The organism is Gallaecimonas zhanjiangensis, assembly GCF_057624825.1.
Genome location: NZ_CM172603.1, coordinates 1700106 through 1757503 on the forward strand (window position 1 = coordinate 1700106; position 57398 = coordinate 1757503).

The 57398-nt window shown below is 57.8% G+C and carries 50 protein-coding genes (2 of these 50 cut by a window edge); 28 read left to right on the forward strand and 22 right to left on the reverse strand.

The genetic code is table 11. The annotated features are described in order from the left end of the window. Together AC22G1_RS08020 and AC22G1_RS08025 are read right to left on the reverse strand one after the other, a co-directional pair. Nucleotides 1-104 carry the 5' end (the start) of a winged helix-turn-helix domain-containing protein gene (locus AC22G1_RS08020; protein ID WP_487316288.1) on the reverse strand. The gene continues 973 nt to the left of window position 1, outside the view, so the window shows 104 of its 1077 coding nt (coding positions 1-104); the start codon lies at nt 102-104; the stop codon falls past the left edge of the window. 62 nt (nt 105-166) lie between these two features. Next, nucleotides 167-361, reverse strand: coding sequence for a YwbE family protein (locus AC22G1_RS08025; RefSeq protein WP_487316289.1), 195 nt, complete (start codon nt 359-361; stop codon nt 167-169). A gap of 425 nt (nt 362-786) precedes the next feature. Here AC22G1_RS08025 and AC22G1_RS08030 point away from each other — a divergent pair, with 425 nt between their 5' ends. Next, a complete protein-coding gene (locus tag AC22G1_RS08030) occupies nt 787-2007 on the forward strand; it encodes a type III PLP-dependent enzyme (RefSeq protein WP_487316290.1) in 1221 nt (406 codons plus the stop codon). A 496-nt stretch (nt 2008-2503) separates the two neighbouring features. Here AC22G1_RS08030 and AC22G1_RS08035 read toward each other — a convergent pair whose 3' ends face one another. The 5 genes from AC22G1_RS08035 to AC22G1_RS08055 form a co-directional block, all read right to left on the reverse strand. Continuing rightward, nucleotides 2504-4132 (reverse strand): hypothetical protein, encoded by a 1629-nt coding sequence (locus tag AC22G1_RS08035; protein WP_487316291.1) that lies wholly within the window; start codon nt 4130-4132, stop codon nt 2504-2506. Nucleotides 4133-4247: 115 nt separating this feature from the next. Then, entirely contained in the window at nt 4248-4685 is a 438-nt protein-coding gene (locus tag AC22G1_RS08040) for a methyltransferase family protein (protein ID WP_487316292.1), read from the reverse strand. Nucleotides 4686-4702: 17 nt separating this feature from the next. Then, nucleotides 4703-5038: a DUF4870 domain-containing protein gene (locus AC22G1_RS08045; protein WP_487316293.1), complete on the reverse strand. Its 336-nt coding sequence runs from the start codon at nt 5036-5038 to the stop codon at nt 4703-4705. Between the two features lie 17 nt (nt 5039-5055). Further along, the gene (locus AC22G1_RS08050; protein WP_487316294.1) at nt 5056-6315 is read right to left on the reverse strand and encodes an MFS transporter; all 1260 of its coding nucleotides are present in this window, start codon (nt 6313-6315) and stop codon (nt 5056-5058) included. A 36-nt stretch (nt 6316-6351) separates the two neighbouring features. Next, nucleotides 6352-6693 carry a VOC family protein gene (locus AC22G1_RS08055; RefSeq protein ID WP_487316295.1) on the reverse strand — a complete coding sequence of 114 codons (342 nt, stop codon included), beginning with the start codon at nt 6691-6693 and terminating at the stop codon, nt 6352-6354. Nucleotides 6694-6795: 102 nt separating this feature from the next. Between AC22G1_RS08055 and AC22G1_RS08060 the strand changes: the two genes are divergently transcribed. Further along, entirely contained in the window at nt 6796-7395 is a 600-nt protein-coding gene (locus AC22G1_RS08060; protein ID WP_487316296.1) for a hypothetical protein, read from the forward strand. 111 nt (nt 7396-7506) lie between these two features. After that, nucleotides 7507-8091, forward strand: a complete 585-nt coding sequence (locus tag AC22G1_RS08065) for a Yip1 family protein (RefSeq protein WP_487316297.1) — start codon at nt 7507-7509, stop codon at nt 8089-8091. 41 nt (nt 8092-8132) lie between these two features. On the opposite strand, the gene nagA is transcribed toward AC22G1_RS08065, so the two are convergent. Continuing rightward, nucleotides 8133-9254: an N-acetylglucosamine-6-phosphate deacetylase gene (gene nagA, locus AC22G1_RS08070; protein WP_487316298.1), complete on the reverse strand. Its 1122-nt coding sequence runs from the start codon at nt 9252-9254 to the stop codon at nt 8133-8135. Nucleotides 9255-9333: 79 nt separating this feature from the next. Between nagA and glnS the strand changes: the two genes are divergently transcribed. From glnS to AC22G1_RS08085, 3 genes are all read left to right on the forward strand, one after another. Then, nucleotides 9334-10998, forward strand: a complete 1665-nt coding sequence (gene glnS, locus AC22G1_RS08075) for a glutamine--tRNA ligase (protein WP_487316299.1) — start codon at nt 9334-9336, stop codon at nt 10996-10998. 95 nt (nt 10999-11093) lie between these two features. Continuing rightward, nucleotides 11094-11726, forward strand: coding sequence for an HvfX family Cu-binding RiPP maturation protein (locus AC22G1_RS08080; protein ID WP_487316300.1), 633 nt, complete (start codon nt 11094-11096; stop codon nt 11724-11726). Nucleotides 11727-11758: 32 nt separating this feature from the next. Beyond that, entirely contained in the window at nt 11759-12313 is a 555-nt protein-coding gene (locus AC22G1_RS08085) for an NAD(P)H nitroreductase (RefSeq protein ID WP_487316301.1), read from the forward strand. A gap of 21 nt (nt 12314-12334) precedes the next feature. On the opposite strand, the gene AC22G1_RS08090 is transcribed toward AC22G1_RS08085, so the two are convergent. Next, on the reverse strand, nt 12335-12688 hold the full coding sequence (locus AC22G1_RS08090) for a DMT family protein (protein ID WP_487316302.1): 354 nt from the start codon (nt 12686-12688) through the stop codon (nt 12335-12337). 151 nt (nt 12689-12839) lie between these two features. Here AC22G1_RS08090 and AC22G1_RS08095 point away from each other — a divergent pair, with 151 nt between their 5' ends. The 3 genes from AC22G1_RS08095 to AC22G1_RS08105 are packed head-to-tail and all read left to right on the forward strand — an operon-like array spanning nt 12840 to nt 15082. Next, the gene (locus AC22G1_RS08095) at nt 12840-13976 is read left to right on the forward strand and encodes an MFS transporter (protein ID WP_487316705.1); all 1137 of its coding nucleotides are present in this window, start codon (nt 12840-12842) and stop codon (nt 13974-13976) included. 51 nt (nt 13977-14027) lie between these two features. Beyond that, nucleotides 14028-14378 (forward strand): antitoxin Xre/MbcA/ParS toxin-binding domain-containing protein, encoded by a 351-nt coding sequence (locus tag AC22G1_RS08100; RefSeq protein ID WP_050658596.1) that lies wholly within the window; start codon nt 14028-14030, stop codon nt 14376-14378. A 17-nt stretch (nt 14379-14395) separates the two neighbouring features. Further along, nucleotides 14396-15082: an RES family NAD+ phosphorylase gene (locus tag AC22G1_RS08105; protein ID WP_487316303.1), complete on the forward strand. Its 687-nt coding sequence runs from the start codon at nt 14396-14398 to the stop codon at nt 15080-15082. 27 nt (nt 15083-15109) lie between these two features. On the opposite strand, the gene AC22G1_RS08110 is transcribed toward AC22G1_RS08105, so the two are convergent. Next, nucleotides 15110-16828, reverse strand: coding sequence for a M1 family metallopeptidase (locus AC22G1_RS08110; RefSeq protein ID WP_487316304.1), 1719 nt, complete (start codon nt 16826-16828; stop codon nt 15110-15112). 149 nt (nt 16829-16977) lie between these two features. Here AC22G1_RS08110 and AC22G1_RS08115 point away from each other — a divergent pair, with 149 nt between their 5' ends. Then, complete coding sequence (locus tag AC22G1_RS08115) at nt 16978-18219, forward strand: MFS transporter (RefSeq protein ID WP_487316305.1); 1242 nt, start codon at nt 16978-16980, stop codon at nt 18217-18219. Here the strand turns inward: AC22G1_RS08115 and AC22G1_RS08120 are convergent. Beyond that, nucleotides 18196-18675, reverse strand: coding sequence for a putative 4-hydroxy-4-methyl-2-oxoglutarate aldolase (locus tag AC22G1_RS08120; RefSeq protein ID WP_487316306.1), 480 nt, complete (start codon nt 18673-18675; stop codon nt 18196-18198). The genes AC22G1_RS08115 and AC22G1_RS08120 overlap by 24 nt on opposite strands. Nucleotides 18676-18736: 61 nt before the next feature. Between AC22G1_RS08120 and AC22G1_RS08125 the strand changes: the two genes are divergently transcribed. Together AC22G1_RS08125 and AC22G1_RS08130 are read left to right on the forward strand one after the other, a co-directional pair. Then, nucleotides 18737-19621, forward strand: coding sequence for a radical SAM protein (locus AC22G1_RS08125; protein ID WP_487316307.1), 885 nt, complete (start codon nt 18737-18739; stop codon nt 19619-19621). A 44-nt stretch (nt 19622-19665) separates the two neighbouring features. Then, entirely contained in the window at nt 19666-20490 is an 825-nt protein-coding gene (locus tag AC22G1_RS08130) for a DNA ligase (RefSeq protein WP_487316308.1), read from the forward strand. Between the two features lie 51 nt (nt 20491-20541). Here AC22G1_RS08130 and AC22G1_RS08135 read toward each other — a convergent pair whose 3' ends face one another. Then, nucleotides 20542-20751: a cold-shock protein gene (locus AC22G1_RS08135; RefSeq protein WP_050658589.1), complete on the reverse strand. Its 210-nt coding sequence runs from the start codon at nt 20749-20751 to the stop codon at nt 20542-20544. A gap of 246 nt (nt 20752-20997) precedes the next feature. Between AC22G1_RS08135 and AC22G1_RS08140 the strand changes: the two genes are divergently transcribed. Further along, nucleotides 20998-21702, forward strand: a complete 705-nt coding sequence (locus AC22G1_RS08140; protein WP_487316309.1) for a DUF3581 family protein — start codon at nt 20998-21000, stop codon at nt 21700-21702. A 34-nt stretch (nt 21703-21736) separates the two neighbouring features. Here AC22G1_RS08140 and AC22G1_RS08145 read toward each other — a convergent pair whose 3' ends face one another. Together AC22G1_RS08145 and AC22G1_RS08150 are read right to left on the reverse strand one after the other, a co-directional pair. After that, nucleotides 21737-22144: a TonB family protein gene (locus AC22G1_RS08145; RefSeq protein WP_487316310.1), complete on the reverse strand. Its 408-nt coding sequence runs from the start codon at nt 22142-22144 to the stop codon at nt 21737-21739. Between the two features lie 39 nt (nt 22145-22183). Beyond that, complete coding sequence (locus tag AC22G1_RS08150; protein ID WP_487316311.1) at nt 22184-22534, reverse strand: putative quinol monooxygenase; 351 nt, start codon at nt 22532-22534, stop codon at nt 22184-22186. A gap of 142 nt (nt 22535-22676) precedes the next feature. Between AC22G1_RS08150 and AC22G1_RS08155 the strand changes: the two genes are divergently transcribed. Then, nucleotides 22677-23468, forward strand: a complete 792-nt coding sequence (locus AC22G1_RS08155; RefSeq protein WP_487316312.1) for an acyl-CoA thioesterase — start codon at nt 22677-22679, stop codon at nt 23466-23468. Nucleotides 23469-23493: 25 nt separating this feature from the next. Here AC22G1_RS08155 and AC22G1_RS08160 read toward each other — a convergent pair whose 3' ends face one another. Beyond that, a complete protein-coding gene (locus tag AC22G1_RS08160) occupies nt 23494-23985 on the reverse strand; it encodes a DUF1543 domain-containing protein (protein WP_487316313.1) in 492 nt (163 codons plus the stop codon). A 49-nt stretch (nt 23986-24034) separates the two neighbouring features. Beyond that, nucleotides 24035-24973, reverse strand: coding sequence for a LysR family transcriptional regulator (locus AC22G1_RS08165; protein WP_487316314.1), 939 nt, complete (start codon nt 24971-24973; stop codon nt 24035-24037). Nucleotides 24974-25075: 102 nt separating this feature from the next. Here AC22G1_RS08165 and AC22G1_RS08170 point away from each other — a divergent pair, with 102 nt between their 5' ends. Beyond that, the gene (locus AC22G1_RS08170; protein WP_487316315.1) at nt 25076-26287 is read left to right on the forward strand and encodes an efflux RND transporter periplasmic adaptor subunit; all 1212 of its coding nucleotides are present in this window, start codon (nt 25076-25078) and stop codon (nt 26285-26287) included. Nucleotides 26288-26298: 11 nt separating this feature from the next. Continuing rightward, a complete protein-coding gene (locus AC22G1_RS08175) occupies nt 26299-29466 on the forward strand; it encodes an efflux RND transporter permease subunit (protein WP_487316316.1) in 3168 nt (1055 codons plus the stop codon). 36 nt (nt 29467-29502) lie between these two features. On the opposite strand, the gene AC22G1_RS08180 is transcribed toward AC22G1_RS08175, so the two are convergent. Together AC22G1_RS08180 and AC22G1_RS08185 are read right to left on the reverse strand one after the other, a co-directional pair. Beyond that, nucleotides 29503-30486: a CobW family GTP-binding protein gene (locus AC22G1_RS08180; protein WP_487316317.1), complete on the reverse strand. Its 984-nt coding sequence runs from the start codon at nt 30484-30486 to the stop codon at nt 29503-29505. After that, complete coding sequence (locus AC22G1_RS08185; RefSeq protein WP_050658579.1) at nt 30483-30782, reverse strand: DUF440 family protein; 300 nt, start codon at nt 30780-30782, stop codon at nt 30483-30485. The genes AC22G1_RS08180 and AC22G1_RS08185 overlap by 4 nt, the downstream gene beginning before the upstream one ends. Before the next feature lie 295 nt (nt 30783-31077). Here AC22G1_RS08185 and AC22G1_RS08190 point away from each other — a divergent pair, with 295 nt between their 5' ends. Both AC22G1_RS08190 and AC22G1_RS08195 read left to right on the forward strand, forming a co-directional pair. Next, entirely contained in the window at nt 31078-31524 is a 447-nt protein-coding gene (locus AC22G1_RS08190) for a Fur family transcriptional regulator (protein ID WP_487316318.1), read from the forward strand. 100 nt (nt 31525-31624) lie between these two features. Beyond that, nucleotides 31625-33175, forward strand: coding sequence for a methyl-accepting chemotaxis protein (locus AC22G1_RS08195; protein ID WP_487316319.1), 1551 nt, complete (start codon nt 31625-31627; stop codon nt 33173-33175). 77 nt (nt 33176-33252) lie between these two features. On the opposite strand, the gene AC22G1_RS08200 is transcribed toward AC22G1_RS08195, so the two are convergent. After that, complete coding sequence (locus AC22G1_RS08200; protein ID WP_487316320.1) at nt 33253-33477, reverse strand: hypothetical protein; 225 nt, start codon at nt 33475-33477, stop codon at nt 33253-33255. 156 nt (nt 33478-33633) lie between these two features. Between AC22G1_RS08200 and AC22G1_RS08205 the strand changes: the two genes are divergently transcribed. The 4 genes from AC22G1_RS08205 (at nt 33634) to AC22G1_RS08220 (ending at nt 40024) form a co-directional block, all read left to right on the forward strand. Continuing rightward, complete coding sequence (locus tag AC22G1_RS08205; RefSeq protein WP_487316321.1) at nt 33634-36657, forward strand: TonB-dependent receptor domain-containing protein; 3024 nt, start codon at nt 33634-33636, stop codon at nt 36655-36657. Between the two features lie 48 nt (nt 36658-36705). Beyond that, the gene (locus tag AC22G1_RS08210) at nt 36706-37395 is read left to right on the forward strand and encodes a response regulator transcription factor (protein ID WP_487316322.1); all 690 of its coding nucleotides are present in this window, start codon (nt 36706-36708) and stop codon (nt 37393-37395) included. Nucleotides 37396-37479: 84 nt separating this feature from the next. Further along, nucleotides 37480-38478 (forward strand): AAA family ATPase, encoded by a 999-nt coding sequence (locus tag AC22G1_RS08215; protein ID WP_487316323.1) that lies wholly within the window; start codon nt 37480-37482, stop codon nt 38476-38478. Nucleotides 38479-38659: 181 nt separating this feature from the next. Beyond that, the gene (locus AC22G1_RS08220) at nt 38660-40024 is read left to right on the forward strand and encodes a sensor histidine kinase (RefSeq protein WP_487316324.1); all 1365 of its coding nucleotides are present in this window, start codon (nt 38660-38662) and stop codon (nt 40022-40024) included. A 29-nt stretch (nt 40025-40053) separates the two neighbouring features. Here the strand turns inward: AC22G1_RS08220 and AC22G1_RS08225 are convergent, their stop codons facing one another. Then, nucleotides 40054-42777 (reverse strand): M16 family metallopeptidase, encoded by a 2724-nt coding sequence (locus AC22G1_RS08225; RefSeq protein WP_487316325.1) that lies wholly within the window; start codon nt 42775-42777, stop codon nt 40054-40056. A 186-nt stretch (nt 42778-42963) separates the two neighbouring features. Between AC22G1_RS08225 and AC22G1_RS08230 the strand changes: the two genes are divergently transcribed. Genes AC22G1_RS08230 through AC22G1_RS08255 form a run of 6 tightly spaced genes read left to right on the forward strand, consistent with a single transcriptional unit; the run spans nt 42964 to nt 56409 of the window. Beyond that, nucleotides 42964-44397, forward strand: coding sequence for a hypothetical protein (locus AC22G1_RS08230; RefSeq protein ID WP_487316326.1), 1434 nt, complete (start codon nt 42964-42966; stop codon nt 44395-44397). A gap of 15 nt (nt 44398-44412) precedes the next feature. Then, nucleotides 44413-45405, forward strand: coding sequence for an AAA family ATPase (locus AC22G1_RS08235; RefSeq protein ID WP_487316327.1), 993 nt, complete (start codon nt 44413-44415; stop codon nt 45403-45405). Then, nucleotides 45405-46313: a DUF58 domain-containing protein gene (locus AC22G1_RS08240; protein ID WP_487316328.1), complete on the forward strand. Its 909-nt coding sequence runs from the start codon at nt 45405-45407 to the stop codon at nt 46311-46313. Before AC22G1_RS08235 ends, AC22G1_RS08240 begins: the two co-directional genes overlap by 1 nt. Further along, entirely contained in the window at nt 46310-47959 is a 1650-nt protein-coding gene (locus tag AC22G1_RS08245; RefSeq protein ID WP_487316329.1) for a hypothetical protein, read from the forward strand. The genes AC22G1_RS08240 and AC22G1_RS08245 overlap by 4 nt, the downstream gene beginning before the upstream one ends. 12 nt (nt 47960-47971) lie before the next feature. Further along, nucleotides 47972-50428 carry a VWA domain-containing protein gene (locus AC22G1_RS08250; RefSeq protein WP_487316330.1) on the forward strand — a complete coding sequence of 819 codons (2457 nt, stop codon included), beginning with the start codon at nt 47972-47974 and terminating at the stop codon, nt 50426-50428. Then, entirely contained in the window at nt 50428-56409 is a 5982-nt protein-coding gene (locus tag AC22G1_RS08255; RefSeq protein WP_487316331.1) for a tetratricopeptide repeat protein, read from the forward strand. Before AC22G1_RS08250 ends, AC22G1_RS08255 begins: the two co-directional genes overlap by 1 nt. Before the next feature lie 39 nt (nt 56410-56448). Here AC22G1_RS08255 and AC22G1_RS08260 read toward each other — a convergent pair whose 3' ends face one another. Both AC22G1_RS08260 and AC22G1_RS08265 read right to left on the reverse strand, forming a co-directional pair. Further along, a complete protein-coding gene (locus AC22G1_RS08260; protein ID WP_487316332.1) occupies nt 56449-57105 on the reverse strand; it encodes a Bax inhibitor-1 family protein in 657 nt (218 codons plus the stop codon). Nucleotides 57106-57284: 179 nt separating this feature from the next. Continuing rightward, nucleotides 57285-57398: the end of a hypothetical protein gene (locus AC22G1_RS08265; RefSeq protein ID WP_487316333.1), read on the reverse strand. Its footprint extends 153 nt past the window's final position; the window shows 114 of its 267 coding nt (coding positions 154-267); its start codon lies off the right edge, out of view — the gene reads right to left on this strand; the stop codon is at nt 57285-57287.

A 57398-nucleotide genomic window follows, 5' to 3' on the forward strand; every position in this document is an offset into this window, starting at 1 on the left:
TCGAGTTGCAGGGCGCCAAGGTTGGCAATCAGCCCAGCCAGGCCTTGCTGCCAGGGCTGATAAAGGTGCTGGCGGGCCAGCACCAGCGCACGGGTTGGGTCCATGTGTGGTGTCATTTCCAAAGACGAAAACTCAGCCTACCACGGGTGGGCTGGCGGGCAAGGGCTCAGTCGTGAATGACCTTGACCCGGCCAACCTGGCCGTCTTCGAGGCGCACTTTGATGCCATGGGGATGGCGGGCCGAGTTGGTGAGGATGCGCGCCACTATCCCTTGGGTCAGGGCGCCACTGCCTTGGTCTTCTTTGAGTACCACCGACACCTTGGCACCGATGTGAATTTGAGAGCGTAAGGTTCCTTGCATGGGTTTTACGGGGCCCTGAAATCAAAACGCCATTGTAAACGACATTACCCGGCAGGTTCAGTAAAGCTGCGTGCTGGGTATCCATCCGCTTCGGGTGGCTGGTTATGCTTGTCTTGATTGTGGGTTTGGTCCTGTTTTGTTGCTGTGTTTATGGTGAGGTTTGTTTGTTATTTCATTTTAAAACAATTGCTTAAGTTGAGGTGGTGAAAAAAGTGCCTGTGTAGGGGAAAAAACGGTTGCGTGTGAATTTTTTTGCCCTATTATTCGCGCAGCTTTCTGGAGATAGCCAATCCAAGTACATCGTGCTTCGACGACAAGGCAAAAGAGCAACTACCCAGGAGTGATTGTTGGCTGCTAGCTAAGAGCACTCACAAACGCTCGACCCAGCGTGGTTTTTGTTGTCTTTATTCTTGTTGGGAGGCCCTATGTCCGTCTCAGGCTTTGCTCCATCCGTTGCTGACGCATTCGGCGCACAAACTACCTCAAACACCACCGAAATCGAGCTTATCGAGTCTCTGGCCCGTCGCTACGGTGCGCCTTTTCTGATGCTCGATTGCGACATCATCCGCCATCAATACCAGGCCCTTAAAGCGGCGCTGCCCGGCGTTGAGCTGCACTTTGCCCTCAAGCCCCTGCCGCACCCGGCCGTGGTGAGCACCCTGCTGGCCGAAGGCGCCAGCTTCGATCTGGCCACCACCGGTGAAGTGGAACTGGTGCGCGACCTTGGCGTGCCGGCCGATAAGACCATCCACACCCACCCCATCAAGCGCGACCGCGACATCCGTGACGCCCTGGAATATGGCTGCAAGGTGTTTGTGGTGGACAACATCAACGAGCTGGAAAAATTTATCCCTTACCGCGATGAAGCCGAGCTGTTGGTGCGCCTGAGCTTTCGTAACCCCAATGCGGTGTCGGATCTGTCCAAAAAGTTCGGTTGCACCGAAGAGGGCGCCTACGCCATCGTGGCCCGTGCCGCCGAGCTTGGCATCCGTATTCGCGGCCTGTCGTTCCACGTCGGCTCGCAAACCCTGGACGCCGATAAATACGTGCACGCCATCAACCGCTGCAACGCAGTTATCCGCGGCGTGGCCGAGCGTGGCCTGCCGGCCCTCAACGTGCTGGATATCGGTGGCGGCTTCCCGGTCAGCTATGACGACAACACCGTCGACATCGACAGTTTTTGCGCGCCTATCCGCAGCGCCCTGGCCGAACTACCGGCCGCGGTGACTGTAATTGCCGAGCCCGGCCGCTTTATCGTGGCCCCGGCCATGACCTCGGTGGCCTCCGTGATGGGCCAGGCCGAGCGTGATGGCGAAACCTGGTATTACCTGGACGACGGCATCTACGGTTCTTTCAGCGGCATTTTGTTTGACCACGGCCACTACCCGGTGGACGCCCTGTACTGGCAAGGGGAGCGATTCCCGTCCGTGCTGGCCGGCCCCACCTGCGACAGCATCGACGTGATCGCCGAGCAAATCATGCTGCCCAAGCTAAACAATGGCGACTTGATTGTGGGCCGGATGATGGGGGCCTACACCTCGGCTACCGCCACCGAGTTCAACTTCTTCAGAAAGGCGCAGATCATCGTGCTCAACGAGTTCATGCACGATGCCAGCCTGGCGCCGGTGGTAACCCTCGAGGTTTAACCTCTGCCAAAAGAAAAAGGCGCCAGTTGGCGCCTTTTTTCATGGATAAAAAAGAGGGCTTTCACTCCCTGGCCTGCCTTGCGGGAAAGGCATTTACGCCAACTGGTTGATGCCCCTGGAGACCCAAGAGCATCTGCAAGCATTTCTCACCCTCTATCCCTAACAACTTGTTTTTGTTGTCTTAGCTATATCGCAAGGCTGGATAAAAGGGTCTTGAATCAACGTGAAAGAAAGTGAATTTGCTGCCAGCGCCTGGCTGGCGGCGGCCCTAATGGCAAAAAGGGGCGTTCAACAAGGCAAGCTTGGGCGCGTTGAAAGCACCAAGGTCTTTGCCTTGGCGCTTAAGGGGCTGCTTTTACTAAGGCCTGCGTTATTGCAAGAAGAGTAGCCCTTGCATCCTTAAGATTTGATGATGTGGGTTAATGCCCAAGCTTACTGCTGGGCGGCATGAAAAAGGGGGCACTTAGCCCCCATAAATACCCTGCCACGGCAAGGGTCAGGGAAGGGTTGCAACCAGAGTCCCTTCCAACAGGAAACTGGCCGGGTTTTCGGCATCATTGGCATCGGTCAGACTAACCAATACCGCGCCGGCCGGGCCGCGAATACTGGTTATGGTCCACTGCCACGCCTGGCTGTCGTCGCCGCTCTCAAGGTAGAGGGTGGCACTGCTGGTGATGTGCCAGGCAATGTCCTGAGCCGTCTCTTCCCCTAACGCCAGGGTGCCGACACCGCTGTCGTTTAGCACCAGCCGGGCTTCCACGGCGCTGGACTCATCGGTCAAGGCTGGCAGGCTCAAGGTCCAATCTCCTAAGGCACTGTTGTTATCAAAACCCTGATAGCGCTCTAGCTGCACGTCTTTGGGGGCGGTGTTGTCGTCGCTGAACAGCTCGGCGCCGAAGGTGCCGATGCGGGCAAAGCCAAAGCTGCCTTCGTTATCGTCGGTAAAGGTCAGCTCGCCCCAAGGGTGGCGCTGCAAGAACTCATTGAACTGGTCGTTGCCATCTTCAGCGTTGTAAAGACCACCGGCCCCGTCGCTGTTGACACTGGCGCCGGTGACCATCAGCACGCCGTCTACCAGGGTATAGGTGCCAAACTCCCCGGAAAGCGCCTCGTCTTCCTGGTTATTGGTGTGGGCGATGACGTATTCGCCCCCTGGCAGGAAGGTCAGCACATTGGTGTTGTCGTCTTCGTACTCATAGAGGAGCCAGGCGCCAACCAAGGGGTCTTGGTCGTCTTTGATGCGGGTAAAGGTGACAAGGTCGCTGGCATCGTCGGTGAACTGCAGTTCAAAGCTGTCGCCGCTTAGTACCAGGGTGCTGACCGAGCTGCCCTCTTCAGGGTCGTAAAGGCCGCCCCAGCCATCGGACTCGGCGATGGCTACCACCGTCAACTCGCCACTTTCGGGGTCCCAGTCGTACTCCCCAAACTCTACCGAACCGGCGGTCTGGCCGTTGGGCTCGTCCGGCTCATCCGCGTGTTCGTGGATGATGATGTAAAGGCCATCTTCAAGGAAGGTCATCACGTTACGCATGCCTTCACCTTCGCTAAATAGCCAGCTGCCTCGCAATTGGCTTTGCAGGCTGTCTTGGAAGTGGCTGTTGGCTGCGCTTTCCGATACCAGTGTTAGCGCCGAGTCAATGCTGGCCAGCACCTGGCCCACCTCGGTATCGAAGCTGGCCGATGCCAGGTCCAGGGTGGTACCGGCAAAGGCGGCCGCTGTCTCCTGGCTGATGGTGATGCCGTTGGCAGGGTTACCATCCATATCAAGGGTTTGCAGCAGTTGTAGGATATTGGTGGCGGTGGTGTCGTCGCCGCCAGCGATATCTGCCGGTGTCACCTGGCCGCTGGCAGCCACTGCTGGGAAGGCAAGATCCCCAAGGAAGAAGGTCACGCTTTCTCCCTCCACATAGGCGAACTCGCCGGCGCTGTTGGTGGTGCCTTCCTGGCTGGCGGTACGGTAGCCAATACCCGCCACCGGGCTGTCGAGAAAGACCCCCATGTTGACCACGGGGGCAGGTGTTGCCGGTGGGGTTGAGGTGATGGGGGTGTCGTCGCTGCCACCGCCGCCGCAGGCGGTTAACAAGGTGGCTAAGCAGAGGCCGCTAGCCCATTCGCGTTTTTTCATGAAAGCTCCCTGTGGGATAGTGTGTCCTGAAGCCTCTGCTATAACCCAGGGCGGACTCAAAGGAGCTTTAAACAACGTGAAGAAAAATGATCTCTTCTAAAACAAATGGTTAGATTTAGTACCAGCGGCGCACGCGGGCTTTGTAATCCTGGTATTGCTGGCCAAATTTCTCGGCCAGGTACTTCTCTTCGCTACGGATAACCAACAGCCACAACATATAAAGGGTGACTGGCAACATCACCAGGGCGAAGGGGCTGGCAAGCCACAGCGCCAGCCCCAGGTAGGCAACGGCAAGGCCCAGGTAGATGGGATTTCTTGAAAACCGATAGGGCCCTTTTACCACCAGTTGGGTCGGTGTCTTGCCGGGCATAACCGGGGTTTTGGCCAGCAGCAGGGTGGCAACGGCCCACAGGCTGAGCAGCAACCCAAAACCGATAAGCAGCCAGGCCAGGGGTTTTAGGGGGGCAGGGTAGAGCTGGTCAAGGCCCAGGCCAATGCCAAAGCCGGCGATCAGTATCAGGGGGGGAACAAAGGGAATACCCGGGCCTTTCATGGCGACTCCTTAACGGGTTAGAGAATACGTATGGCAAAGGGGTAGTGAAAATCCTGGCCATCGGCGGTTTTTATAATAGCCAGTACCACCATCACGACGTTGAACAACGCGCAGACAGCCAGCAGTAAGATGCCGACAAAGACCAGCACCAGAATGCCGGAGATGAGGTAAGCGATCAGCATGGTGATTTGGAAATTGACTGATTCCCGGCCTTGCTGGTCGATATAAGGAGAGCTGTCTTTTTTGAGGGCCCAGACCAGCAGCGGCCCAATGAGATTGCCAAAGGGGATCACGTAACCGGCAAACGCCAGAGCGTGGCAGGCAATAGCCCAGTTTTTTGTTTCTGCGTCCATGTCATCATCCTTCATGTTCAAGCTTCTTCCATTGTCCATGCCGACCAAGCGGCCATCAGCGCGATAAGGCTTAGCCCCAGCACCAGCCAGCGTGTGTCCACAAGACTCGCTAGCCAGGCGCTGAACGCACCGGCCAGCAGTAGCATGATACCCATAAGGGTGTTACTGAGCGCAACCAGCACGGCCCTGTTGTGTTGGTTGGCCATGTCGATGACATAGGTTTTTCGCCCCAGCCGGATGCCTGCGTGGGCAAGGTTGGTGGTAAAAATCATCAATGCAAACCCAAGGCTGCTAGCCACCCCAAACCACCAGGCACCAAGGCCGGTGGCGGCGGTGATGAGGGGCGCCAGATACAGCACGGTGCGGCTGGATTTGTCTGCAAGGTGGCCCCAGATGGGCCCGCTGATAAACCCGGCCAGCCCGGAGGCCAGTAACAAGGCGCCCAGGGTGCGAAGTTGATGGGGCGATTGGAAGCTCAAACTAACCAAAAATGGCGTCATCAACGCGCTGGACAGCAGCAGGGCGCGGGTCAGCAAAAAGCGGCGAAACTTGCCCGTCTTAAAGGCCGCCCTAAAGGCGTGGCGATTATCGCCGGGCTCTTGCGCGCCGCTCTCTACATCCCCTTCAAGTTCAGGTAGTTGCTGGTAAATAGCCGCTGCTAGTAGCCAAAGGCCAGCACCGGCAATCAGCAAGGTGCCGAGGAGCTGCTGCTCGGCGTTATCCAAAAGGCCCAAGCTCAGGGCCGCGCCAAAGACCAGCAAACTTGCCCCGCCGACACTGGCCGCCAGGCCCGAGACCTTACCCCGCCGGCTTTTGGCGATGGTTTTGCCCTGCACGTCCTTGATGGCCACCGAGCAAACGCCCCTGGCCAGACTAAAGAGCGCCAGCAAAACAAGAATAAGGCCGCCAGCCAGGATGCCTTTACAGCTCAGGGCCACGATGCCCATGGCCAGCACCGCCAAGCCTTGCAGCAGCGAGCCTGCGCTCCAGAAGGTTTTACGGATGGCGTGTTTTCTCATCCGGCTGGCCACGAACATTTGTGGCAACAGCGACAAGGACTCGCGAATGGGCACCAGCCAGGCCACCATGGCCGCCGGCGCGCCGAGGGCGCCCAGTAACCAGGTCAGGGTGAGCTTGGGGTCAACAAGGCCGTCAGCGGTTTTGGTCAAGGAAAGGGCGACAACATGGATAACCATGCTTTTGGATTGCCGCTGGCGGGCCGGCTCGGAGATATCCGAGCCCGGCTTTTGGTCGCTGTTAGCCACAGCTGGTTTCACCCCTGTTACCGCTTATCAGGTTACTCACGGCGAGGCTTATTTATCGCTCCACACCGCCAGCATGTTGCCGTCCGGGTCGGCAAAGTGAAAACGCCGGCCGCCAGGAAAGCTGAAGATAGGCGCAATAATGCGGCCCCCTTCGGCTTCAATTTGCTGCAACTTGGCTTCCAACTCGGGGTGGTAAATCACCACCAACGGGCGCCCAGCGGGGATGAAGTTGTCCTGGCGGGCAAAACCACCTTTGAGCTTACCGTCGTCAAAGCTGCTGTAATCGGGGCCGTAATCGGTAAATTCCCATTGGAAGACCTGGCTATAAAAAGCCTTTATCTTGTTAAGGTCTTTTGCTGGGAATTCAATGTAATCAATATGGTTACGCATTGTTAATACATCCATTTGAGGACCTGTGGGGAGCATAGTATGAAAGGGATTTTCAGTCACTTAGTGGTGTTGGCGCTGGGCCTAGTGTTGGGAGCGTGGTGGATGAAGCCAACTGCCACCCGGCTACCGCCCCAGGCACCCAAAGCAATGCCAGCCGAAGTGCCCGATGCTGCGGAGCCGAAAGCATTGGTCACAGCGCAAAAGCCTGTCAATGCTGAGCCGGTGGCTGCTGTGCTTGCCGCCACTTCTCCTGAACCGCAACGCCTTGATGGCGCCGCCATTAACGACTACCAAGCCGAGCGTGCCGAGCGGGTCAGCGATTTTGAAGCGCGCCTTGGCGCCATGACTGGCGGAACTGCGCCTGCTAACCAAGCGACCCAAGTCATTTGGGATACCGCGCGTCAGCTGGAGCAACGTCTGGATGTGAGCCTGCAGGAAGCGGCTTGTGACGACAACGCACACTGCATGTACAAACTGTGGGGCAATGACTCAGCGGTGTTGAGTCAAGCACGTTCTGTCATCGCTAAGGCGCTGAGTGAGCAGGGTTATAAGATGCCGGTACTGGGAGTGAGCTACGACCATGCCAAGAGCGAAGGCGGCCCCCTGACCATGATGGTGGAAAACCTGGGGGCGCCAAAGACTGGCAACGGCGACCGGCAAATTAATGCTGAAGAAGTGGTCTTTACCGGTGTCGGCAACTAGGGCGTGGCAGCAGCACAGCTCAGAAACCGGCAAGGTGGCGCGAGCTGATTATACTTGGGAAAAGGCACTTACCTGTGAGCTGCCTGCAAGTCGTGTCAGAGGAGTGATTTTATGAGTCATATTTGGGGGCTTCTTACACATCCTGATCGTGAGATGCACGATATCACCAAGGAAAATGAGTCCATTTCCGACCACTTTGGCCACCACGTCCTGTTGCTGGCTGCTATTCCGGTGGTTTGTACCTTTATCGGTACCACCTTGTTCGGCTGGGATTTAGGCAGTGGGCCTATCGTGCTGGACCATGTGACGGCCTTTTTGTTGGGGGTGCTGTTTTATGGCGCCATCCTTGGCGCGGTAGCCATTATGGGTACCGTCATCCACTGGCTGGCGCGGGATTACCCGCAGCGGCCAAGCCTGCAACGCTGCATGGTGTTCGCCGGCTACATCGCCACGCCCATGTTCTTAAGTGGCATTATTGCCCTCTACCCATTGGTGTGGCTGTGCATCCTGGTAGCGGCAATGGGTTACCTGTATTCAGGGTATCTGTTGTTCCTGGCTGTGCCGTGTTTTCTTAACATCGGTAAGGAGGAAGGGCTCAGGGTTTCTGGCTCCATCTTCGCCATTGGCGTGTTGGTGACCGAGTTCTGGATTGGGGTAAGCGTAGTGATTTGGGGCTTCGGCCATCATCTGTTCTGATGCCTAACCCGATTAAAAAAAGCCGCATATTGCGGCTTTTTTTATCGGGCTACTTCCAGCAATTGGCGGCCTTGAACCGTGCCTCTGACCTCAAGGCCCGGGCACAATCCCACTAATTCGGCCTTCATACCCGGTTGAATGCGCGGCAGCCCAAGGGCAAGCCTTGGGGTGACGCCGGCCATGGCCAGGGCATCGGCCAGGGGAATATCCATGGCCACCAGCCGTTGTACGCCTTTGTCCATGGTGAGGTTGGAGCCGCCTATGGTGCCGTCTGGGCCCAGGCAGCGGTCATTCTCAACACTGATGGACTTGCCGGCAAATTCAAACTCCCTGACATCGGCGCCACTGGCTGGCGTGGCGTCGGTAACCAAGAATAATTTGTCACCCAAGAGGCGATGGGCCAGCCGCACATTGGCACTGCTGACATGGATGCCGTCGCCCACCAACCCGCAGTAGAGCTGGCGGTCAAGGGCGGTGGCGGCAAAGCCGGGGCTGCGGGCGCTGATGGGCGGCATGGCGTTAAAAAGGTGAGTCGCCATGTCCATCCCGGCGCCAATGGCGCCAAGGCTTTGCGCTTCATTGGCGAGGGTGTGGCCGCCCGAGACCTTGATACCGGCCCCGGCTAGGGTGCGAATAACCTCTTCATCCACCACTTCGGGGGCCAAGGTCACCAGTTTGACCACGTCTTTGGCTTCGATGATGGTGTTGAGCAAATCGTTGCTCACCGGGCGGATCAGATCGCTATCGTGAATGCCGCCACGGTTGGGGTTAAGCCAGGGGCCTTCCAGATGCAGGCCAATCAGCCCCTGGCCCTGGTAACGGCGGGCGGCATCGATGGCGGCGCCGACTTTGGCGTCTTCGTCGGTAATGAGGGTGGCCAAAAAGCCGGTGGTGCCGTGATTAAGGTTGCCTTCATTAAGCTTTTCAAGGGTTTGTACGTCGGGGGTGTCGTTAAACAGCAGCCCGTAACCGCCATTTTGCTGGAGATCCACAAAGCCGGGGGCGATGGTCAGTTCGGAGCAATCCACCCAGGGCCGTGGCGGTGATTGGTTATAAGGCAACCAGGCTTCGAGAACGCCGTCAGCGATAACCAGATGGCCGCAGGTAAACCCTTGACGGGTCAGAATTCGGGCGCCGGTGAGACTGTATTTGCAATGGGCCATGGCTCTATTGTTTCACTGCCTTGTTTCATGGATCATAGGGGGGTAATTTCACTCCCTAAAAAGTATCAGAGGACTCGCTATGAGCAATGCGGGCGAAAACCGTCCCAGCAACTTTATCCGCCAAATTATTGATGCGGATCTTCAGAGCGGTAAACATCATAGCGTTCATACCCGCTTTCCACCTGAACCTAACGGTTACCTGCACATAGGTCATGCCAAATCCATCTGCCTGAACTTCGGTTTGGCCGAGGATTACAAAGGTTTTTGCAACCTGCGTTTCGACGACACCAACCCGGTAAAAGAAGACCAGGAGTACGTCGATTCCATCAAGCAAGACGTGCATTGGCTGGGGTTTGAGTGGTCTGGCGAGGTGCGCCATTCCTCCGATTATTTTGATCAACTCTTTGGCTATGCCGTCGAGCTTATCCAAAAGGGCCTGGCCTATGTGGACGAGCTGAGCCCCGAGCAAATTCGCGAATACCGTGGCACCCTTAAAGAGCCCGGTAAGAACAGCCCCTACCGCGACCGCAGTGTTGAAGAAAACCTCGCTCTCTTTAACAAGATGCGTGACGGCGGTTTTGAAGAGGGCAAAGCTTGCCTGCGCGCCAAAATCGACATGGCCTCGAGCTTTATCGTGATGCGCGATCCGGTGCTCTACCGGGTGAAATTTGCCCATCACCACCAAACCGGTGACAAGTGGTGCATCTACCCGATGTACGACTTTACCCACTGTATCTCTGACGCCATCGAAGGCATCACCCACAGCCTCTGTACCCTGGAGTTCCAGGACAACCGCCGCCTGTACGACTGGGTGCTGGAAAACATCACCATCGATGTGCAGCCCCATCAGTACGAGTTTTCGCGCCTGAACCTCGAGTACACCGTCACCTCCAAGCGCAAGCTCAACCAGTTGGTGACCGAGCAGCACGTGGCCGGCTGGGACGACCCGCGCATGCCCACCATCGCTGGCCTGCGCCGCCGTGGTTACACCCCGGGCAGCATTCGCGAGTTCTGTAAGCGTATCGGCGTGACCAAGATGGATAACACCGTCGAGATGGCCATGCTCGAAGCCTGTATTCGGGACGACCTCAACGACAACGCCCCGCGCGCCATGGCGGTGCTGGACCCGGTGCGCATGGTGATTGAGAACTTCCCCGAAGGCGAAGTGGAATGGCTGGAAGCGCCCAACCATCCCAACAACCCTGACATGGGCTCGCGCAAGGTGCCCTTTAGCCGTGAGTTGGTGATCGAAGGCGAAGATTTTCGCGAAGAAGCCAACAAGAAGTACAAGCGCCTGGTGCTGGGTAAAGAAGTGCGGCTGCGTAACGCCTATGTGGTCAAAGCCGAGCGTGTTGAAAAAGACGCTGCCGGTAATATCACCACCATCTTCTGCAGCTACGACCCCGACACCCTGGGTAAAGATCCGGCGGACGGCCGCAAGGTCAAAGGTGTTATCCACTGGGTCAGCAAAGACCACGGCCTGCCGGCCGAAGTGCGCCTCTACGATCGCCTCTTTAACGTGCCCAACCCCGGCAACGCCGAGGACTTCCTGGCCACCATCAACCCCGAGTCTTTGACCGTGGTGCAAGGCTTGGTGGAGCCGTCCTTGGCCGAAGCCGAGCCGCAAAAGGGCTACCAGTTCGAGCGTATCGGCTATTTCTGCCGTGATAATAGCCAGACGTTAGTCTTCAACCGCACCGTGGGTCTGCGTGACACCTGGGGCGGCGGTGGCGAAGACGCCTAAGCCTGATAAAAAGCGCCACCTTAGGGTGGCGTTTTTTTTGCGAAAGATTGGCAAGGGCCGGCAGGTCTTAAATGGGGCTAACACAGGAGAGTCCCATGCAGCGCCTTTTATTACCCCAACAGCTTCTTAACCGCAGCCGCCTTTTTGATTGGCTGGCGCCCTTGGCCTTTCGCCTCTATCTGGTGCCGGTGTTTTGGATGGCTGGCATCAACAAGCTCCAAGGCTTTGACGACACCGTTGCCTGGTTTGGCAACAGCGAATGGGGCCTTGGCCTGCCGTTTCCTTGGCTGATGGCCTTTTTAGCAACCGCCAGCGAGCTTGGCGGGGCGGTGTTGCTGCTGGTGGGGCTGGGGGTTCGTTGGGTATCGGTGCCGCTGATGGTCACCATGGTGGTGGCCATTGTTACCGTACATTGGCCCAATGGCTGGCAGGCCATTGCCGACCCCAGTGCTCCCTTTGCCAATGCCCAGGTGCTGGCATCGGCGGATAAACTGGCCAAGGCGCGGGAGCTGTTGCAGACCCATGGCCATTACGACTGGCTGACCAGCTCCGGGCCCCTGGTCATCCTCAATAACGGCTACGAGTTTGCCGCGACCTATTTCATCATGCTGCTGTCGCTGTTTTTCTCCGGCGCCGGTCGTTACCTCTCCCTTGACCATTGGTTTAGCCGCTACCTTGAGCGCCGGTCAGCCAAGGCCGGGGCTGCCAGCGCGCAGGCTTTGGGTTAGGCTAGGCCTTTTACCGGCAGCAAGAGGCCTTTATGGACGCACTGGACCTGTTACTTAACCGCACTTCCGAGCCCAAGCTGGAGGCGCCGGCGCCTCAGGGGCAAGCCTTGGAAAACCTCTTTCAAGCGGCCTTTCGGGTGCCGGACCACGGCATGCTGCACCCTTATCGTTTTGTGGTGATTGAAGGCGAGGGCCGCCAAAAACTGGGCGAAGTGTGCCTTGCGGCGCTGTTGGCAACCGACCCGAAGGCGGATGACAAAGCCCGTGATAAGGCCCTGCACCTTCTTGAACGTGCGCCCATGGTGGTGGCGGTGGTGTCCAAGGTACAAGAGCACCCCAAGGTTCCAGCCTTCGAGCAACTGGTGACCGCCGGCCTTGCCGCCCATGCCATGCAGATGGCGGCGGTAGCCCAGGGCTTTGGCGGTATCTGGCGCACTGGCGCTTATGCCACGGCGCCGCTGGTGCGTGAGGCGCTGGGGGTGTCGGGCGAGGATGAAATTCTGGGCTTTTTGTATCTTGGCACGCCGGTGCCAACCAAGTTCAAGGTCCCAAGGCCCGATAGCAGCGTCTTTGTCAGCCACTTTTGAAAAGCCCCGCAAGGGGCTTTTTCATGACATCAGCTGTTGGCGGAAGATAAAAAACACTGCGCCTAACAGACAAAGCCCGGCCCAGACATAGTCCCAGCGAAACGGCTCTTTGAGGTAGAACACGGCAAAGGGCACGAAAATAAAGAGGGTGATGCACTCTTGGATGATTTTTAGCTGGGCGGCGCTTGCCACCTGATAGCCGATGCGGTTGGCCGGCACCTGCAACAGGTACTCGAACAGGGCAATGCCCCAGCTCAGTAGGGCCGCCACTATCCAGGGCTTGGTTGACAAGCTTTTAAGGTGCCCGTACCAGGCAAAAGTCATGAATACATTGGACAGGCAAAGCAGTACGACGGTGATGGCAATAGGGGGCATGGTGACACTCCGCGGCGACGCGGTTATTGTGCGTGGCGGCTTTGATGTTGATGATTAATTTTTCTTGTCCTGACGATAATCAAACCGCATTGTCCCTGCCCTGACAGAAGCGCAAAATCGCGCCACTTTGTCTTCCCCCCTCGGTTTAATGATGTTCTCCCGTCCTGTGGTGCTGCTGCTTTTGGGCCTGCTGCTGCTCACCATTTCCATTGCGGTCCAAAACACCCTGGTACCGCTGTGGCTGACCAAGGCGCAGGTGTCTACGGCTGGTATTGGCGGCGTCACTTCGCTGTATTTTGTCGGCAACCTAGTGGGCACCTTGTTGGCCGGGCGCCTTATCAATCGCCTGGGCTTTGCCGTGACCTATCAGCTGGTATGCCTGGTTTTTGTGTTGGCGGTGTCTGGGCTTTGGCTCAGCCATAGCCTTGCCGGCTGGCTGGGGTGGCGCTTTTTGGCCGGGGTGGCCTGCGCCTGTATCTGGGTGGTGGTGGAATCCTGGTTGATGCTAAAAGGCGACGCCACCAAACGCAGCCAATTGCTGGCGGCCTACATGGTGGTGTATTACCTCGGCACCGTGGTGGGGCAAATGCTGCTGACGGTGACCAACACCGAAATGGCGGCGGTACTGGTGTGGGTGGCGGCTCTCATCGGTGTGGCCATGGTACCGGTGGCCCTGGCCGGCCACAGCCGCCACCAAATCGTGCGCCAGCGCAGCCCTTTGCTGGCCATGATCCGCCTGAAATCGGCGCGCAGCGGAGTGCTGGGCTGCGTGCTGGCCGGCGTGGTGCTGGGTTGCCTTTACGGGCTGCTGCCGGTCTTTCTGGCCCGCCAGCATTTCGATGATGCCCAAGTGGGACGCTGGATGGCGGTGCTGGTGGCGGCCGGCATCATGGGCCAATGGCCAACTGGCCGCCTGGCGGATCGCTTCGGGCGCCGGCCTGTGGTGTTGGGGCAGATGCTAGTGATGACGCTGTCGGCCCTTTGGCTGTCGGTGATGGGCTCGCGCCACGGCTTTACGCTGTCGTTGGTGGGCCTTGGAATAGTGGCTTTTACCTTGTACCCGGTGGCTATGGCCTGGGCCTGCGAGCAGGTCAGCAGCGAGCAGCTGGTGGCCATGAACCAGGCATTGCTGCTGTCCTATTGCCTTGGCAGCCTGGCCGGGCCTGCGCTGGCGGCGGTGCTCATGGACAGGTTCAGCGACAGCGGCCTCTTTGCTCTGATCGCGCTGGTGACCATGGTGGTGGGAGCCTGGTGCTGGCGGCAAAGGCCGGCGGTGCTTGCTGTGTAGCTTTTGCGCCAATTGCTTGTATAATGTCTCAAAAGGTTGGTGGAGGCTTTCATGCAAGCAGTGGCGCAACTGGATGCCAAGGCAGTGCTCAGCAAGGCACTGCTCAATGCAGGCAAAGATCTGGGGCTGACCCAGGTAGAGATAGGCAACGTCATTGGCCGTAACCGGACCCGGCTACGGGACGGCATAGAGCCGGCCAGTAAAGAGGGCGAGCTGGCACTGCTGCTAATTCGCCTGCACCGTAGCCTCTTTGCCCTGACCGGCGGCCAGGGCGCCGACATGAAACACTTTATGGCCACCCGTAATCACCTTAGCCTTGGCGTGCCCAAAGAGCAGATAGGCACGGTGCAAGGCTTGGTTAAACTGGTTAACCTGCTGGACGGCTTGCGAGGCAAGATCTGATGCAGGCCATCCAGGGAATGGGATGGCGATTGGTCGAATCCCAGGAGCAGGTTGCCACCTCGCAACTGGTCGATAACCTCGCCGAGCAGCAATTGCTCGAAGACTTGCTGGATTACTCCAAACCGCCCCGCCTAGCCGGCACCGAACATCTGCACTACCTGTTGGCTACCCCTTTTCGTTACCCGCCTTTGCTGTGGGGCTCGCGTTTTGGCCGGGCCTTTGAGCCAAGCCTGTTTTATGGCGGCAAAACCATCAACGTTACCCTCACCGAAGGCGCCTACTACCGGCTGGTGTTTTACCATTCCATGGCCGAGCCGCCGCCCGGGGTGCACCTTCGCACCCAGCACAGCCTCTTTGCCTTTTACTACCGCACTGACAGGGGCGAGAAGCTCCAGGAATGGCCGGAGCAGGAGAAGCTTACCGATCCGGTGCATTACGGTTATTGCCAGGAGCTGGGTAGCCGCCTTCGTGAGCGCGATATCGAAGCCTTTGAGTACCGCTCGGCCCGCTGCCTGGAAGCCGAAGTCAACGTGGCGCTCTTTACCCCTAAGGCGCTGCTGAGCAACAGGCCGCGGCGTCTTAGCCGCTGGCTTTGTGAAGTCGGGCCCCACGGGGTGAGCTTTTTGGGCGGGGAGGGTAACGATTTGTACCTCTTTCCTGCCGACCTATTTTGGGTTGATGGCAAGCTGCCGATGCCCGCTTGATAAAAACGCGCCCATCGGGGCGCGTTTTTACTTTTGGGCGCTGCGGGCCTTTTCCCGCTTGAGCTGCTCCCAGGCCTGGAAGGCGGCAAAGTGCGGCTCGTCGCGCAGCAGTTTTTGGTGCGGGTCTAGCACTATATGCTCGGCCTTGCCGACCTTGAGGCTCCCCTTGCCCCCGTGCATAGCCACGTTGTAAACCTTGCCGTCTAGGGCCACCTCCACCGGCATCAAAAAGGCGCTTTTAGTGCCTTGCCAGCGAAGGTGCAGGGTGTCGCCGTCCCGGTTAGCCACCAGCTTTGGCAAGGCGGCTTGGTAGAGGTAGGCGTCAAAGAACCATTGCATATCCTCTCCCGCCAGGCGGCTGACGATGGCGATAAATTCCTTGGATGTGCCATAGCGCGGGGCAAAGTGGCCGGGGCGAGGGTCTGGGGTGCCGTACACCAGCTCCCGCACCGCCGTGAAGAAACGTTTATCCCCCAGGTATTGGCGAAGGCTGTGCAGCATAAAGGCGCCTTTGACGTAGATATCCTGGCCGGGGCCGCGTTTTTCGTCATACACCCCTTCTTCGGTTTGGGAATGGCCCGACACCAGCGGCCGCTTGTTTTTAATGGCGCCGCGAACCCGGTAGAGGCTGGCGTCATAGGCCATGTCGCCGCGAAGGTACTGGGCATAGAGCGGCTGCATATAGGTGCCAAAGCCCTCGTGGAGCCAAAAGTCGTCCCAATCGGTGTTGGTCAATTGGTTACCAAACCACTCGTGGGCCAGCTCGTGTTGCAGCAGATCGTCATAACCATAAATGTTCTGGGCATAGTCGTTGCCGTAGGCATTGATGGTTTGGTGTTCCATGCCTTTGTGCGGGGTGTGGACCACGCCCATTTTCTCGTTCCCAAAAGGGTAGGGGCCGATGGTTTGCTCAAAAAAGTCCAACTGGCGGGGAAACTCGGCAAAAAGCTGCTCGGCCTGGGCCTTTTGCCCCTTTAGGTACCAGTAATCCATGGGAAAGCTGTTGCCAAAGCGGCTGTGGTAGGTGGCTTCGAGTTTTTCATAAGGGCCGATGTTAAGGGCAATGGCGTAGGTGTTGGGGTGCGCCACCTGCCAGTGGTAGGTGCGCCAGCCATCTTTTTCTTCCATCCCCAAGAAGGCGCCGTTACTGGGCGCCACTAAGGGCGCCGGCACCGTGATAAAAAGCTCAGCTACATCCGGCTCTCCTATGGGGTGGTCGATACAGGGCCAGAACAGATCGCAGCCTTCACCTTGCACCGCCGTGGCTATCCACGGCTCACCCTCGGCCGTTTTAGCCCAGACAAAGCCGCCATCCCAGGGGGCGTGCTTGGCCACGTGGGGTTTGCCGGCGTAATGAATGCCAAGGGTAAAGCGGGCGCCTTTGGCTACTTCCTTGGGCAGGGTGATAAAAAGCCGCCCTTTGGGGTTGTGCCAGGCGCTTGCGGCAAGCATCTGGCCATTGAAAGTGATGGCGCTGATGGCAAAGGCCGGGTCCAAGTCTACAGAGAGGGTTTGCAGCGGCGCTTTGGCACTGAAGGTGAGTTTGGCCTCGCCTTCGATGGCTTGCTGCTGGGGCTCGACCTTAAAGTGCAACTCGGCCTTGGCAAAGTGCAGCTGCTGCTGGCTGGGCGGCATCAGGCCACCAGACTCTTTGGTCAAGGGACTCAAGGGTTTGGGGCCGGCACTTTCATGGTGCTGGGCGCAGCCGCTCAACAGCAGCACTAAACAACAGAGGCTTTTTTTCATGGTATTGGCAGACAAGTCAGGTAAGCCCTATTAATACGCTGTTATCGGTTTGTAACCCAGTGCGCCTGTCTTGGCTGGGTGGCCGGCGGCCTTAAGGCGGGTTGACCGGCGATTGCGCTTTTGTTCATTTTGTTCACGGCGCTCGGCTTTTGGTCGCTAGGGATAGGCCTTACAATGCGCAGCGCCTTGAAGGAGCTTTTATGAACCGCCGTGCCGCTACCGCCGTTATTTTCATTGGGTTTTTCTTACTGGGGATGGTGTTCATCCTCTGGGGCATCTTGCTGCCCGATTTGGCCCGTTCTTTGGCCATGAGCGAAGTGGTGAGTGGCGCCTTTTTTACCCTGATCTCCCTTGGCATGATTGTCGGCGCCTTTATCGGCGGCAAGTACGTGCAGAAGTTCGATTTTCTGTCGCTGTTCTCCACCCTGGCGGTGCTGGTGGTGGCGCTGCTGGCGGCTTTGTCGCTGGTTAACCACTGGGCCTGGCTGCTGGCCGGGGCCTTTACCCTGGGCATTGTCAGCTCCAGCATGTTCACCATCGGGCACACCCTTATCGCCCGGCTGCATGTAGCGCGCCGCTCAGCCATGATGGGGCTGATGGATTTCATGTTCAGCCTCGGCACTCTGGCGGCGCCTTTTTATGTGTCTGGGCTCTATGCGTTGGAGCACAGCTGGCGCTGGCCACTTCGAGTGCTGGCCCTGGGGCTGTTGGGCCTGGCCGCCTACGCCTGGTATACCGCGCGCCAGGGTAAAAAGCTGGCGCCGGTGGGGGAGGCCCAGCACAAGCAAAGCCTGTCCTACGGCGAGGTTATCAAGCAGCCGGTGTTTTTGTTCCTGGCTCTGGCTGGGCTTGGCTATGGCGCCGTGGAGTTTGGCAACGGCAACTGGTTTGTCAGCTACGCCCAGAACGGCCGCGGTTTTGACGGTGATGAGGCGCGCTTTGTGTTTGCCTTTTTCACCGCCGGCATGGTGCTAAGCCGCCTGGGGTTTGCCTTGTTGCTGCGCTGGTTCAGTAACCATCGGCTGATGGTGATCCTGGCCAGTATCATGGTGGTGGGGGCCTTTACCATCAAGCTCACCAGCGACCCGCAGATCATGTCCATGGGCAACCTGCTGGTAGGGTTGGGGCTGGGCGGTTTGTTCCCGCTGATGCTGTCGGCCGCCATGGATATCGACAGCGACAAGGGGCCGGTGCTGTCGGGCATTTGCGTGATTGGCTCGTCTATCGGCGTGCAGCTGGCGTCTTTTGGGACCGGGCTCTGGGCCAACTTTGCGCCCCTGGCAACGGCCTTTTGGACCATTCCCCTGGGCGCGGCCTGGTTGTGGGTGATGGCGTTTCGCTACAGCCGAGAGCTGAAAAAACGCCGCTCAGTGGATGGGGTTGTCGCTTAACACCACGCCGTTTTTATCGGCATAAATCCACATGCCCGGGCGGATGTTAACGCCCCCTAAGCGAAGGGCGATGCCGGTTTCCCCAAGGCCCTTGCGCTCGGTTTTAAAGGGCGTCACTCCCAGGGCTTTAACCCCAAGGGCCAGGGTGGCAATCTCGCCGGCATCGCGGATGGCGCCGAAGATAACCACCCCGGCCCAGCCGTTATCCACGGCGCTTTTGGCAATCAAATCCCCCATCAGCGCCTGGCGCGTGGAGCCGCCGCCATCGACCACCAGCACCTTGCCCTGGCCAGGGGTTGCCAGCAGCTCCTTGACCCGGGAATTGTCCTCAAAGCATTTCACTGTCACCACCTGGCCGAAGAAAAGGGCATTGCCGCCCCAATCATGCAACGGCGCTTCTAGCCAGTGCAACTGGTCGCCATGGGCATCGCAAAGGTCGGGTAACAAGTCCAGCATCTGGCCTCCTGCGGCTGATTATGCGAAGTTAGCTCAACTCATAAGACCAGTTAAGCAGACAATGTTCAACCTGCCCTATATCCAGCCCCTATTCCGGCCACCTTCGGAGTGGCAGTCCCTTATCTTGCAGGTCACCAACGGTTGCAGTTACAACCAGTGCACCTTTTGCGACATGTACACGGCGCCGCAGAAGAAGTTTCGCGCCAAAAAGCGGGAAGACATCGCCGAAGAGTTAAAAGCGGTGGCGGCCACCGGCGTCTCGGTGCAGAAGGTCTTTTTGGCCGACGGCGACGCCATGACCCTGCCCACCCGGCGGCTGGTGGAGATTTGCGAACTTATCCGCCAGTACCTGCCCAGCGTGCGGCGCATCAGCAGCTATTGCCTGCCACGCAACGTCAAGAATAAATCCGTAGCCGAGCTTCGTACCCTGGCCGAACTGGGGCTGACCCTGGTGTATGTGGGCTGCGAAAGCGGTGACGACGAGGTGCTGGCTGGCATCAACAAAGGCGAAACTTTTGAAAGCTCCCAAGCGGCGCTGTTAAAGCTAGGTGAAGCCGGTATCAAGCGTTCGGTGATGATCTTAAACGGCATGGGCGGTGTCGAGCGCTCTCACCAGCACGCCATCCACTCGGCCCAGCTGATGAATGCCACCCAGCCTGAGTTTCTCTCCACCCTGGTGGTGTCCTTTCCCTTAGGAATGGCGCGGGTGGTGGCGGGCTTTGGCGGGCGCTTTACCCCCCTTGAAGTGCCCCATTTGATTGACGAACAGGGCTGGCTTATCGGCGAGCTAGCGTTAGAGCGCACCGTGTTTCGCTCTGACCATGCCTCCAACTACCTGGTGTTAAAAGGCACCCTGGGTAAAGACAAGGCCGCGCTCTTGTCGCAAATCGACAAAGCCAGGGCAGGGCTGGTGCCGCTTCGCGCCGAATGGCAACGGGGGCTTTGATGGGCTTTATTTAAGGTCTTGCTCTGCTTCAAAGGACTGATCAGATGAAGACCTTGCTCCTGGCCCTGTGCCTTTTTATCCCGCCTTGTTTTGCCAAGCTGCCGCCGCTGCTGGCCAATCGCTATGAAGGGGGCATTGATGTCAGCCAATACCTTGTCAGCGAAAAGCTCGACGGGGTGCGCGGCCGCTGGACCGGCCAAAGGCTGCTCACTAAAACCGGCAACCCGATACAGGCCCCTCACTGGTTTACCGAAGCGCTTCCACCCACGGCGCTAGACGGTGAGCTTTGGATAAGGCGCGGCGCCTTTAGCGAGGTGGCGGCCGTGGTCTTGGACCGCGAGCCGGATGACGCCGCCTGGCGCCAAGTCCATTACATGCTGTTTGACATGCCAGATGCCAAAGGGCCATTTGTTCAGCGGCTTGCAGCCATGACGGCGCTGGTTAACGCCACGGCCAAGCCCTGGCTGCAAGTGATATCCCAGCGCCAACTTGCCAGCGAAGATGCGCTGATGGCATGGCTAGAGCAGGTGGTAGCGGGAGGCGGCGAAGGGCTGATGCTGCACCGTATGGATGCCCTTTACCAACATGGCCGCAGCGACGACTTGTTAAAGTTGAAAAAAGCCGACGACATGGAAGGCACCGTGGTGGCGATATTGCCGGGGCAGGGCAAATACCAAGGCATGATGGGGTCGTTGCTGCTGGAGCTTGATAACGGCCAGCGCTTTCGCCTGGGCACCGGCTTTACCGATGCGCAACGCGCGCAGCCGCCAGCGGTGGGGGCGCGGGTTACCTTTAGCCATCATGGCTTTACTAAAAACGGCAAGCCGCGCTTTGCCCGCTTTTTGCGGGTCAGGCCAGATGGGGCCTGAAACAATGCCGGCGCCATAAAGGCGCCGGTAAAACAAGCGTCAGGCAGGCCCTCAAACCGGGGTCACGTTTTCCGCTTGTGGGCCTTTTTGACCCTGGGTTACTACCATGGTCACTTGCTGGCCCTCGGACAGGGAACGGCGACCGTTACCGTTGATGGCACTGAAGTGTACGAATACGTCTTTACCGCCTTCTTGCTCAATGAACCCGAAACCCTTCTCGTCATTGAACCACTTTACGGTACCTTTCACTTGATTTGACATAAACTCTATTTCCGATTTGCGAAAACACAAACCTAAGTAAAACAATAATATGCTTAGGCTTTAGCATGGTCCTATCCACGCTTATGAGCAATGATGTCGCCATCTGTTCAGAATGTAAACTAGCCATCGGTATAAGTTTGTTTCAACACAGTATCAGTGGTCTGATCATTTATCTGGCTAGACCATATCTGCCAGAATTAAGGAGTAGACTGGCGCCAGTTAAAAAAGAGGTCTTTTTCCAAGCCTATGTTTTTGAATGATTATCACCAGATCACCCCCGAGGGTTTTGCCTTCAGCCGAGCCCAGGCCAGCCGTTTTGCCAAGGGCGTAGCGGCCGATTTCAACCCTATTCACGACGAAGATGCCAAGCGTTTTTGTGTGCCGGGCGATCTGTTGTTCGCAATGCTGCTTAGCCGCATCGGCCTTCGCCAGAAAATGCGCTGCACTTTCTCCGGCATGGTGGGCGGCGACATTTCCCTGCACCTGGCCGACCAAGACAGCCACGCCCGTATTCTTGACGGTGCCGGTAAGGAATACCTCGACTTGGCCTACAGCGGCGACAACAACCCAGACTTGGCGCTGATTGAGCACTTGGTCAAAGGTTATGTGCGCTTCTCCGGGCAGAACTTTCCGCCCATCCTGCTGCCGCTGATGAAAGAACAAGCGGTGATGGTGAACCCAGCCCGGCCCCTGGTGATGTACCAGAGCATGGCCATCGACCTCAAAACTGTGGCCTTGGGCGCGCCAGAGATTGTGTTCTCCGGTGCGAGCCTTGATGTAGACGGCAAGCGCGGCACCGCCCATCTGCGGTTTGATTTTGTGGAGAACGGCCAGGTGGTGGGCAGCGGCGAGAAGGTGATGGTGCTGTCGGGGCTGGTCCCCTACGACCAGGCCGAGATGGACAAGATGGTGGCCTTTTACTACCAGCGAAAAAACGCCTACGCCGCCTGAAAAAAACGCCGCATCTGCGGCGTTTTTTAATGGTCTATCCCTTTGCCTGGCAACTGATCTGCGACTGGATAGCGCATTGCTTTTTCACAGCATCGTTGCCTGCCTGGCTGATACAAAAATCCATTCTCACCCATTGCGAACCCGCTTGGCTGGCCGCCGAACTGGGCTGCCAATGCCAGGCTTGTAGCGCCTTGGTAGCCGCGGCAAAGGCGGCGGCTTTCGGCGCGGCGCTCACTAGGCGAACTGCTGTGGTATTGCCGTCCTGGTCGATATCGACTTGATAAACCGCGCAGCCCGTTATCTGGCTTTTGGCCATCTCCTGGGGATAGGGCACCATTTTTGTGGTGTCATGCACCCACGCGGGGTTAGCGGTTTGAGGGTAGCTGACGGCAACATCGGCATAGATGTTGATGCTGAAAAGTAGCGGCAGTAATGCACTCATAATGGGTTTCTTGTGCAGTGTTGGCCCTGTCCAGGGCTTTTAGTTAAATACCGGGGCGTCGAAATCTTCCGGCTCGTCGGTATAGATACAAACGTTGTGCTTGGCCACCAGGCCGTCGGGGGCAACGCAGTGGGCTTCGAAAAAGGCGCTGATGGCGCTTCGCTGGCAGTGAGCTTCAAAGCTTGCCATGTCCGCCCAAATTTCGTTGAACACCAGCGGAAAACTTTGGCCACCGGCAAAAGGGCTGGGAATATGGCGGGTAACCTTGTATTGCAGGCAGCCGTCTTCGCGCAGGGTATCGGCCTCAAGGGCCTGCAGCACGCGAAACAGTGCCTTATCTTTGCCGGCCTTGGGCTCGAAGCTGGCAATGCAATAGACCTTTTTGGACATCTGAGTCTCTCCTTCTTAGCTGGCCACAGCATGCCTGCTGGTGGCCTTGATGCCAAGGCCGCCATGAAACCGATACAGATCAACTTTCGCCCTTGAAGCCGGGAGTAGGCTGGCTGGGTCTTAGTTGTATTAGGTGCATTTTATGGCGGCGTTTTCGCAATTACTGAGCCCTTGGCGCGCTTTGGCGGCGGTGCAGACTATCCCCACAGGCTGGCTGCGGGGCCGGGCGGTGTTTGGCGGGTTAACGGCGGCCATGCTCTTTGAGCATATAAAGGCCAAAGTGGAGCCTGACTTGCCGGTACGTTCCCTGCATTTTGCTTTCGTGGCACCGGCGACACCGGGGCGGGTTGAGGTGCATGCCGAGGAGCTTAGAGCCGGGCGTTATGTGACTCAGGTGCAAGGCGAGCTTTGCCAGCATGGCGACTGTGTGTTGTCGGTCTTGGCGAGCTTTGGCCAGGCCAGGCCTTCAGCGGTGTCCATTGCGCCTCCTGAGCCCCGGCATTTTACCGAGCCGGTGCAGTGCCAGCCGATGCCGGATTTTATTGAGCCTGGCCCCGAGTTCGCAGCGCATTTTGACCTATGCATTGCCACCGGCGCCCTGCCTTTTGCCGGTAGCAGCAGCCGGGAGCTGGGCGGCTGGGTGCGCTTTAAAAACGCGCCTGAAGCGGTGTCCATCGGCCATATTCTGGCGCTGCTTGATGCCTGGCCACCGGCGGTGCTGCCGATGCTTAACGCCCCGGCGCCAGCCAGCCTCCTTGCCTGGACCATTGATTTTGTTGAGCCGCTACCCGCCTTTTGCGGCGACGACTGGTGGCATTATCTGGCCGAGGTGGTGATGGCTGAAGACGGCTACGGCATTATCAGTGCAAGGCTTCGGGATAAAAGTGGCAAGTTGGTGGCGTCATCGCGCCAGACGGTGGCTTTTTTCGGCTGACAAAAAAGGCCCCAAGGGGCCTTTTTTAAAGAATGATGTAGTCGCTTTGGGCAATCACGCCGTTGTGCGGCCCAGGCTGCAGGCTGATATAGCGGCCCTGCACGCAATCGATGGGAATACAGTCGTCCACGTCCAAAAGGGCGTCGGTATGGGGTTTGTCCCAGCGGCTGTCCATCATTGCCTTGCCTTTTTGTTTGGCCTCGGCCTTATCGCTCGCCACCACCAGCAGGTAGTCGTGTACTTCACCAAAGCAACCTTCAAGGTAACCGCCAAGGTTGATGAAAAAGAGGCGGGGCTCATCGGGGCCGGGTGCGCTGTCGGCCAAGGTGACCTGATATTGCTCGACCCCGTCTACCGCCATCCAGGAGTCGATATGCAGCCCTTGGCGGTCGCCAAACCATTGGCTTTTTAACTGCTCAAAACTGTCTTCAAAAGAATCCGCAACGGCAAAAACCACATCGTGTACTTCGATCTTGGCCTTGGGGTGCCGTCCCCCAAGCATCACCACGTAAAGCATGTGCACACTCCTTCTTTGGGCCACGGCATGGTAATACGGCCCTTTGGCATTAGCCAGCCAGAAGGCACTTAGGTAGCGGGTTTTCGTCTTTGAGCTTTTGGGTGATGTCGGCAATGGCCTCGCGCAGCCAGCGGTGCGCCGGGTTACGTTCATTGCGCTCATGCCAGATAAGGGATACCGGCTTGATGGGAATATCGATGGGCGGCTTGGTTACCCAAAGCTCACCACAGCTGGTGTATTCAAAAATGGCGCCAAAGGGCAGGGTGGCGATAAGGTTGTTTTCACGCAGTAGCTTAGGCACCACCGAGAAGTGGTTGGTGGTCATGGCCACCCGCCGCTCAAGGCCAAGATCGCTCAGCATGCAATCGACAATGCCCTGGCGGTCACCAGACAGAGACACCATCAGGTGGTCGGCCTTGATGAAGTCTTCCAACTGCAGCGGCTTGTGGGCCAGCGGATGGTGGTTACCCATGGTGCAGGCGTAGTAGGAGTCAAACAAATACATATGGCGCAGCTGCGGCGCCATGGTGGGGGTGGCCTGGCTTATTACAAAGTCCACCTCGGCGTTGAGCAGCATGTTTTCCATGGTGGCGGTGGTAAAAGGCACCGCCAATACGTCTACCCCGGCCGCCCCTTGCTCTATTTTGTGGCGCAACTTGCTCCAATAAATGTCGACGGTCAGATCGGTAACCCCAACGCGAAATTCCTGGCGGGTACTGACCGGGTCGAAGGGCTGAGGGTCTACCGCATCTTTGAGTGATTGCAGGTGTTTGCGGGTCTGTTGCCACAGGGACTGGGCAAAAGGAGTAGCCACCACCCCGCGGCCTTCTTTGACGAATACCGGGTCGCCAAAGCTGACCCGCATCCTTGATATGGCATTGGACACCGCCGGCTGGGTCATGGCCAGCACGCTGGCTGCCCGGGATACGGAGCCTTCGCGCATGATGGCATCGAAGATCACCAGCAGGTTTAGATCCAACTGTTTCATATCATCACCGTAATCAATGTTAGCTATTCGATATATAAATTAGACGATATGATTTTGCGCCCTGAGAATACGTGACGTCAATCACGTTTCTCGGAGCCACTCATGTCTATTCGTTCTCGACTGGCTGTTCTGGGCCTGCTGGTGCTGGCGGGCTGCTCGCCCAAAGCCGAGCAGAATGCCGCCCAGGCCCAGGCCCCCGTTGTCTCGGTGGCCAAGGTGGTCAAGGCCCCCATCAATGAATGGGACCAGTTCACCGGCCGCTTGCAATCCCCTGAGCAGGTTGAAATTCGCCCGCGGGTTTCAGGCTACATCGACAAGGTGGCCTTCACCGAAGGTAGCCTGGTGAAAAAAGGCGATCTGCTGTTCCAAATCGACCCTCGCCCCTTTGCGGCCGAGGTTAAACGTTTGGAAGCTGAGCTGCAAAGCGCCACCGCCAAAGCGCATCAGGCCCGTATGGAAGCCCAGCGCGCCAAGCGCCTCAAAGGCAATGCCATGAGCGCCGAGCAGGCCGATGCCCGGGAAACCACGGCGCTGGCCGCCGAAGCTACCGTTAACGCCACCGCTGCTGCCCTTGATGCCGCTCGCCTTAACCTCGAGTACACCGAGGTGCGGGCGCCGGTATCAGGCCGGGTGTCTCGCGCTTACATCACCGCTGGCAACCTGGTGAACGCCGGCTCCAGCCTGCTCACCTCTGTGGTGTCCACCAAGGCGATTTATGCCTACTTCGATGCCGACGAGCAGCGTTTTATCCAATACAACGATCTGGCTCGCCAAGGCCTGCGCCAAGGCGCCCGCGACCCGAACCAGGTGGTGCTGATGGGTCTGGCAGGGCAACAGGGCTTCCCCTTTACCGGCCATATCGACTTTCTGGATAACCAGGTCAACCCCGATACCGGCACCATCCGAGTACGGGCGGTGTTTAACAATGACGACGGTCGCCTGACTCCCGGCATGTTTGCCCGCATCAAGTGGGTAGCCAGCAACACCTACCCGGCGCTGTTGATAAAAGACACTGCCATCGGCACCGATCTTGGCAAGAAGTTCGTGTTGGTGATGGACGACAAGCACCAGCTCAATTACCGCACCGTGACCCTGGGGCCACGGCTGGAAGGTGGCCTGCGTATCGTCCGTGACGGCCTTAAAGCCACCGACACCATTGTGGTGAACGGTCTGCAACGGGTACGCCCCGGCGCCACCATCAGCCCCGATGTGGTACCCATGGCCACCGACAGCGAACTGCAACTGCTGGCTGCCACCAAGGCGCCCAAGGTGCCATCTGGCACAGCGCAAGCCAATACCCTGGCTGCACGTTGAGGAAGGGTTAAGTGAATTTCTCCCAGTTTTTCATCAAGCGGCCTATCTTTGCGGCCGTGCTATCGCTCATTTTGGTCATCGCGGGCTTGCTGGCGGTGTTCAAGCTGCCGATCAGCGAATACCCGGAAGTGGTGCCCCCCACCGTGGTGGTGACAGCCAATTACCCCGGCGCCAACCCCAAGGTGATAGGGGAAACCGTGGCCACGCCACTGGAGCAGGCCATTAACGGCGTTGAAGGCATGTTGTATATGTCTTCGCAGTCCACCTCCGATGGCCGCATGACCCTGACCGTCACCTTTGCCTTGGGTACCGATCTCAACGATGCCCAGGTAGAAGTGCAAAACCGGGTGGCCCAGGCCCTGCCGCGCCTGCCCGAAGAAGTGCAGCGCCTTGGGGTGGTGTCGGAGAAATCCTCGCCCGATCTCACCATGGTGGTGCACCTGACCTCCCCCAACAACCGCTACGACATGCTGTACCTGTCCAACTATGCGCTGCTGAACGTCAAAGACGAGCTGGCGCGCCTGGACGGGGTAGGGCAGGTACGGATGTTTGGTGCCGGCGAGTACGCCATGCGGGTTTGGCTTGACCCAGACAAACTGGCGGCCCGTAACCTCACCGCGTCTGACGTGGTAGACGCCATCCGTGCCCAAAACACCCAGGTGGCGGCCGGTTCTCTTGGCGCGCCGCCAGATGCCAACCATTCAGACTTCCAGCTGCTGATCAACGTCAAAGGCCGCCTGGCCGACGAGCAGGAATTTGCCAACATCGTGGTGCATGTGGGTAAAGACGGCGAAGTCACCCGTATCCGCGATATCGGCCGGGTTGCCCTTGGCGCCGACAACTACGCGCTGCGCTCCTTGCTGGATAACAAACAAGCGGTGGCCATTCCCATCTTCCAGCGCCCCGGCTCCAACGCCATTGCCATCTCCGACGAAGTGCGGGCCAAGATGGCCGAGCTGAAGAAGAAATTCCCCGAAGGCGTGGATTACTCCATCGTCTACGACCCCACCGTCTTTGTGCGCGGCTCCATCGAAGCGGTAGCCCATACCCTGTTGGAAGCCATCGTACTGGTGGTGCTGGTGGTGGTGCTGTTCCTGCAAACCTGGCGCGCGTCCATCATTCCGCTGGTGGCGGTGCCGGTATCCCTGGTGGGTACCTTCGCGGTGATGTACCTGTTTGGCTTCTCCCTTAACGCGCTTAGCCTTTTTGGCATGGTGCTGGCCATCGGTATCGTGGTGGACGACGCCATCGTGGTGGTGGAGAACGTCGAGCGGAACATTGCCCTGGGTAAGACCCCCTTCGAGGCCACCACCCAGGCCATGCGCGAAGTCACAGGCCCCATCATCGCCACCGCCCTGGTGCTGGCGGCGGTGTTTGTGCCTACCGCCTTTATCTCCGGGCTGACCGGCCAGTTCTACCGCCAGTTTGCGCTGACCATCGCCATTTCTACCTTTATCTCGGCGTTCAACTCCCTGACCCTGAGCCCGGCCCTGGCGGCCATTTTGCTCAAAGGCCATGACGCGCCCAAAGACCGCCTGACCCGCATCCTCGATACGCTGCTGGGCGGCTGGTTGTTCAAGCCTTTTAACCGCTTCTTCAACCGCGCTTCCGGTGGCTACGTGTTCGGGGTGCGTAAAATCATCCGCGGCTCGGCCATCACCCTGGTGCTGTACGCGGGCCTCCTTGCCCTGACCGGCTTTAGCTTCAACAAGGTGCCCACCGGCTTTGTGCCAAGCCAGGACAAGCAATACCTGGTGTCCTTTGCGCAGCTCCCCGATGCCGCCACCTTGGACCGCACCGAAGCCGTTATTCGCAAGATGAGCGAGATTGCCCTCAAGCACCCCGGTGTCGAGCACGCCGTGGCCTTCCCGGGGCTGTCCATCAATGGCTTTACCAACAGCTCCAACAGCGGCGTGCTGTTTGTGACCCTCAAGCCCTTTGATGAGCGCACCACGCCGGCGCTGTCAGCGGGCGCCATTGCCGCCGACCTTAACGCCCAGTTTGCCAGCGTGCAGGAAGCCTACACCGCTATCTTCCCGCCGCCGCCGGTGATGGGCCTGGGTACCATTGGTGGCTTCCGCCTGCAGGTGGAAGACCGTGGCAGCCTGGGTTTTGAAGAGCTTTACAAGCAGACTCAGAACGTCATTCAAAAAGCCTGGCAAGACCCACAACTGACCGGCATCTTCTCCAGTTTCCAGGTGAGCGTGCCGCAGCTGGATGTGGACGTGAACCGCGAAAAAGCGATGATGCAAGGGGTATCACTGCCGTCGATTTTCGACACCCTGCAGGTGTACCTCGGTTCCTTGTACGTGAACGACTTCAACCGCTTTGGCCGCACCTTCCAGGTGAACGCCCAGGCTGGCCCCGAGTTCCGTCAAGATCCCGAGCAAATTCGCCTGTTCAAGGTGCGTAACCGCGATGGCGACATGGTGCCGCTGGGCAGCTTTGTCACCCTGACTCAAAGCTCCGGGCCGGACCGGGTGATGCACTACAACGGCTACCCGACTGCGGAGATCAACGCCGCGCCCGCGCCCGGTTTTAGTACCGGCCAGGCTCAGGACGCCATTACCCGCATCCTTAACCAGAACCTGCCCAACGGCATGACCTTCGAGTGGACCGAGCTCACCTACCAGCAAATTCTGGCCGGCAATACCAGCTACCTGGTGTTCCCGCTGGTGATAATCCTGGTGCTGCTGGTCCTGGCCGCGCTCTATGAGAGCTGGTCGCTGCCGCTGGCCATCGTGCTGATTGTGCCGATGACGCTGTTAAGCGCCATGGTCGGGGTGATGATCCAGGGTGGTGACAACAACATCTTCACCCAGATAGGGCTTATCGTGCTGGTGGGGCTGGCCTGTAAAAACGCCATACTTATCGTCGAGTTTGCCAAGGAGCAAGAAGAGCTGCAGGGCAAAGGTATTGTCGAGGCGGTGCTGGAAGCCTGTAGGCTGCGTCTGCGCCCCATCTTGATGACGTCCATGGCCTTTATCATGGGGGTAGTGCCGCTGGTGCTGTCCACCGGCGCCGGCGCCGAGATGCGCCAGGCCATGGGTGTGGCGGTGTTTGCAGGGATGATTGGGGTGACCTTCTTCGGCCTCTTGCTAACCCCGGTGTTCTACGTGGTTATTCGCCGCCTAGTAGAAAGGCGGCGGGCCAAAAAAGCCTTAACGCACGGCTCCTAACGAGCCCCTCTTTGCCGGCCCTTGTGGCCGGCTTTTTTATGCCAGCAGCGCCGCTTTAAGGCCGGCTTCCAAAAAATCGCCGTCCAGGGCGTCGTGGTCAATCAGCTCGACCTTGCTGTCGCCATCGACCCCCAGCTCGGTAATGGCAAGTGCCCCGTCGACGGCGTTAAAGGCCATCATGCCCTTGTCGGTCATCATCACCGCTTTTAAGCGCAGCACGTCGCAGGCGCTGAACAAAAACCACAGCTCGCGAAAATCAAAACGGCACCCAGGAGCAAACAAAAAGCCCAGGCTGTGCATGCCGTCCTGGTGCTGGGCCCGGCGCTCAAAAAGCGCGCCAGGGGGCACGCTCAAGGTGGCGGGCAGCACGGTATCAAGGGCGGGCTGCTGGGCCTTGGCAAACTTTTGTATGAGCGGCCGGGTAGGGGCATTGAGGGTCTCAAGGGGCACCTCGCCCTGGCTTAACCAGAGGCGGTTATCGGTGAGCCCCAGCGTATCGGCCTTGGCAAAAACGGCGTCTTTGGCCGGGCAACCGGGCATATCGGTTTTGTTAAACACCAGCACATCGGCCAGGGCCAACTGCTGGCGATAGGTGTCGTGGCTGAGGTATCGCTCGTTAAAAAGCGCCTGGGGGTTAACCAGGGTCAGGGTGGCGCCCAGGGCCAACACGCCCCGGTATTGGCTGGCGCTCAGCTGCTCAAGGAGGCTGGCCGGGTGGCCAAGGCCGGTGGGCTCAATCAGCAGCACATCAGGGTTTTGCTCGCGAATTAGCTGATTTAAGGCCACCTGCATCGGCAAACCTTGGGCGCAGCAGATGCAACCGCCCGGCACTTCGCGGATGGCGGCGCCGCTTTGTGACAGCAAGGCGCCGTCGATACCCACTTCGCCAAATTCGTTGACCAGCACTGCCCATTTTTGCTGCGGCGGCTTATGGGCCAGCAGGTGCAGCAAAGTGGTGGTTTTACCGGTACCCAGAAAGCCGGTGATGATATGGGTCTTGATGGGGCTTTGAAACTTCATGACTTCCACAGATAACGAGGGGGCTGGCTACCGTCGAGGGAGAGCAGGATGCGGCAATGGATGGTGTCGAAATCGTCGTTTTCGCCCAGCAGGCCAACCTGAATTTCGGTGAAATTCTCGGTGGCCAGGGGCACCACGATATCCTTGGCCCAGTCGGCACCGGGAATCACGGCGTCCACGGCGCCCCGTTCTTCAAATTCCAGGGTGATATCTACCAGATCTTCTGCGCTGAGATGGTCGGCGGCCTGGGCCAGAAACAACTCGTAACCCCAGTCGATGGCATCGTCAATGGACATAACAGCTCCTCTTTATCAGCAGGGCCATTGTCTCGCACTTTGGGCGGGGGCGCAGAACATTTCGCGCCCGGTAGCGGCGTCAGGGCGTAAAAATGCCATCCATGGCTGACGGAAATCCCTACACCAGGGAGAAAGGTGTCAGAGCAATGTAAAAGCCATTGGCCGCTCAAGACAGGGCGTTAAACCCATACAGCGTGCCCTAAATGCTTGATCGCACTAGCCAAACGCGTTGTGGTTGTGTGCCTTTGGCTTAAGGCTGATAATGGCCGTCCTTTATTGCCGAATCACGGGTCACATGAAGCGTCAAAACAGCCAGTTACTGCAAGAAGCAGAAGAGCGTTGCCGCCAGTCAGGCCGCCAGTGGACCAGCCAACGGGCTGATGTGCTGAGCGTGTTGGCCGACCAACACGGCCCGGTAACGGCCTATGAGCTGTTAGATGCCATCAAATCCGTGCATCCCAATCCCAAACCCGCCACCGTTTACCGCGCCCTGGAGTTCTTTATGGAGCTGGGCCTGGTACACAAGCTCGATTCGGCCAACCGCTTTGTCCTTTGCAGCCACCAGCACGAAGAACATCGCGCCCAGTTTCTTATCTGCGACAACTGTGGCCATGTAGACGAAGTGCCGGTCGCCGCCAAGCTGCTGGCCGCCCTTGAAGAGCAATCGGCGCGGCTGGAATTTGCCATGGCCGACAAAGGCCTCGAGATACACGGCCTGTGCGCCCGTTGCCGCCAGCATTGATACAAAACAGTGTTCGTATTACGCTGACGTAAACTGCTTTTTGTTAATGTTTTTATGAAGCTGCCGATATATCCCTGTGGCTTCAGTGCGGATCTCATCTATGCGAAAAAACCTGCCGGTAACCGGCCGCGAGCGCACCTTCAGTGCCGAGCAGCGCCTGGTTTCCATTACCGATCTCCAGGGCAATATCTCCTACTGCAACGACGCGTTTGTCGACATCAGCGGTTTTAGCCGCGACGAACTGCTCGGTCAGCCCCAGAATATCGTGCGCCACCCGGACATGCCGGCGGCCGCCTTTCAAACCATGTGGGAGCACCTTAAAGCCGGCAAACCCTGGATGGGCCTGGTAAAAAACCGCTGCAAAAACGGCGATCACTACTGGGTACAGGCCTACATCACCCCCATCACCGAAAAGGGCAAGATGGTGGGCTATGAGTCGGTTAGAAGCTGCCCAAGCCGCAGCGACGTAGCCCGCGCCGAGGCGCTTTATAGTCTTATCAACCAAGGCAAAAGCGCCAAGCTATCCAAGCTTGAGCCGCAACTGGTGGGTATCGCCCTTGGCGCCGCCATTATGGGGCTTTTTTACGCCCTCGGCTGGCGCCTGGCAGCCGAGCTTTGGGTGATGGTGGTATTCGGCATTTACAGCATCTGGAGCCGGGTTAAACGCAACGCCATTTTCGAAGGCTTAAGCGGCTTGCTGCCCAAGGCCTTTGCCGATGAGTTGGCGGTAAAAAGCTTTACCGACAATAACGATCAGTTGGGCCTTTTGAAGGTTAAAATTCTCTCCACCCGTGCCCACCTGGACATGGTAATGACCCGCATCGACGACGCTGCCAAGAGCGTCGCCACTGGCGCCAAAGACGGCCTTAACCAGAGCCGGCAGGCGGCCAGCCAAATGCATCGCCAGCAGCAAGAAACCGAGCAGGTGGCTACCGCCATGCAGCAGATGACCTCCACCATCACCGAGGTCTCCGAGCATGTTCAGGCCACCGCCGGCAAGGCCGACAGTGCCAACAGTCTGGCCAGCGATGGTCGCCAAGTGGCCGGGGATACCCGCAGCGCCATCGAGCAGCTAAAAGACACCGTCGATGCCATCGGCCAGTCGGTACAAAGCCTTTCAGCTGAGAGCCACAGCATTGCCCAGGCGGCGATGATGATTGAGCAAATCGCCGAGCAGACCAATCTGTTGGCCCTAAATGCTGCCATTGAGGCGGCCCGCGCCGGCGAGCAGGGCCGCGGCTTTGCGGTGGTGGCCGATGAGGTGCGTAAGCTTGCCAGCCGCACCCAAGAGTCCACCCAGCAAATTCATCAGATAATAGAGCGCCTCACTCGCCAGGCCGATGCGGCGGTGAAAATTGCCGATACCGGCCGTAGCGACGCCGAGCAGGGCCTGGCGCAGGTGCGCCGGGCCGAGACCATGCTTGGCGGCATTTCTGACGAGGTAGGCGCCATTGCCGATATGTCGTTGCAAATGGCCGCCGCCGTGGAAGAACAAGCCCATGTGGCCGAAGAGATAAACCGCCAGGTGGTAACCATTGCCGACCTTGCCAAAGACAGCGTCGGCCAGGCCCAGGCCTCGTCGGATAACGTCGGCAAGCTGCACCAGATAGCCGGGCAACTCCAAGAGATGGTGGCGAGATTCCGCCACTGATCACATTTATGAAAAAGGCGCCGAAAGGCGCTTTTTTTCTGCCTGTTTTCTGGTCAACGCTTGGTGGGCCAGACACGTCAAATCATAAAAAAAACTTTAATATCATCTAGATAAATAGGTGGGTGGCGATTGGTTTGATGTTTATAAAGAAGGGCTTTGCCAGTTTCCGACAAGCTTTTGATATTAAGCTGCCAGGGCTTCACCCGTCGGGAGCCAAAGAGAGGAGCCAATTTCAAGTGCATAAAAAACATGCGTTTTTTACATTTCTCATGAAGATGTTTGATCTTTAACTCAAGTTTCATCAAGGTTTAACACAGGTCTCATTCTGACCGGCTTATGCAAGGTTGGTGCAAGCTTGCATTGTTATAAGCCTGTTATGGAGGCTGAGGTCTGTGGTTAGTGGCCTATCTCCTGAATTTAAAAATATAAGTTGTGAATCAAAATTTGAGGGATAGTCCGTGGACAATAAAAAGTTTCGCCTGGCGTTAATACCCCTGGCCTTGTGGGGAAGCCACTTACCTGCTGCTTATGCAACCAGTGACTTTTCGGATATCGAGGTCAAGGCCACTTCATCTGAAAATGCAACGGCCAGTACTGATGTCAAAACCACCGAAAAGAAAAAGAATAAAAAGGAAAAAACAGATACCAATGTTGCTGAAGAACATATCGAGGTAACCGGTACCCGCTTGCAAAACGGTGACATCACCTCGCGACAACTCATTATTACCGAGCAGGACATCAAGGCTCGGGGGGTCAGCAGTGTTGAAGATTTGATCCGTACCCTGCCGCAAAACCTGGCCACCATCGGTACCATTACCAATGAGCGAACCAAAGGGCCTCTTAGCAACAGGGGGAAAACGGCGGTATCAGCACTGGGGTCTTTGGGGGTGTCGGCTGCCAACCTCGGCGGCATGGGCGCCGGGCAGACCCTGGTATTGGTGAATGGGCGTCGTTTAGCTGGAGCTGCCGGTATTGAAGACGGTTTTGTGAACCTCAATGGCATTCCGTTGACCGCCATCGAGCGGGTAGAAATTAGCCTGGATGGCGCCTCTGCCGTTTACGGTTCTGATGCCATGGGCGGCGTCATTAACTTCATTCTGAAAAAAGGCTTTTCAGGCAGCACCATCAGTGTGCAGCACCTTGATTCAGAAAATAATGCCAATAAAGACCGTATTAGTCTTTACTCGGGTTATGCTTGGACATCTGGTAGTGTCTCCGGCACTGTTGAATATACAAAGCAAAAGCCAATTAATAACTGGAAGTCGGGTTATACCACCGAAAACTATTCTAGTTATTACGATGGCGACAGTACTTATGATTTTCGCTCTTTATCAAACGGTGCTCAGCCGGGCGTGATAGTAACGCCTGTCTATCAATATGACGGTGAAGGGAATTACATCGGTACAATTGAGCAAGGTTTGTCTCTTCCTGCCGGTTTTACGGGTAAACCCACCATCGATGATATGGTGACTGTCGGCTCAGAAGTGATGCGTGATTATGTGCCTGAAAAAGCTGGCCCTGACGCTGATACCATGAGTGTGACCCTAAATTTTGACCAACGGCTAACAGAGCACTTGAGCTTTTATGCCAATGGCCTTTATACCCGCGCCAAGAACAGTCAAGAATACCAATATACATCTGGCTTAACGGTTCAGCTGGCGCCAGGGCAATATTACAATCCGTACCCAGCCTATTATTTCAGCTCTTACAACCCTGGCACAACGGTTGCCTATTACCCGCAGGCTGAATTGGATGCTGGCCTTCTACCTCAAGGGCGAATTCAAAATACCAACATCAACTGGAGCCTGAATACCGGATTTACCTACGAGTTTAACGAAGATACCAAGCTTGATTTCGTGTACACGACATCGGCATCAACCAGTAAAGGCCAGCGTTGGAACTTTAACTCGGTGGTATCTTTGATCGCCGATACCAATTCTCCGAGCGGTGTTTCTTGTTACAACTACGACCTGACGAGTGGTCTTGTCACCGGCGCTGACCGTGACCGGTTGCAGCAGGCGTTTGACCAGCAATGTATAGACTTGACCAGCAGTGACCCCAATGTTGCTTTTAATCCGTGGAATGCTTCTGCCAATGCGGCCGGCGCCAACATTAATGACTTTTTCTTCCTGCAAGAGGAAGAGCAGCGTAGCTCTGGCCTTAAAAACTACGAGTTGAGGCTCAATGGCTCTTTGTATCAGTTGCCGGCTGGTAAAGTGTTTTATGCCTTTGGTGGCGAATACAACGATGATGGTGTCAGCAGCAACGAAGTAAAGGTCAAAACCGGTGAAGCGGTAGACAGGGACAAATATGCCTTGTTTGGCGAGCTTAACCTGCCGGTTTTCGGCGGTGATTACACCGTTTTGGGGGCGAAACAATTAACCCTGAAAGTGGCTGCGCGCCGGGATATTTATAAAACAAAAGGCGCCGTTGGCACGGTAGATGGCACACCTGTCGACCAAGGCGGTGAGTTGGTGATGGGTAAAAATACCTTTGCACGAACTACGCCCAGCTATAGCTTCTACTGGGAGCCGATAAACGGCATTTCTTTGCGCGGGAAATGGTCAAAAGGCTTTCAGGCGCCACCATTTACGCAGCTATTTGACGTTGCTGGCACCACCACCTACAGCACCATTATTTTTAACGATCCGCTCTATGATTGCAGCGCACATAACGATTGCGACTACCAGTACAGTGCCAACTCGTACTATGCGCCAATGAAGATGGCGCCAAACCCAGACTTGAAACCGCAAACCTCGACGCAAAAGTCCTTGATGCTATCGCTGTTTCCAAGTGGGCTGCTCAATGGTCTGAACCTTGATGTCACCTGGAATAAAACCGAGCGCCGGAACGAGTTTGCCAAGTTGCAGGACATGTATTACCTGTTACCGCAATCTGAGGTCTATAAGCTGCCACAATATTTTACTCGTGATAGCAGTGGCAAAATCATTCAGGCAAATACGCTGACAACCAACATCTCGGGTTCGACTTTTGAGTCTATGACTTATGAGCTGCGTTATAACCTGGATACCGCTTTCGGCTCATTTGCGCCACAAGTGACGTATCTGCGCAATATCAAGTCAGAGCAAAAGGCTTTTGAGGACAGCACTCCCATTTCAACCATCGGTAAGCTGCAAGGGGTTGATAAGTACAAGATCACCAGTTCGCTTCGCTACGACTACCAAGACTTTACGGCGACTTTGTGGATGTACTACACCCCAAGCTACATCAATGATTACGAGCAAAACATGTACGCCGGGGTTATCGACCGTCCAGAGTATGCAAAAGAGGTCGGTTCGATGACCACATTCGATTTGACCATGGGCTATCAGTTGACCAATGCCCTGCGGGTTAACTTTGCCGGCCGTAACATCTTTGACCGCGACCCTGCCTTTGTGGTGGTTCAGGGCCGGCCATACGATACGGCGCGATATGATGCTGCGGGCAGGACACTGTCCCTCGAACTGCAATATGATTTCTAAGCGCTGCCGTTTTGTGTAAACCAAACGCCCTGCTTGCCAGGGCGTTTCATGTTCTCTGGAGGTGTTATGAGGTTACTTCTGGTTGAAGACGATACCGGCGTCGCTGAGACGCTAATCGCCTTTTTGGAGCGCCAAAGCTTCGTTGTCGACCTTGCCCCCTCTATTGCCATTGCCAAGGTGGCTATTCAAGACAATGATTTTGATTTGGTGCTGCTGGACAGGATGTTGCCGGACGGAGAAGGGATGAGCCTGATGGATTATTGCCTGGCGCAGCATAAACCGCAGCGTTTTATCCTATTAACAGCTCTTGGCGATGTTGATGATAAGGTCGACGGGCTGGAATCGGGCGCCCACGACTATATCGCCAAGCCGTTTGAACCTCGGGAATTGTTGGCGCGGATCCGCAATGCTCTACGCCATCCCATCAAGGTGAGCTCCGACATTAAAACCTTTGGCCCCCTTGCCTATGATGTGGCCAGCCGTAATTTCATGGTGGAAGGCCAGCCGCTGCTGCTGCGCCGCACCGAAGCCTTAGTGTTGGAAGCGTTAATGGCCCGGCCTGGTGTTGTTGTGGCCAGGGAAACCCTGGAATCTCGGGTTTATGGCTATGACAAGTTTGTCAGCTCCAATTCTCTTGAATCACAAATTTCCAGATTGCGTAAGAATCTTGCCGAGAAAACCGACAAGGTCAAAATTCAGGTGATACGCGGTATCGGCTATAGCCTGATTGAAGGCTAAAAGTGAAATTGGGCCCGGTAAGGTCAGTGTCAGCTAGGCCGTTTACACTTTTGGGGTTGTTATTACTTATATTGGGAGTCACTGGTGAATTACCAAGGGCTGGCTGTTGCAAAGGAAAGTGCCACTTTCTTTAAACAGGTCTTTTTTAAGGTAAAGGCCGAAGTCAATAAAATGATGGTGGGGCAGGCCGATGTGGTTGATGGCGTGTTAACGGCACTGATGGCCGGCGGCCATGTTTTGCTCGAAGGGGTGCCGGGCCTTGGCAAAACCATGCTGGTCAGCTCGTTAAGTAAAGCCATTGCGCTGCCGTTCTCCCGTATCCAGTTCACCCCCGATATGATGCCGGCCGATATCGTTGGCAGCTCCGTGTTAACGGAAATGCCTTCCGGGCGCCATGAGCTACATTTCCAGCCTGGTCCTATTGTTTCCAACCTGGTGTTAGCGGACGAAATCAACCGGGCAACACCCAAAACCCAGTCGGCGCTCCTGGAAGTGATGCAGGAAAAGCAGCTGTCTATGGCCGGTAAAACCATCAAGCTCGATGAGCCATTTTGCGTGATGGCGACGCAAAACCCGGTGGACCAGGAGGGCACCTATCCTTTACCTGAGGCCCAGCTTGACCGCTTTTTATTTAAATTGGTGGTGGGTTATCCCAGCGAGCAGGATTATCACACCATCATCGACCGAACCACCCGTGATGATGTCATCATTTTAAATGCTGTCACCGATGCCAACGAGATTTGCCAGATGCGCGACGTGGTTCGCCAGGTGCCGGTGCCTGAGCAGGCAAAAACCTATGCTATCCGCCTGGTCATGGCCACCCAACCCGGCAGTTCTTATGCCTCGTCAATGGTGAACCGCTATGTGGCGTTAGGCGCCTCCCCCCGTGGTGTACAGGCCCTTATCTTGGCGGCAAAAGTCAAAGCGCTGCTCAACGACAGGTTCGCTGTAAGCTGTGATGACATCAAGGCGGTTGCCCCGGCTGTGCTTAACCACCGTGTGGTGCTCAATTTTCAGGCCCAGGCCAATCGCGTGACCAGCCATATGCTGCTGCAAGACTTATTAACCCACAGCCCCCAATAACCACTCCCAACGTCCTTTCCGAATTTGGAGTACCTCCCTTGGCTTAGGTCTTGGGAGGTTTTTTTATAAATGCACTGCCTAGATTATGAAATATTGGTAGAGTAAAAAGATTGGGATCAAACGAGTATAAAACGTGGCGTTAAAAAATATTGTAAAACTGCCGGCTTCCATTTTTGGTCAAATGACCCTTCTGACCATTTTCTTTATTATTGCCTGTATTTATTTTTTCATGGTGAGTCCTGTTCTTGACCGCGATGTCCGCTTTGATGCGTCGACGCCGATCGAGAAAACGCAGGAGCTCGTACGTACGGCATTAAGAAATTACATTGACTCGTTGGTCGCAAAAAAAGATAAATCGGTGCCGATAGATAATGACCAAGTGTTAAAAAAGGTCAAAGAGCTGAACCCCGGTTTCAGGTATTACCTTTACGAAGGTGATACCGTTTTCAGCAGCCCAGGCTATACCCCTCGTTTTTATCACCTGCTACATATTGATGAACTTGATGCGGTCAACAAAAAAGTGGCTATGGCTAATAACTGCTCCAGCTTGTTTCAAAGTGTCTCCGATAGCGATGGTAGCGCTGGCTATGTGCAATACAGCTCCTGCGGTAACTCCAGTTATTACCTTGAATTTATTGGGATAAAGGTGCCGCTGACCATTGATCCCCCCAATCCGCTGACGGTGTATTTCAAAGTGTTGTTATCAAACAGCAGCAACTTTTTGTATTCGGCACTGGGGGTCTTTCTGATTGTGTCGCTGATTTTGGTGCTGAACATTCGGCTGCTGAAAAAGCTGGCTGACGTGGCGGCGTCTTTTGATCCTAATAAGCTTGACCAAAAGCTGCCTGAAAAAGGGCTGCCCAAAGAAGTGCTGCCGCTGGTGCAGGCGGTTAATCAGATGATCGCCAAGGTCGATGCCACCCAAAAGGAGCACAACTTCTTTCTCTCTACCGCCGCCCATGAAATGCGCACCCCTCTGACGGTGCTGCGTACCCGATTGGAGCTGATGGATGACAGTGAGATAAAAGATAAGCTTATCAATGATGTACGGCGTTTAACCGGTCTGGTTAATCAGCTGCTCAAGCTGATGCAGGCCGGGGGGCCAAGGAGCCTGGATAAGACCTTTGATTTGGCCGATAGCTGCCAGCGGGTGGTTCAGTCGGTGGCTGCCCATGCCGAACAACAAGGCGTGAAAGTGACACTGGATGATCTGGCCGGAAGCCATGCAATGAAAGGCGACAGGGGCTTGGTGGAAGTGGCTATTACCAACCTGGTGGATAACGCGGTGTCGTTCTCTGAACCCGGCGCCGAGGTGCAATTATGCTTGGCGCGCGATGGCACTGTGACGGTACGCGACTTTGGCCCTGGCATCGCGCCGGAAAATCTCGATTCCCTGTTCTCGCCCTTTGCCAAGTTCCCGCCAAATCGCAATGGTCATGGCCTGGGGCTGGCCATTGTTGAGGCAATCGTGCGTTTGCACGGTGGCCAGGTCAGCGTCATTAATGCTGATGGCGGCGGCGCCTTGTTTACGGTTCGTTGGTCCTGATGAAAAAGGCTCCGAAGGGAGCCTTTTGTTTAGCGCAGTTTATTGCCGTAAGTATCCCAGACTTCCACTGGGCCTAACTTCAGGGCCCGGATGTCCTTTTCAATTTGGCTCAGATCGCCGACCACCACCCAGGTCAGTTTCCCTGTGCCAAAGGTGGCCTTGGCTTGTGCCCGCACTGCTTCCAAGGTTACCTGTTGCAAGCGCTGCACGGCTCCTTCAGCCCTGTTGTAAGGCAATCCAAAGGAGGCCGAGTTGATCATCGACGCCAGATAGCTGCCGTTGTTGGTAAAACCGTTGGGAATACTGTGGATGGTCGAGGTTTTATCCCTGGCCAGCTCCTGGGCGCTGATGGGGTTGCCAGCTGCGTAGCCCTGGATCTCTTTTTGGATCTCCACCATGCTGGCCGCCGTTTTATCGGCCTGGACAGTACCGCTTGCGGTAAAGACGCGCTGGGCGTGGGGATCGCTGTCGATATAGGAGCTAAAGCCGTAGGCCCAGCCTTTGTCTTCTCGCAGATTCATATTGAGCCGGCTCTGGAAGCCACCGCCCAGCGCTGCGTTCATCAGCAAGTCGGTTGCCGCTTTGTCCTTATCAAAAGGAGCGATGGCTTTACCAACGGCAATGCTGCTTTGCACGGCGCCTGGGGCATCAACCAGGATCACCTTACCCAGGCTGCCATTGGCAACAGCAGGGTGGTCAACGGCGCTGGGGGCTATTTTTTGCCAGTCGCCAAAGTAGCGCTTGGCCAGGGCCTTGGCTTTATCCAGGGTGATATCGCCAATCAGATACAAAGTGGCGTTATTGGGGCCCACTTCATGGTCGTGAAAGGCTTGGATATTGTCGCGGCTGAAGGCGAGGGCCTCTTCTTTGCTAGCAATGTGCCCAAACGGATGGGCCTTACCCCAGATGGCGTCGGCGTAAATGGCGCTGGCGGCATTGATGGGGTTTTGCTCATAGGCCGCGTAAGACGTGGCGATGTGGGTCTTGAGTTTGTCGAGCTCTTTTTGCGGGTAGCTTGGGTGGCGGGTTACCTCGGCAGCCAGGGCAAAGGCGGGCTCGAGGTAGTTGTCGAGCGCACTCCAAGACACGGAGCTTTGATACTTGCCTGAGCGGGCGCTGATATTGGTACCAATGGCATCCATTTTGTCGGCCAGGGTGTCGGTATCGTAGCGGCGGCTGCCGCTGGTCAGCAGCTCAAAGGCATAGCCGGCGACGCCGGGGCCGTATGGCTGTTCGGCAAGGGAGCCGGTGTTAAACACCAGGCTTGCATCCACTATTGGCAGGCCGTGGCGCTGGGCCACAACCAGTTTCATGCCGTTGGCCAAGGTGGCCTCACTGATGGCCGGGAACTTCACCTCGCCTTTGAAGGGGCCCGGGGTGGGGATCTTGGCGCGATCCACCGTTTGTTGCTGCGTGCTGGTTTGCGGCAAGGGCAGCATCTGGGATTCATAGTACGGCTTACTCAGCCACTTTTTGGCAAGGTCTCGGATCGCCTTTGCCTTGGCGCTGGCCAGCCATTGACGCTGCTTGTTGAAAAAGAGCGGGTCGCCGTTGAGCACATAGCCACTGATCAGGCGATCACCCACCGCGGCGTTGCTTTCCAATGAGCGCAGCATGGCGATGTTGGTACCAAGGCTGAGGTCGTTCAGGCGAGCTTGGCTGGGGCCGTCCTTGAAGTAGCGGGCCAAGGCAGAGTCGAGGGCCTGGCTGACTGCTTGTACCGATACCCCGGGCTTGATACCGACGCTGATGGTAAAGGTGCTGCTGACCTGATGGGCATCAACACCGGCCTGCACACCGGTAGCCAGTTGCAGCTCGTCCACCAACACTTTGTTAAGCAAGGCGTTTTGGGAGCCCGCCAGGGTGGCGCCGACAATCTCCATCAGGTTGGTGTCTTTGTCGGTACCGTTAGGCAAGGGCCAGGTGCGACTGATGCTGGCGCTTCCCACTTTGCCGTAGAGGATGTCTCGTTTGACTTCAGACAGCGCCGGTACCCACTGGTCGATACGGTTAATGGGCTTACCGGCCGGCACGTCGCCAAAGTAGTAGCCCACTTTTTGCTTAGCGCTGGCCAGGTCAATGTCTCCGGAGAGCACCAGCACCGCGTTGGCGGCGCCGTAGTTGTCCTTGAACCAAGCTTTCACATCGTCAAGGGTGGCGTTATCCAGATCGGTCATCGAGCCGATGGTGGTGTGATCGTACGGGTGGCCCTTGGGGTAGAAGTTGGCCACAAAGCGGTCATATCCTTCGGCTCCCGGTTGCAGCTGGCCCTGGCGTTTTTCGTTTTTCACTACCGCCCGCTGCTCATCAAGCAGCTTTTGGGTGATCCCTTGGCCCAGGTGGCCCATACGGTCGGATTCCATCCACAGCGCCATATCCAGAGCGTTGCTGGGCACTGTTTCGAAGTAGTTGGTTCTGTCGAGGTTGGTGGTCCCGTTCATGCCCACCGCGCCTGCCGCGATGAAGGGAGCAAAATACTCGCCTTTACGATTGGGGGTTTCCTGGAACATCAGGTGTTCAAAGAGGTGAGCAAAACCGGTTTTGCCTGCTGGCTCGTCCTTGGAGCCAACCCGATACCAGACACCCACATACACGTTGGGTACCGAGTGGTCGCTATGGACCAGGGTGGTAAGGCCATTGGGCAACGTGAAGGTCTGGTAGTCGATGTTTATTTTGTCGAAAACCTGCTCGCTGTCGGCGCTGCTGGCAAAGGGGCTGAGCAACAGCCCGGACAGCACCAGGCTTGATGCCACTTTTTTTATAAAATTCAATTTGTTAAACCTGCGTAAGTAGAGTGCCGTAACGGTATTTAGGCACAGCTTGCTTACCCCAAGCTGGCAGGGCGAAAAAGCGGCATTTAGGGCAGCCCAAAGCTGCAAGGTTGGTGCAAGTTAGCTGGTGTTTAATGACTGCCATCCACTCCAGCAGGGCAGGCACAAATGGTTCTCGACCATGACCAAGTTATCCAACAGCAGCTCGACCGGCTTGATGCCAGCGGCCGGTGCTTTTGGCATGCCCGTTTCCGTGGCGAGGCGTTGGCCAGAAGTGGCGATCTTATGCTGCCATTGCTGCCGGTCTTGGCCTTGCTGGTGCTGGCTGCCGTCCTTGTTGGCGCCTTCAGTGCTGCTGATGCGTTTGTCGGGATGCTGATCGTGCTGCTGACGCTGCTGGCGGGCACTTACCGCTACTGGCGCCGCAAGCTGCGTAGCGGCCGCATAGCGCACCTTGCCCTCTTTGACGCCCGCCTTGGCGCCAACAACCGCATTGTCACCGCCGATGAATTTATGGCCAAAAACAGCCGCAGCGGTTTTGAAGAAGCCGCCGTGCTGGATGCCGCGCCCTGGATAGAAAAAGCCCTTGGCATTGATTTGAGCCTTGAGTCCCACCCCTGGACTGGGCGCCGCAGGGCCTGGCCCTATTTGGCCTGCACCGCGCTGCTGCTTGTCTTGGCTGGGTGGCTGCCGGTGTCGCTGCAAATGCCATCGCTACTGGCCGAAAAGGGCGCGATTACAGAGAACATCATTTTGCCACCCCAGGCCGACGTGCTTTCGGTTAACGCCGCCCCCCCCATGGCTGCTGCCCCCTTGGGTAAGGCCGGTGAGGGGCGTTCAGCGTCTTCGGCTAACCATGAGCCCGCGCCAAGTAACCGGGGCGGCAAAGGCCAGGGGCAGGGGCAATCGGCTACAGGCCAAGGCTCTTATGGGCAAGGCGCACAAGGGAATGCCGGCCAAGCCCGCTCCCCAAGCGCTGCCAGCGCCAAGGCTTCTGCTGCCAAGACGCCTGGTAAAGCCGCTACTCACACAGCGCAGCCGGCGGTTGCCGCCAACGCCGAAGCTACCCCGTCCTCATCGGCTGAGCCATCAAGCGCTGCCGGCAGCGACGGTGAGGCCGCAGCCGATGCCAAGGCCACGACAGCGCAAGGGCGCAGCGCATCGTCGGCCGAAAAACCCATGGCGGCTAACAACAGCAACGCAAAGCAGCAGGGCGCCGGGCGCAAGAATGCCACCAGCCACAGCCAAAAAGGCAATCCCAGCCAGGGGCAAGGGCAGGGCAATAGCAATAAAGGTAACCAGGGGCAAAGCCAAGGCAGCCAGGAAGGCATTAAGAAAAGCCGTGGCGTGGCGGGCATTTTGCTGGCCGTGCCCATGGAAGATCAGTTACTGGGTACGGCCAATAAGGGCCGCATCAGCAGCAGCACCGAACAGGTTTTTGCGACAGCCTCCGGCCAGCAACCGGGCGCGGCCCAAAGCCGTGGCCAGCTGAACGGCAGCATCGAACAGGCGCCTCAGCCGCAGGCCAGTCAGCAGGAATTGCAGCTTATCAAGCGCTTCTTCCTGATGCCGCCGGATAGCGAGCAAAACGACAATCACTAAGGGACAGCATTCTTTATGCAAATGCGCGACAGCCAACTAGACAGCAACCTCGGCCTGTTTAAAGAACAGTTCGAGAAGATCCGCAACGAAGTGAGCAAAGTCATTGTCGGCCAGGCTGACATCATCGACGGGGTGCTGACGGCCCTGGTGGCCGGTGGCCATGTGCTTTTGGAAGGGGTGCCGGGATTGGGCAAGACCATGCTGGTCAGTGCCATCAGCCAGGCGGTGCGGTTGCCGTTTTCCCGCATTCAGTTCACCCCGGACATGATGCCTGCCGATATCCAGGGCGCGTCGGTGCTGACCGAGAACGAGCAGGGCGGCCATGAGCTGAGTTTTCAGCCTGGGCCTATCGTGTCAAACCTGGTACTGGCCGACGAAATAAACCGCGCAACGCCCAAAACCCAATCAGCGCTTCTGGAAGTGATGCAGGAAAAGCAGGTAACGGTTGGGCGGCGCACCATCAAACTTGACGACCCTTTTTGCGTGATGGCCACCCAAAACCCGGTCGACCAGGAAGGGACTTACCCGTTACCCGAAGCCCAATTGGACCGCTTTTTGTTCAAGCTGGTGGTGGGCTACCCCAGCGAGCAGGACTATCACACCATCATTGACCGCACTACCGGTGGCCAGAAGATTGAACTGGCTGGGGTCAGCGACGGCGACACCCTCAACCAGATGCGCAGTATCGTGCGCTCGGTGCCGGTAAGTGACGAGGCAAAAACCTTTGCCATTCGCCTGGTAATGGGCACCCAGCCGGGCAGCGACTACGCCCCGGAGCCCATCAACCGCTATGTGTCCCTGGGCGCCTCGCCGCGTGGGATCCAAAGCCTGATGCTGGCTGCCAAGGTCCAGGCGCTGCTAAACGACCGTTTCACCGTACTGGCAGAGGATATTCGCGCCGTGGCCAAACCGGTGCTGCGCCACCGATTGGTCCTTAACTTTCATGCCCAGGCTGCCAAAGTCAGCCCTGACAGCCTGGTGCAAGACGTGCTGGCGAAGCTCCGATAATGGCCTCGCCCCTGACCTTTGATGCCCTGTTTGACGCCGATTTCTTGTCTCGGCTGCAACAGTTTTCACTGCGCCTGGCCGAGGCGCAAAAAGGCGGCCGCCTGGCAGAGCAGAAAACCCGGGCCAGGGGCCAGGGCCTGGAATTTGCCGATTTCAAACCTTATGCCGCCGGGGACGACCTGCGGGCCATTGATTGGCATGTCTACCAGCGCATGGGCCGGCTCTTTGTCCGGGTTTTTGAAGAAAAACAAGACCTACCGGTGTACTTCCTGGTTGACCAATCCCCCAGCATGTACCTCGAAACGCCGCCAAGGGCGCTGTCAGGGCTGAGGGCCGTATTGGCGTTGGCAGCCATTGCCCTGGGGCAGCACGATTCGGTTGGCCTCTTTCCTTTTGCCGCCGAGCTGCAAACCCGGGTCAAGGCCCTTTCCGGCAAAAGCAACCTGATGCGCTTTGCCACCATGCTGGCCGAGCTTTCCCCCACCGGCCACAGCGCTCTTACCGGTAGTCTGCGCCAGTTTGCGGGTTATCCGCTGCGCCAGGGGTTGGTGGTGGTGGTGTCTGACTTTTTCGATGAGGCGGGTGTCGAGGCTGTTTGTGATGCGCTGCAGGGGCTTCGGCACCGGGTGCTGCTGGTGCAACTGGTCAGGGAGCAGGACGCCGACCCCAGGCTGGATGCCCGTTTTAACGGTGAGCTACGCCTTGAAGATTGCGAGTCTGGTGCGGTGTGCGATCTGACCCTGACCGACCCGCTCATTGCCCGCTATCAAAAGGCTTATCAGGCCTTTGACCAGCGGTTACAGCGCTTTGCCCAAGAGTATGGAGCTGCGCACATCAAGATTGATACCGACAAAGACCTTTTGGCGCAGCTAAGCGCGCTCTTTTCGGCCGGAGGGCTAAGGCTGTGAACTTTACCCAGATCCCCTTTGGCTTGGTGCTCGCCGGTGCCTTAGTGCTGGCCGCCGCCCTTTATCTGTTGCAACAGCTCAAGGTGCGTTTTACACGGGTGACCTTGCCAACACTGATGCTTTGGCAAGAAGCGTTGGCCGACGCGCCGGTGCGGGTGCTGCGCCAGCGGTTTCGCTACTGGTGGGCTTATTTACTGTCGTTGGCCATCGCCTTGCTGCTGTGGCTGGCGGCTGCCGGAGTGCAATGGGCCGAGCCTGCCAAGCCAGCCCGGCTCTATTATCTGGATGCCTCGGCAACCCTGGCGCCGCCAGGGCGCTTTGAGGCGGCGCGCCAGGCGCTGCTTGATGATCTGGCCGCAGTACCGGCTGATGAGCGGCAAGTGTTTGTCGGTGGCGCGGTGAACAGCCTGCTGCTGGATAAAGGCGAGTCTCTGGCGCTGCTCAAGCGGCGCCTGGCCAAAGTGACACCGGCGCTGAGTCCCTCGCCTGTCAGCGCCTTTTTGCGCCAATATCAGCATCGCCAAGTTTATTACTATGGCGCGGCGGCGTTACCGGAGGAGGCCGCTAAGGCCTTGGTGCGCGGTTTTGCTCCCAAGGCCCTGGAGCAGGATCAGGGAATAGTGGCGCTGGGCGCCAGCCCTTCGGCGTCTGCCGAGCCATCGTTGGTCGATGTGCTGATAAGGGTCAGTGGCCAAGGCGTTAGCGCTGGCGATCTGTCGCTGACCTTGGCGGGTAGCCCCTATCAAACCACTTTGGTACCCCAGGGCAACAACGCCTTTTTGCTGTCCGGCCTGCCGGCTAACGGCAAGGTGCTGGGGGTGTCGCTGAATAAGGCCGACGACTTTGCCGCCAACAACAGTGCCAACTTGGTCTTGCCCCATTTTGCTCCCCTGAAAGTGGCTGTCAGCAATGGGGCCCCCGAGGTGATGCGCGCCTTGGTCAAGGCTGACCCTGGCATGGTGCTGAGCGAAGCAGCCAAAGCCGAGGTGCAAGTGCTGGTTGAAGGTGAACCGCAGCGCCCGGGGGTTCCGGCCTTGTTGATAAGCCCCGATCAGCAGGCGGCCCTGGTGTTCGCCTACAGCCCAGGCGACGACGCCAAAGCCCTCAAAGGCGCCCTTAGCGAACTGGGGCTCAGGGGGCCAGAGATGCAGGCCCTGGCCGATCAGTTCCATCGCCCCATTCGTCTTGAATTGCTGCCGGCAAGCCATCGGCAACTTAGCCTTTGGCAGCCGCTACTCACCGGGCAAAGCCATTTTATTCAGTCGCGCACCCTGCCGGTGCTGCTGGCCAAATCCCTGCGCTGGCTGGCCGGGCAGCAGCCCTGGGTGCCTTACGCTGAAGCCGGAAGCGACCTTTATGATCTGTCGGCAGCCTATGGCCTTGGCGGCAGCCAGCATTACCGGCGCTTGGCCCTCGGAAAAGCCCCCTATCTTGCGGCCAGTGGCCCTTGGCCTGATGCGCCTGCGCAGCTGCAGGTAGCGCTGAGCAATGACGCCTTGCCCGCAGCATTAACCCAACCGCTGGCAACGGCTAAAAGCGCGCAGGCAAAGGCGCCGCCAGTCAGTTTGGTGTGGTGGCTTGTTATTGCGGCGTCGTTGCTGCTGGCCCTTGAGTGGCGCCTGGTGCAACGCGGCAAGATGCCTTAAGGAGTGGTATTTGTGAGCCTTGAATTTGTTCATCCTCATGCTGGTTGGCTGCTGTTGGCCCTGCCATTGGTGTGGCTCAGCGCTGCCAAACACACCGGCTGGGCCCATAAGATGCTGCGCAGTGGCGTGTTTGCCGCCCTTATCCTTGGCTTGGCGCAACCGGCCTTTATTGGCAAAGACAATGGGGCCTACCGGGTGTTTGTGCTCGACCAAAGCGCCAGCCTTTCGCCCGAGGCAAAGGCGCGGGCCCTAGAAGTGCTGCGCCAAAGCCTTGCTTCTGTGCCAAGGGGCGATAGAGCTGTGCTTATCCAAATAGGTGGTGAGCCGGTGAAGGTGGCGGTGGCTAGGCGCCAGCAATGGGACAATCCCCTTAGCCCATCGTCTTTATCCCAGGCGCTGCAAGCGGCCCTTGATGCCATCCCCCTTGGTGCCAATGGGGCTATTGCCCTTATCACCGATGGCTTGAGTACCGACCAGCACTGGCAGCAGGCCCTGTTTGCCCTTCGCCAGCGTGGCCTGCCGGTCAATGTGCTGGAACTGGGTAGCGCCCCCCAGCAACCCTTTATTGAGGCCATGACCACGCCGCCGGTGCAGGCCGGGCAACAGGCCACTTTCACCCTGGCCCTCAAAGGGCAGGGGCAAGGGCTGGGATTGTCGCTGTACCAAGGGGCTACAGAGGTCAAGCACCTAAGCGACTTGACGCTCACCGGGGAGGGGGAGCTGGCGCTGAGCGTGCCGGTCAAGGCGCCGGGCTTTGAGGCTTTTCATGCCGAGCTGAGTGATGCCCAGGGGCAGGTATTGAGCCGCTATAACACCTTGGTTGCTATTCAGGCGCCGCCTAACGTGCTTTACCTTGGCCAGGATGCTGGAGGCGCCGCCAAGCTCCAGGCGCTGCTGGGCAGCAGCGCTGATGTCAGCACCCTGGCGCCCTCGGCGTTATTGGGCGTGGATTGGAACCACTACCGGCTGGTGTTTATGGACGACATCGCTGCCAAGGCGCTGCCCGTTACCGTTCAAGAGTCGCTGTTAGACGCGGTGCGCGATCAGGGCCTTGGGCTAGTTCATACCGGTGGCAAAAGCGCCTTCGGCCCCGGTGGCTATGCAGGCCAACCCCTTGCCAAGGCACTGCCGGTGACCATCGACGATGAGCAGCAGAAAAAACAGCCCAGCATCTCATTGGCGATTGTGGTCGACAGCTCCGGCTCCATGCAGGGCAAACCCATTGAGCTTGCCAAGCAACTGGCGCGCTTGGCGGTTCGCAAGCTCAAGCCCACCGACAACATCGGCGTTGTCGAATTTTATGGCAACAAGCAATGGTCGGTACCCATGCAACCGGCCCAAAACCTTGACGAAATCGAGCGTGCCATAGGCCGGATGCAAGCCAAAGGCGGCAGCGTATTACTGCCCGCCATTCAGGAAGCGTATTTTGGGCTTCGCAATACCCATACCCGTTACAAGCATTTACTGGTGATCACCGACGCCGGGGTGGAGGAGGAGAACTACCAGCGCCTGATGCGCCACATCGCCCAAGAGCAGATCAATGTCTCAACGGCCCTGGTCGGTGGTTCAGGGGAAGGCGAAGACAAAATGATGGACTGGGCCAACTGGGGGCATGGCCGTTTTTACGAGGTCAATGACGAATTCAGCATGGTGCAAATCGACCTTAACCGTCCGCAATCGGAACCGGTTGCGCAGTACCGCCAAGGGCAGTTTGCCCCCACTTTGGCCCCCGGTAGCTGGTGGCAGGGCAACCAAACCCTACCTGCCATCACCGGTTACGACAAGGTGTCGGTGCGGCCACGGGCTCAAACCCTGGTGAGCCTTGATGATGGCTCGCCACTGGTGGCCAGTTGGCAATACGGGGCCGGCCGGGTTAGCGCGATGATGACCGAGCCTTTTGGTCAGGGAACCCAAGGCTGGCAAAGCTGGGCGGGTTACGGCCGGTGGCTGGGCAGCTTGCTGGCCCGTACTGCCAATCAGCAATGGCCCTTTAACGCGACCCTCAGCCGCCAGTTCGATCAGCTAACCATTGATGTGCAAAAGCAGCTCCCCGGCTATGCCGAGCCCAAGCTGACCCGGCTGACGCCTCAAGGGGCCCAGGACATTGCCCTGTATGAAAAGGCCCCCGGTATTTATCACGGACAGCTCGCTCTGCCCGAAACCGAGGACGCCCAATTGCTGCTCGAAGGCGGCGCCAGTGTACTGCGTCTGGCCGACCGGGCTGGCTCTGATCTGGCCCCTGAGGGTGAAGTGGCTGCCGCTATGCCACTTGAGCAGTTGGCCTCGTTAACCGGCGGCCAATACAGCACCAGCCAATTGGGGCAGAAGGTTGCCAAGGGCAGCTTTGCCATCCGGGCCATCACACTGTGGCCCTGGGCCTTGTTGCTGGCGCTGGCGCTTTATCTCACCGAACTGATGTATCGCCGCTGGCCTCGCCACCGGCAGGCCATAGCGCAGGATAAGAACTGATGATGTTTCGCTACAAACCCCTGGTGTTGGCCCTGGCGTTAGGGGCTGGTTTGGCCAACCCTTGCTGGGCCGGGATTGACAGTGCCGACTGGCAGCAACTGCTGAGCGCACCCAGGCTTGATGAGGCTCGGTTGGCCAGCCTTTATCGGCAGACCAGCGTTAGCAGCCCAGGGCTCAAAGGCGCCGAGCAGCAACTGACGGCGCTTGCCCAGCAACAGCCGGCACTGCTGGCCCGCGCTTGGGTCGTGAAAGGTTATCTTGCCTGGCAAGACGGCAACCGCGCCCAGGCGCAGGCTGCCGCAGATGCCGCCGTTAAGGCGGGAGGCCAGATTGAGGCCTGGTTGCTCAAAGCGCGGCTTTTGGACAGCCAAGGTCAAGCCACAGAGGCCCTTGGTTGGTATCAAAAAGCCCTGGCTAAAAGCGCCTTGGAGACCGATCGCCAACAGCTGCGCTTAACCATGGCCATCATTGCCAGCGATAAGGGGCCGGCGCCGCTTATCGAACTGGCCAAAAGCGGCCAGTTTAGCGGCGCACCTTCGGTGATGGCGCTGCTGGGCTACCCCAAAAGTGCGCTGGCTCATCACCTTGGCGTCAACGGATTTGCGAAGGCGGTCCAAGTCGCTGATTGGGCTATCGCTGCCAAGCACTACCGCCAGGCACAAACACTGGCCTGGCAGGCTTATCAGCAGGCCACGGATATTGCCGACCAGCGCTACGCCCTGGCGGTACTGGTGGAAGCCTACCGAAAAGCAGGCCATCTCGAAGGGGCCATCAGCTTTTTGAACCACCAGCCACGGCAGTTACCGACCGAGCAGGTCAAACTGGATGTGCTGTTGGAGCTGGGCCGCTTTGATGAGGCCGAGCAACTGGCGAGGCGGGCGCCAGAGCCGGCATTTAGCCAGCAACTGGTGACGGTGCTGGAAATGGCCGGGCGCTACCAGGACCTGGCCGGAGAATACCAGCGCTTAATCAAGGCCGAACCCAAGGAAGCGCGCTGGTATCAAGGGCTTGCTTCACTGTATCTGGCTCAGGGCGACCCTCAGAAGGCAACCGATACCTACACCAAGCTGGTTGGTGGCCAACAAGGCAATACCCCGCTTTTGATACAAACAGCGCAGCTGATGGCCGGGCAGGGGCTTGACGATCAGGCCCTGGCTTTGGTTAAGGAGCTTGGGTCCGGCGAGGCGCTGACTGCTGTGCAACTGTTTATGATTGGCAATGACCTTGACCACGGCCAGGATGAAAAGGCCATTACTCTGCTTCGGCTGCTGGATAACGCCCTGGCGGCGAACGACACCCGGCGCCTGACACTCGCCGACGGCTTTGAACGCCTGCAACAGCCCGCTCGCGCCTTGGCCATTTTGGACAACCTTGAAAAGGCCGGGGTGGCCTTGGGGTACGACCAACAGGTGCACATGGCAAAGCTTGCCATGACCGCCGAAGGAGCAAGGCCAGCCCTGGCACGTTGGCAGGCCCTTTGGCGCCAGGCCTCCTTGCCGGCACGTAAGCACTATTTGGAAAAGCAATTGATTGGCGCCGCTACCGAGGCTGGCGAATTGAAGGGGCTCATCGCTACCCTGCAGCGCGCCGTAGACGCCAACAAGGCGCGCCCTGATGAGCTGGATTTGCTGGTCAGTATCTATCTGGAGCAAAACCAGCGCCCGCAGGCCCTTGCCACCGCCCAGCGCTTTGCCAGCCAGCAAGGGGAGGGGGCGGCGGCGTTGCAAAGGCTCAGCGCTCTGTACTTGCGACTGGATGACCACCGGGCTTATCAGCAGACCCTGGAGGCACAGATCAAGGCCAACCCCGGCCAGGCAGCACTGTATTTGCGCCAATTGATTTTGAGCACCCTCAAGTACGATTTGGCCGAGTTGTCGCCCAAAGACCGGCTGGCAAAAATTGACCCGCTGCTGCGCCGCTTGCAGGGGCTCGCTACCGGCGATGCCCAGTCGTTTGAATTTGCCGCTGGTGTCTATGCCAGGGCTGGCCTTGAGCAGCAAGCCGTTCGCTGCTACCGCCAGGCACTGGCGCAAGATCCCGGCCGTAGTGACGATCTGCTGCAAATGACCGAACTGATGAAAAACAGCGGCGATGTCGGTGAAGCGGTCACTCTGCTGCAACTGGCGGTGATGGATGCCGCCGATGACAACCGTTTTGCCGCCGCCATTGATGGGCTGGTCAATACGGTGGCAACCGACGATCCGGCCCTGCCGGCGCCGCGCAGTGCGCTCCTCAGTTGGGCAAAACGCCAGGTGCTGGCGAGGATCGCCCAAAAGGGCGCCGATTTTTACCTCTACTCATTGCTCGCTGATCTGGCTCAGGAAGATGCCGATTTCACCCTGGTGTCCCGCACCTACCAAAATGCCCTAGCCCTGTCCGATCAGCAGCGCCCACAGGTATTGCGCCAGCTGATCGCCCTGGCGAGCGGCGGCGCTGACAGCAGTGAAAACGGCGGCCCGGTATTGATCGACGATGCCAGTAAGGTGACCTTCGGGCGCCGGCTTATCGCCCTGAAACGCGAATACCCGGCAGAGCTCTACAGCTCCCTTGCCAATAGCCTGTTAAAAAGTGGCGATTTGCTGGGTGCCGAGCAGGCATTTTCGATGATGAGCGACATCAGCGGCCTGATAAATGTCGACGAAATCAAAGGTGACAGCTTCGACGATGCCGGTTTTATTGACAAAGCGCTGAGCGATTACAGCCGGGCCTTGCTGCAAGACCAGGACAACATTGCCCTGGCGCTGAAAACGGCGCGGCTATTGGAGCAAAAAGGTCAGTCGCAGCGGGCCAGCCACTGGTATTGGCATGCCTTGGAGCAACTGATGCAGCGCCAGCCCTTGCAGCGCTCCAGCGTTCAGGGCGGCGAAACCTTGGAATTCAACCGTTTTGCCCCGAGCCTTAGCGAGGGCTTTTTACTGAACTGGCAGCCGGACCAGCCCGGCTATGATAAGGCGCTGTTGGCGATGATAAGCGCCACCCTTGAGGCCACCCGCGCCCGAGCAGGGCACATCACCTATGCGCATGCCCTGCGGTTGCAATTACTGGTGGACCTTGGCTTTCGTATGGCTCAAAAATCCCCCGGCCTTTGGACGCAGATAGAGGCGCAGGTGCAGCGCGATTTTGCTCAGGACCCTAGTTATCTCGCCATGATTGATGACCTTGCAATAACGGCGGGCAAAGCGGCGAAATCCAGCTTGCCCTATCAGCCGTTAAAGGCCCTTTCGCAGCAGGCGGATATCGAGCATAACGCCAACCTGAGCCTTGCCATCGCCATCGACCGGCAAGATAAAGCCAGCCTCGGCAAACTGACGGTTGCGGCCCTTGAAAACGAACAGCAGCGGCATCAGCCGGGAGCGGCAGGCCAGGCTGGTCAGCCCTATGTTTACGACACTCTCTATCCGCTGGTGCTGGAAACCCAAGCCCATCTGCCCGAAGAGAGCTTTCGCCAGTGGATCTTGGCGCCGGTGCAGCGCTCGGCGCACTTTGATGACCTGCTGTTCGATATCCTGCGTACGGTGCCAAAACGGTATCTTGAGCTAGAGCGGGTTGCCGGCCGGCCGCTGCTGGGCAATGCCACCATCATCGACATGCTGGTCAATGATGGCGGCCGGCCACTGAGCTTCTCTCGCTACTACCGGGCCCAAATGACCCTGGATAGCTTTTTACGCCAGCGGCTTACCCTGGATGAGCAGTTGAGCTTGTATGGCAAGTTGATAGCAAAAAGTGCCGATGGTAATGGCCGCTCCGGCCTGCTCGATGGCCTTCGCGGCCATTTGCTGACGGTGCCCCTTAACGAAGGGCAGCGCCAGCAATTAAGCCGCGCTCTGAAGCAAGACATAACCGAGCAAGCCGGCGAGGGGGCTTTGGGGCAGCCCCTGGCCCAGTTGTTGGTGCTAAACGCCGCGAAAGACTCGCGGGCACTTCTTGAAAAGGTGGCGGCAGGCTTTGCCAAACGGCAGCCCAAGGCGGCCCAGTTGCCGGTTTTCCTCAATGCCTGGTTCAGGGGCGATAAAGACGTTGCCTACCAAGCGCTCTTGCAGCTGGCCGAACAGCTCCCGCCTTTTGAGCAGGATAAGCTCTACAGTGCCGTGCCACCCGAGCGCTATTTTAAAGACCAGCAACAGCGCCATATTGAGCGCTTTATGGCAGATAGCGCCCCGTCAAAACGCGATATCGACTTGTTCTATAAGCAGTTTGTGCTTCGCGGCGAGACGCAAGGCCAACAGCAAATCGCGTTTTATCAAAAGCTGCTGACGCTAGAGCCTGGTAACCAGGGCTTTGTAGCGGGGCTACTCAAGCGCTACTGGCAGCTTGGCCGCGTGGCCGATTTCAACCGGCAGTTGGGCCAGTATCAGCAGGCGCATCCCGACGACCTTGACGCCAGAACGTTGCTCTTTATGGCCCTCAAAGCCAGCGGCGAAGACCAGCAAGCCAAGGCGGTGGCAACCACGGCAATGGGGACCAAGGCATGGCAACAGGCATTGGTGAATAAAATCGCGGCTCAAAGCGCCAGCACTGGTGAAGGCCTTGGGAGCCTTTACCGGCTGCTCTATGAGCCTTTTGCCCGTAAGACGTCGATGCTCCCAGATCTTGGGCCCAGTTTGCAGCCGCTACCTGACGCGGATCTGAGTGACCTTGCCAAGGCTTATGCCACCTCACCCGGCGGTGGGATACACCTGCTCCGGCGCCTGTGGCGTGACAGCCTGCCGGTTTGGGGCGGCTCATCTCGCCCAACGGTCATGCGCGGTGAGCTGTTAAACGAGGCGTTTGATCTCTATGGCAAACCGCTGCCTGCACCTTCAAAGCCCGGTTCCCTGGCCTGGGCCCTGGGCGAGCGCCAAGACAGCCCCGCCTTGTTGGCACAGATGGCCAAAGACCCTGGTGTGAGCGACGAGCTGCAAGCTTATATTGGGGCGGTGCCGATGCAGGCCCGGCCATGGATGTTGCCGTTTTATCAATTGCTGGCCGAAGGGTTGGTTGCCCAGGGGCGAAGCGAAGCCCGCTTGGCCCCGCTGCAGGCAGAACTAGAGAAGGGCCAGTTGGATACCGATGGCCTGCAGATGCTGGTGAGCCTCTATCGCGCCGAGCACAAGGCGCTCAGTGAGCCTCAAGCCAAGGCGCTGCTTGAGAACCTTAACCGTATCCCGGTGCTGGCACCTCGTCAGCGGTTGTTGTTGTCCGAGCTCCTTGCTCGCAGCGGCCAAGAACCTGTTGCCGGCCAACTGCTGCTTAGCGCCGCATTACAACAGCGCTTTATGCAGCCGCAGATGCTGTCTCAGTGGTATGACCGTGGCCAGGCCGGTGTCAGTTTGCAGGAGCTGGTTGCCTCCTTGGCGAGTTGGCCCGACAAGGCGCAGGCTGCCAAGAGCTATCGCACCCTCATCGACTGGGTGGGCGACAGCGTGGCCGACAGTGCCAGCGGCAAAATCGAGCCAATGCTGGACAGCTTTGTGCTTGCTAGTGCGCCGTCTGTGACTGACGCGCCAGCGGCGCTGGTGGCTGACATCCGGCCGTCGGCCCTTGACAGTCAGGGGCCACAGCGCCTGCTGTTTGACGCGCAGATAGCCTTGGGCAAGCAGCAGTACCAAGTGGCCATCGACGGTATCGTGGCAAGCCTTAGGTATCACAAAAGCTCAGGATATGACCGTGATGCCGAAGCCTTCGCCTATTTTCTCTATGGCAGTAACGGCCTGCAACCAACAGCCATGGCCACACTGCTGGCGGCGGCCGACAGGTTATTCCCGTTGGCCAACGGGCAGCAGCTGCTTCCTTGGCTAGATAGCCTGACCCAGCACCTTGAAGAGGCCTATGGCCAACGGCAAATCAAAGAAGGTCCCTATGGGCAACTGCTGCTGGTGCTGGCCCAGCGTTATCAGCAACTGGGTGAGCATGAAAGGGCCAGCCAGTGCCTGGATAAGCTTGGTGGCATGAGCCTGCCGCCGGAGCAACAAAAGGCCCTAGAGAGGCTGCGAGGCCATTAAAAAAGCCCGGCATTTGCCGGGCTTTTTTGTGCCTGCTGGTTAGCGGCGGCCGAGGATCTTCAGGACCCGCAGGAACAGGTTGATGATGTCGATGTAAAGGGCTGCGGCGCTGTCGATGGCGTTATCGACGGTTTTGGGAATGGCGTTGGCGCGGCCCCAGTCGTAACCAATGTAACCACAAAAAATGGCGGCCACTATCCAGTCCAGAATGCCGTGGTGGGTGTTGAAGACGAACACTTCCACTACTTCGACGATGATAACCAGCAGCAACGCGGCGGTCAGGGCGCCGCCGATGCGGGCAAAAAAGGCCGGGTACAGGGTACTTAGCGCCATCATGCCGACGGTTACCAGGCCGGTGACGCGCATGGCTTCTGCCACCAGTTCGGGCTGGTACTGGGCCACCACCAGGTTGATAACAAAGCCAAAGGGCACCACCACTAAGTTGTAACCGAGGAAGCTTATCCAGGGCTTATGTGACCTTTCAATGAGGTAGATCCCGCCAAAACAGCAGGCGAAATAGCCGATAAAGAGCACCATGGGGTGGATGGAGAAAATAGCGTAGGGATTGATATGGGTGACCATCCACCAGTTGGCGAGAAAGCCCCAGGCCAGGGTCAGGCCGATGGTGAGGTTGTAAAGCGGAGCGCTGATGACATCTTCGCGGGATTCCTGGCGATCAAAAACGCTGATTTCCATAGACACAGTCCATTGTAAAAGAAGGCGCAAGGATACTGCCCGGAGTATAGAGCGTTGTCAAATTGTAAATAGCTGAGAGGTCAAGGATTTGACTGTCAACCTTTGCCGCCTGCAGGCAATAGTTTGCCGCCTGGCCAAAAAGAGGGCGGGCGCGTCAAAAAACCGTGCCCGCCATCGACTTAGCGCGAAAACTGCCGGTAGGTGCTGAGCGCCTTGGACAGGTTGGTTGAAGATGCTTGCTGCTGGCTGGCTTTGGGGTCTTGCGACAGCGCGATGGCATCACCGGACAGGGT

Excerpts from the sequence above, each read along its gene's own strand:
- AC22G1_RS08025 (WP_487316289.1), bottom strand. The coding sequence starts at position 361 with ATGCAAGGAACCTTACGCTCTCAAATTCACATCGGTGCCAAGGTGTCG.
- AC22G1_RS08030 (WP_487316290.1), top strand. The coding sequence starts at position 787 with ATGTCCGTCTCAGGCTTTGCTCCATCCGTTGCTGACGCATTCGGCGCA.
- AC22G1_RS08035 (WP_487316291.1), bottom strand. The coding sequence starts at position 4,132 with ATGAAAAAACGCGAATGGGCTAGCGGCCTCTGCTTAGCCACCTTGTTA.
- AC22G1_RS08040 (WP_487316292.1), bottom strand. The coding sequence starts at position 4,685 with ATGAAAGGCCCGGGTATTCCCTTTGTTCCCCCCCTGATACTGATCGCC.
- AC22G1_RS08045 (WP_487316293.1), bottom strand. The coding sequence starts at position 5,038 with ATGGACGCAGAAACAAAAAACTGGGCTATTGCCTGCCACGCTCTGGCG.
- AC22G1_RS08055 (WP_487316295.1), bottom strand. The coding sequence starts at position 6,693 with ATGCGTAACCATATTGATTACATTGAATTCCCAGCAAAAGACCTTAAC.
- AC22G1_RS08060 (WP_487316296.1), top strand. The coding sequence starts at position 6,796 with ATGAAGCCAACTGCCACCCGGCTACCGCCCCAGGCACCCAAAGCAATG.
- AC22G1_RS08065 (WP_487316297.1), top strand. The coding sequence starts at position 7,507 with ATGAGTCATATTTGGGGGCTTCTTACACATCCTGATCGTGAGATGCAC.
- nagA (WP_487316298.1), bottom strand. The coding sequence starts at position 9,254 with ATGGCCCATTGCAAATACAGTCTCACCGGCGCCCGAATTCTGACCCGT.
- glnS (WP_487316299.1), top strand. The coding sequence starts at position 9,334 with ATGAGCAATGCGGGCGAAAACCGTCCCAGCAACTTTATCCGCCAAATT.
- AC22G1_RS08080 (WP_487316300.1), top strand. The coding sequence starts at position 11,094 with ATGCAGCGCCTTTTATTACCCCAACAGCTTCTTAACCGCAGCCGCCTT.
- AC22G1_RS08085 (WP_487316301.1), top strand. The coding sequence starts at position 11,759 with ATGGACGCACTGGACCTGTTACTTAACCGCACTTCCGAGCCCAAGCTG.
- AC22G1_RS08090 (WP_487316302.1), bottom strand. The coding sequence starts at position 12,688 with ATGCCCCCTATTGCCATCACCGTCGTACTGCTTTGCCTGTCCAATGTA.
- AC22G1_RS08095 (WP_487316705.1), top strand. The coding sequence starts at position 12,840 with ATGTTCTCCCGTCCTGTGGTGCTGCTGCTTTTGGGCCTGCTGCTGCTC.
- AC22G1_RS08100 (WP_050658596.1), top strand. The coding sequence starts at position 14,028 with ATGCAAGCAGTGGCGCAACTGGATGCCAAGGCAGTGCTCAGCAAGGCA.
- AC22G1_RS08105 (WP_487316303.1), top strand. The coding sequence starts at position 14,396 with ATGGGATGGCGATTGGTCGAATCCCAGGAGCAGGTTGCCACCTCGCAA.
- AC22G1_RS08110 (WP_487316304.1), bottom strand. The coding sequence starts at position 16,828 with ATGAAAAAAAGCCTCTGTTGTTTAGTGCTGCTGTTGAGCGGCTGCGCC.
- AC22G1_RS08120 (WP_487316306.1), bottom strand. The coding sequence starts at position 18,675 with ATGCTGGACTTGTTACCCGACCTTTGCGATGCCCATGGCGACCAGTTG.
- AC22G1_RS08125 (WP_487316307.1), top strand. The coding sequence starts at position 18,737 with ATGTTCAACCTGCCCTATATCCAGCCCCTATTCCGGCCACCTTCGGAG.
- AC22G1_RS08130 (WP_487316308.1), top strand. The coding sequence starts at position 19,666 with ATGAAGACCTTGCTCCTGGCCCTGTGCCTTTTTATCCCGCCTTGTTTT.
- AC22G1_RS08135 (WP_050658589.1), bottom strand. The coding sequence starts at position 20,751 with ATGTCAAATCAAGTGAAAGGTACCGTAAAGTGGTTCAATGACGAGAAG.
- AC22G1_RS08140 (WP_487316309.1), top strand. The coding sequence starts at position 20,998 with ATGTTTTTGAATGATTATCACCAGATCACCCCCGAGGGTTTTGCCTTC.
- AC22G1_RS08145 (WP_487316310.1), bottom strand. The coding sequence starts at position 22,144 with ATGAGTGCATTACTGCCGCTACTTTTCAGCATCAACATCTATGCCGAT.
- AC22G1_RS08150 (WP_487316311.1), bottom strand. The coding sequence starts at position 22,534 with ATGTCCAAAAAGGTCTATTGCATTGCCAGCTTCGAGCCCAAGGCCGGC.
- AC22G1_RS08155 (WP_487316312.1), top strand. The coding sequence starts at position 22,677 with ATGGCGGCGTTTTCGCAATTACTGAGCCCTTGGCGCGCTTTGGCGGCG.
- AC22G1_RS08160 (WP_487316313.1), bottom strand. The coding sequence starts at position 23,985 with ATGCTTTACGTGGTGATGCTTGGGGGACGGCACCCCAAGGCCAAGATC.
- AC22G1_RS08165 (WP_487316314.1), bottom strand. The coding sequence starts at position 24,973 with ATGAAACAGTTGGATCTAAACCTGCTGGTGATCTTCGATGCCATCATG.
- AC22G1_RS08170 (WP_487316315.1), top strand. The coding sequence starts at position 25,076 with ATGTCTATTCGTTCTCGACTGGCTGTTCTGGGCCTGCTGGTGCTGGCG.
- AC22G1_RS08180 (WP_487316317.1), bottom strand. The coding sequence starts at position 30,486 with ATGAAGTTTCAAAGCCCCATCAAGACCCATATCATCACCGGCTTTCTG.
- AC22G1_RS08185 (WP_050658579.1), bottom strand. The coding sequence starts at position 30,782 with ATGTCCATTGACGATGCCATCGACTGGGGTTACGAGTTGTTTCTGGCC.
- AC22G1_RS08190 (WP_487316318.1), top strand. The coding sequence starts at position 31,078 with ATGAAGCGTCAAAACAGCCAGTTACTGCAAGAAGCAGAAGAGCGTTGC.
- AC22G1_RS08195 (WP_487316319.1), top strand. The coding sequence starts at position 31,625 with ATGCGAAAAAACCTGCCGGTAACCGGCCGCGAGCGCACCTTCAGTGCC.
- AC22G1_RS08200 (WP_487316320.1), bottom strand. The coding sequence starts at position 33,477 with ATGAAACTTGAGTTAAAGATCAAACATCTTCATGAGAAATGTAAAAAA.
- AC22G1_RS08210 (WP_487316322.1), top strand. The coding sequence starts at position 36,706 with ATGTTCTCTGGAGGTGTTATGAGGTTACTTCTGGTTGAAGACGATACC.
- AC22G1_RS08220 (WP_487316324.1), top strand. The coding sequence starts at position 38,660 with ATGACCCTTCTGACCATTTTCTTTATTATTGCCTGTATTTATTTTTTC.
- AC22G1_RS08230 (WP_487316326.1), top strand. The coding sequence starts at position 42,964 with ATGGTTCTCGACCATGACCAAGTTATCCAACAGCAGCTCGACCGGCTT.
- AC22G1_RS08235 (WP_487316327.1), top strand. The coding sequence starts at position 44,413 with ATGCAAATGCGCGACAGCCAACTAGACAGCAACCTCGGCCTGTTTAAA.
- AC22G1_RS08240 (WP_487316328.1), top strand. The coding sequence starts at position 45,405 with ATGGCCTCGCCCCTGACCTTTGATGCCCTGTTTGACGCCGATTTCTTG.
- AC22G1_RS08255 (WP_487316331.1), top strand. The coding sequence starts at position 50,428 with ATGATGTTTCGCTACAAACCCCTGGTGTTGGCCCTGGCGTTAGGGGCT.
- AC22G1_RS08260 (WP_487316332.1), bottom strand. The coding sequence starts at position 57,105 with ATGGAAATCAGCGTTTTTGATCGCCAGGAATCCCGCGAAGATGTCATC.